At 62.7% G+C, this 56,795-nt stretch carries 53 protein-coding genes (1 of these 53 running past the window's edge); 40 read left to right on the top strand and 13 right to left on the bottom strand.

What is annotated here, in order from left to right; genetic code table 11:
* Positions 1-538, bottom strand: the 5' end (the start) of a protein-coding gene (locus tag D1012_RS11875) for an FAD-binding domain-containing protein (protein ID WP_118152839.1). It extends 674 nt beyond the left edge of the window; the window shows 538 of its 1,212 coding nt (coding positions 1-538); the start codon lies at positions 536-538; its stop codon lies off the left edge, out of view.
* A gap of 191 nt (positions 539-729) precedes the next feature.
* Here D1012_RS11875 and D1012_RS11870 point away from each other — a divergent pair, with 191 nt between their 5' ends.
* The 5 genes from D1012_RS11870 (at position 730) to D1012_RS11850 (ending at position 4,198) form a co-directional block, all read left to right on the top strand.
* Positions 730-1,362, top strand: a complete 633-nt coding sequence (locus D1012_RS11870; protein WP_100198188.1) for an ATP-dependent Clp protease proteolytic subunit — start codon at positions 730-732, stop codon at positions 1,360-1,362.
* 97 nt (positions 1,363-1,459) lie between these two features.
* Entirely contained in the window at positions 1,460-2,725 is a 1,266-nt protein-coding gene (gene clpX, locus D1012_RS11865; protein ID WP_118152466.1) for an ATP-dependent Clp protease ATP-binding subunit ClpX, read from the top strand.
* A gap of 197 nt (positions 2,726-2,922) precedes the next feature.
* Entirely contained in the window at positions 2,923-3,297 is a 375-nt protein-coding gene (locus D1012_RS11860; protein WP_118152464.1) for an NADH:ubiquinone oxidoreductase subunit NDUFA12, read from the top strand.
* Positions 3,297-3,776, top strand: a complete 480-nt coding sequence (gene mlaD, locus D1012_RS11855) for an outer membrane lipid asymmetry maintenance protein MlaD (RefSeq protein ID WP_118152462.1) — start codon at positions 3,297-3,299, stop codon at positions 3,774-3,776. The genes D1012_RS11860 and mlaD overlap by 1 nt, the downstream gene beginning before the upstream one ends.
* On the top strand, positions 3,773-4,198 hold the full coding sequence (locus D1012_RS11850; RefSeq protein ID WP_118152460.1) for a DUF2155 domain-containing protein: 426 nt from the start codon (positions 3,773-3,775) through the stop codon (positions 4,196-4,198). Before mlaD ends, D1012_RS11850 begins: the two co-directional genes overlap by 4 nt.
* Here the strand turns inward: D1012_RS11850 and aat are convergent.
* The 3 genes from aat to accB all read right to left on the bottom strand — a co-directional run bounded on the left by aat (position 4,093) and on the right by accB (position 6,702).
* Positions 4,093-4,803, bottom strand: coding sequence for a leucyl/phenylalanyl-tRNA--protein transferase (aat, locus tag D1012_RS11845; RefSeq protein WP_118152458.1), 711 nt, complete (start codon positions 4,801-4,803; stop codon positions 4,093-4,095). The genes D1012_RS11850 and aat overlap by 106 nt on opposite strands.
* Positions 4,804-4,864: 61 nt before the next feature.
* Positions 4,865-6,211 (bottom strand): acetyl-CoA carboxylase biotin carboxylase subunit, encoded by a 1,347-nt coding sequence (gene accC, locus D1012_RS11840; protein WP_118152456.1) that lies wholly within the window; start codon positions 6,209-6,211, stop codon positions 4,865-4,867.
* 5 nt (positions 6,212-6,216) lie between these two features.
* On the bottom strand, positions 6,217-6,702 hold the full coding sequence (accB, locus tag D1012_RS11835) for an acetyl-CoA carboxylase biotin carboxyl carrier protein (protein WP_118152454.1): 486 nt from the start codon (positions 6,700-6,702) through the stop codon (positions 6,217-6,219).
* 248 nt (positions 6,703-6,950) lie between these two features.
* On the opposite strand from accB, the gene D1012_RS11830 reads away from it, so the two are divergent.
* Positions 6,951-8,276, top strand: a complete 1,326-nt coding sequence (locus D1012_RS11830; protein WP_118152452.1) for an NAD(P)-dependent oxidoreductase — start codon at positions 6,951-6,953, stop codon at positions 8,274-8,276.
* A 24-nt stretch (positions 8,277-8,300) separates the two neighbouring features.
* Positions 8,301-9,599: an NAD-dependent dihydropyrimidine dehydrogenase subunit PreA gene (gene preA / locus D1012_RS11825; protein ID WP_118152449.1), complete on the top strand. Its 1,299-nt coding sequence runs from the start codon at positions 8,301-8,303 to the stop codon at positions 9,597-9,599.
* A gap of 137 nt (positions 9,600-9,736) precedes the next feature.
* Here the strand turns inward: preA and D1012_RS11820 are convergent, their stop codons facing one another.
* Positions 9,737-10,597, bottom strand: a complete 861-nt coding sequence (locus D1012_RS11820; RefSeq protein WP_118152447.1) for a LysR family transcriptional regulator — start codon at positions 10,595-10,597, stop codon at positions 9,737-9,739.
* Positions 10,598-10,798: 201 nt separating this feature from the next.
* On the opposite strand from D1012_RS11820, the gene D1012_RS11815 reads away from it, so the two are divergent.
* The 4 genes from D1012_RS11815 (at position 10,799) to D1012_RS11800 (ending at position 18,286) form a co-directional block, all read left to right on the top strand.
* Positions 10,799-13,240 (top strand): GcvT family protein, encoded by a 2,442-nt coding sequence (locus D1012_RS11815; RefSeq protein WP_118152445.1) that lies wholly within the window; start codon positions 10,799-10,801, stop codon positions 13,238-13,240.
* 59 nt (positions 13,241-13,299) lie between these two features.
* Complete coding sequence (locus tag D1012_RS11810) at positions 13,300-15,738, top strand: GcvT family protein (protein WP_118152443.1); 2,439 nt, start codon at positions 13,300-13,302, stop codon at positions 15,736-15,738.
* A gap of 69 nt (positions 15,739-15,807) precedes the next feature.
* Entirely contained in the window at positions 15,808-17,361 is a 1,554-nt protein-coding gene (locus D1012_RS11805) for a trimethylamine methyltransferase family protein (RefSeq protein WP_118152837.1), read from the top strand.
* A 25-nt stretch (positions 17,362-17,386) separates the two neighbouring features.
* Complete coding sequence (locus D1012_RS11800; RefSeq protein WP_118152441.1) at positions 17,387-18,286, top strand: NAD(P)-dependent oxidoreductase; 900 nt, start codon at positions 17,387-17,389, stop codon at positions 18,284-18,286.
* A gap of 157 nt (positions 18,287-18,443) precedes the next feature.
* On the opposite strand, the gene D1012_RS11795 is transcribed toward D1012_RS11800, so the two are convergent.
* Both D1012_RS11795 and tyrS read right to left on the bottom strand, forming a co-directional pair.
* On the bottom strand, positions 18,444-19,367 hold the full coding sequence (locus D1012_RS11795; protein WP_435530915.1) for a PHP domain-containing protein: 924 nt from the start codon (positions 19,365-19,367) through the stop codon (positions 18,444-18,446).
* 110 nt (positions 19,368-19,477) lie between these two features.
* Positions 19,478-20,728, bottom strand: a complete 1,251-nt coding sequence (gene tyrS / locus D1012_RS11790; RefSeq protein WP_118152439.1) for a tyrosine--tRNA ligase — start codon at positions 20,726-20,728, stop codon at positions 19,478-19,480.
* Between the two features lie 56 nt (positions 20,729-20,784).
* On the opposite strand from tyrS, the gene D1012_RS11785 reads away from it, so the two are divergent.
* The 5 genes from D1012_RS11785 (at position 20,785) to D1012_RS11765 (ending at position 26,659) form a co-directional block, all read left to right on the top strand.
* Positions 20,785-21,879 (top strand): anhydro-N-acetylmuramic acid kinase, encoded by a 1,095-nt coding sequence (locus D1012_RS11785; protein WP_118152437.1) that lies wholly within the window; start codon positions 20,785-20,787, stop codon positions 21,877-21,879.
* 159 nt (positions 21,880-22,038) lie between these two features.
* Positions 22,039-24,009, top strand: a complete 1,971-nt coding sequence (locus D1012_RS11780) for a heme lyase CcmF/NrfE family subunit (protein WP_118152435.1) — start codon at positions 22,039-22,041, stop codon at positions 24,007-24,009.
* 5 nt (positions 24,010-24,014) lie between these two features.
* Positions 24,015-24,473 carry a cytochrome c-type biogenesis protein gene (locus D1012_RS11775; RefSeq protein ID WP_118152433.1) on the top strand — a complete coding sequence of 153 codons (459 nt, stop codon included), beginning with the start codon at positions 24,015-24,017 and terminating at the stop codon, positions 24,471-24,473.
* A 96-nt stretch (positions 24,474-24,569) separates the two neighbouring features.
* The gene (locus D1012_RS11770; RefSeq protein WP_118152431.1) at positions 24,570-25,346 is read left to right on the top strand and encodes an enoyl-CoA hydratase-related protein; all 777 of its coding nucleotides are present in this window, start codon (positions 24,570-24,572) and stop codon (positions 25,344-25,346) included.
* A 71-nt stretch (positions 25,347-25,417) separates the two neighbouring features.
* Positions 25,418-26,659, top strand: a complete 1,242-nt coding sequence (locus D1012_RS11765) for an SAM-dependent methyltransferase (protein ID WP_118152429.1) — start codon at positions 25,418-25,420, stop codon at positions 26,657-26,659.
* Here the strand turns inward: D1012_RS11765 and ilvN are convergent.
* The 6 genes from ilvN to D1012_RS11735 all read right to left on the bottom strand — a co-directional run bounded on the left by ilvN (position 26,645) and on the right by D1012_RS11735 (position 33,293).
* Complete coding sequence (gene ilvN / locus D1012_RS11760; protein WP_118152832.1) at positions 26,645-27,205, bottom strand: acetolactate synthase small subunit; 561 nt, start codon at positions 27,203-27,205, stop codon at positions 26,645-26,647. The two genes, D1012_RS11765 and ilvN, sit on opposite strands and share 15 nt — an antisense overlap.
* A gap of 76 nt (positions 27,206-27,281) precedes the next feature.
* Complete coding sequence (locus tag D1012_RS11755; RefSeq protein WP_118152427.1) at positions 27,282-29,042, bottom strand: acetolactate synthase 3 large subunit; 1,761 nt, start codon at positions 29,040-29,042, stop codon at positions 27,282-27,284.
* A 404-nt stretch (positions 29,043-29,446) separates the two neighbouring features.
* Positions 29,447-30,361, bottom strand: a complete 915-nt coding sequence (locus D1012_RS11750) for a calcium/sodium antiporter (protein WP_118152830.1) — start codon at positions 30,359-30,361, stop codon at positions 29,447-29,449.
* Between the two features lie 111 nt (positions 30,362-30,472).
* Positions 30,473-31,201 (bottom strand): phosphotransferase, encoded by a 729-nt coding sequence (locus D1012_RS11745; RefSeq protein WP_118152425.1) that lies wholly within the window; start codon positions 31,199-31,201, stop codon positions 30,473-30,475.
* Between the two features lie 11 nt (positions 31,202-31,212).
* Complete coding sequence (locus D1012_RS11740; RefSeq protein WP_118152423.1) at positions 31,213-31,899, bottom strand: response regulator transcription factor; 687 nt, start codon at positions 31,897-31,899, stop codon at positions 31,213-31,215.
* Positions 31,896-33,293, bottom strand: coding sequence for a cache domain-containing protein (locus D1012_RS11735; protein ID WP_118152828.1), 1,398 nt, complete (start codon positions 33,291-33,293; stop codon positions 31,896-31,898). Before D1012_RS11735 ends, D1012_RS11740 begins: the two co-directional genes overlap by 4 nt.
* A gap of 250 nt (positions 33,294-33,543) precedes the next feature.
* Here D1012_RS11735 and D1012_RS11730 point away from each other — a divergent pair, with 250 nt between their 5' ends.
* From D1012_RS11730 to D1012_RS11615, 24 genes are all read left to right on the top strand, one after another.
* Positions 33,544-34,629, top strand: coding sequence for a TRAP transporter substrate-binding protein (locus D1012_RS11730; RefSeq protein ID WP_118152421.1), 1,086 nt, complete (start codon positions 33,544-33,546; stop codon positions 34,627-34,629).
* 173 nt (positions 34,630-34,802) lie between these two features.
* The gene (locus D1012_RS11725) at positions 34,803-35,681 is read left to right on the top strand and encodes a TRAP transporter small permease subunit (protein WP_118152826.1); all 879 of its coding nucleotides are present in this window, start codon (positions 34,803-34,805) and stop codon (positions 35,679-35,681) included.
* 15 nt (positions 35,682-35,696) lie between these two features.
* Positions 35,697-38,048, top strand: coding sequence for a TRAP transporter large permease subunit (locus tag D1012_RS11720; protein ID WP_118152419.1), 2,352 nt, complete (start codon positions 35,697-35,699; stop codon positions 38,046-38,048).
* A gap of 115 nt (positions 38,049-38,163) precedes the next feature.
* Positions 38,164-38,949, top strand: coding sequence for a ThuA domain-containing protein (locus D1012_RS11715; RefSeq protein WP_118152417.1), 786 nt, complete (start codon positions 38,164-38,166; stop codon positions 38,947-38,949).
* Positions 38,946-39,998, top strand: coding sequence for a Gfo/Idh/MocA family protein (locus D1012_RS11710; RefSeq protein ID WP_233517107.1), 1,053 nt, complete (start codon positions 38,946-38,948; stop codon positions 39,996-39,998). Before D1012_RS11715 ends, D1012_RS11710 begins: the two co-directional genes overlap by 4 nt.
* A gap of 150 nt (positions 39,999-40,148) precedes the next feature.
* A complete protein-coding gene (fabF, locus tag D1012_RS11705; RefSeq protein WP_118152416.1) occupies positions 40,149-41,408 on the top strand; it encodes a beta-ketoacyl-ACP synthase II in 1,260 nt (419 codons plus the stop codon).
* Between the two features lie 3 nt (positions 41,409-41,411).
* Positions 41,412-42,590: an endolytic transglycosylase MltG gene (gene mltG, locus D1012_RS11700; protein WP_118152404.1), complete on the top strand. Its 1,179-nt coding sequence runs from the start codon at positions 41,412-41,414 to the stop codon at positions 42,588-42,590.
* A gap of 208 nt (positions 42,591-42,798) precedes the next feature.
* Positions 42,799-43,134 carry a hypothetical protein gene (locus D1012_RS22810; protein ID WP_199489492.1) on the top strand — a complete coding sequence of 112 codons (336 nt, stop codon included), beginning with the start codon at positions 42,799-42,801 and terminating at the stop codon, positions 43,132-43,134.
* On the top strand, positions 43,085-44,428 hold the full coding sequence (locus D1012_RS11690) for a DNA-packaging protein (RefSeq protein WP_118152402.1): 1,344 nt from the start codon (positions 43,085-43,087) through the stop codon (positions 44,426-44,428). The genes D1012_RS22810 and D1012_RS11690 overlap by 50 nt, the downstream gene beginning before the upstream one ends.
* A 51-nt stretch (positions 44,429-44,479) precedes the next feature.
* The gene (locus tag D1012_RS11685) at positions 44,480-45,670 is read left to right on the top strand and encodes a phage portal protein (RefSeq protein ID WP_118152400.1); all 1,191 of its coding nucleotides are present in this window, start codon (positions 44,480-44,482) and stop codon (positions 45,668-45,670) included.
* The gene (locus tag D1012_RS11680; protein ID WP_118152398.1) at positions 45,667-45,909 is read left to right on the top strand and encodes a GTA head formation protein, RCAP_rcc01685 family; all 243 of its coding nucleotides are present in this window, start codon (positions 45,667-45,669) and stop codon (positions 45,907-45,909) included. The genes D1012_RS11685 and D1012_RS11680 overlap by 4 nt, the downstream gene beginning before the upstream one ends.
* Before the next feature lie 4 nt (positions 45,910-45,913).
* Positions 45,914-46,462 (top strand): HK97 family phage prohead protease, encoded by a 549-nt coding sequence (locus tag D1012_RS11675; protein WP_118152396.1) that lies wholly within the window; start codon positions 45,914-45,916, stop codon positions 46,460-46,462.
* A gap of 34 nt (positions 46,463-46,496) precedes the next feature.
* Positions 46,497-47,693 (top strand): phage major capsid protein, encoded by a 1,197-nt coding sequence (locus tag D1012_RS11670; protein WP_118152394.1) that lies wholly within the window; start codon positions 46,497-46,499, stop codon positions 47,691-47,693.
* Positions 47,694-47,846: 153 nt separating this feature from the next.
* Positions 47,847-48,449, top strand: coding sequence for a head-tail connector protein (locus tag D1012_RS11665; RefSeq protein ID WP_118152822.1), 603 nt, complete (start codon positions 47,847-47,849; stop codon positions 48,447-48,449).
* The gene (locus tag D1012_RS11660) at positions 48,446-48,784 is read left to right on the top strand and encodes a head-tail adaptor protein (RefSeq protein WP_118152392.1); all 339 of its coding nucleotides are present in this window, start codon (positions 48,446-48,448) and stop codon (positions 48,782-48,784) included. The genes D1012_RS11665 and D1012_RS11660 overlap by 4 nt, the downstream gene beginning before the upstream one ends.
* On the top strand, positions 48,781-49,179 hold the full coding sequence (locus D1012_RS11655; RefSeq protein WP_118152390.1) for a DUF3168 domain-containing protein: 399 nt from the start codon (positions 48,781-48,783) through the stop codon (positions 49,177-49,179). The genes D1012_RS11660 and D1012_RS11655 overlap by 4 nt, the downstream gene beginning before the upstream one ends.
* 26 nt (positions 49,180-49,205) lie before the next feature.
* Positions 49,206-49,619 (top strand): phage major tail protein, TP901-1 family, encoded by a 414-nt coding sequence (locus tag D1012_RS11650; protein WP_118152387.1) that lies wholly within the window; start codon positions 49,206-49,208, stop codon positions 49,617-49,619.
* The gene (locus D1012_RS11645) at positions 49,619-49,939 is read left to right on the top strand and encodes a gene transfer agent family protein (protein ID WP_118152385.1); all 321 of its coding nucleotides are present in this window, start codon (positions 49,619-49,621) and stop codon (positions 49,937-49,939) included. The genes D1012_RS11650 and D1012_RS11645 overlap by 1 nt, the downstream gene beginning before the upstream one ends.
* Positions 49,936-50,175, top strand: a complete 240-nt coding sequence (locus D1012_RS11640; protein ID WP_118152383.1) for a phage tail assembly chaperone — start codon at positions 49,936-49,938, stop codon at positions 50,173-50,175. The genes D1012_RS11645 and D1012_RS11640 overlap by 4 nt, the downstream gene beginning before the upstream one ends.
* The gene (locus D1012_RS11635) at positions 50,132-50,785 is read left to right on the top strand and encodes an RcGTA-type gene transfer agent tail tape measure protein (RefSeq protein ID WP_118152381.1); all 654 of its coding nucleotides are present in this window, start codon (positions 50,132-50,134) and stop codon (positions 50,783-50,785) included. Before D1012_RS11640 ends, D1012_RS11635 begins: the two co-directional genes overlap by 44 nt.
* A gap of 9 nt (positions 50,786-50,794) precedes the next feature.
* On the top strand, positions 50,795-51,427 hold the full coding sequence (locus tag D1012_RS11630) for a DUF2460 domain-containing protein (protein WP_118152379.1): 633 nt from the start codon (positions 50,795-50,797) through the stop codon (positions 51,425-51,427).
* Positions 51,427-52,287 (top strand): phage/gene transfer agent baseplate hub protein, encoded by an 861-nt coding sequence (locus D1012_RS11625; RefSeq protein ID WP_118152377.1) that lies wholly within the window; start codon positions 51,427-51,429, stop codon positions 52,285-52,287. Before D1012_RS11630 ends, D1012_RS11625 begins: the two co-directional genes overlap by 1 nt.
* 4 nt (positions 52,288-52,291) lie before the next feature.
* Positions 52,292-52,771, top strand: coding sequence for a C40 family peptidase (locus D1012_RS11620; RefSeq protein WP_118152375.1), 480 nt, complete (start codon positions 52,292-52,294; stop codon positions 52,769-52,771).
* Complete coding sequence (locus tag D1012_RS11615) at positions 52,772-56,671, top strand: baseplate multidomain protein megatron (protein ID WP_118152373.1); 3,900 nt, start codon at positions 52,772-52,774, stop codon at positions 56,669-56,671.
* Positions 56,672-56,795 lie beyond the last annotated feature (124 nt).

Genomic DNA, 56,795 nt, shown 5'->3' with positions numbered 1-56,795 from the left:
CGCCATCAAGCAGATGTCGCAGAAAGAAATCCGCCCCCAGCTGCCAGGGCAGGTGCAGGGTGTAGAGCCAGATCGAGGCAAAGCACATCCGCTGGTGGTTGTGCAGATAGCCGGTCGCGGTCAGGTCGCGCGCCCAGTGATCAAAGCCGTCAATGCCGGTTTGTCCGGTGCAGGCGGCCTCATAGGTGTGGGCCAGAGTGCGGTCGCGGTCCAGCCGGGCCAGAGATGCCGCCACACCGGCCTGAGTCTCGCGCCAGACATGCGGCCGTATCTCCAGCCAGCCTTTCCAATAGGCGCGCCAAAGCACTTCGGCGACAAAGGTCTCGGCGCTGTCGCCATGTGCGTCACGTGCGGCCCGGATCACCTCGGCCTCGGTCAGCAACCGGCTGCGCAGATAGGGGGAGAGCTGCGAGACATGCGGGTGGCCGGGCCGGTGCAGGTTGCGGTGCTTTGCATAGGCGCTGCCTGCATGGGGGATGAACTGCGCCAGTTGCGCAAGGGCGCAGGCGCGGGTTGCTGCGGAAAAGGTGGGTGTCATCTGCATGGTCAGCGGGAGCTAGCGCACACGGGGCTGTGATCAAGCCCGCCGCATGTCATGATTCGTCGCCTTGCCCTGGGCCTTGCGGAAACGAAAAAGCCGCCTGCCCTTGCAGCCCCCGCATCGCCCTACTAAGACTCTGTCAACGACCGCCCCGTATTCACCTATCAGACATCCAAGAGGCAGGCCCCATGCGCGACCCCGTTGATCACTACATGAACACCCTCGTCCCCATGGTTGTCGAACAGACCAGCCGGGGTGAGCGGGCCTATGACATCTTTTCGCGCATGCTCAAGGAGCGGATCATCTTTCTGTCCGGCCCGGTGCATGATGGCATGTCGTCGCTGATCTGCGCCCAGCTGCTGTTTCTGGAGGCGGAGAATCCGTCAAAGGAAATCAGCATGTATATCAACAGCCCCGGCGGTGTGGTGACCTCTGGCCTGTCGATCTATGACACCATGCAATACATCAAACCCAAGGTTTCAACCCTTGTGATCGGGCAGGCGGCGTCGATGGGGTCGCTGCTGCTGACCGCCGGTGAAAAGGGCATGCGCTTTTCCCTGCCCAACAGCCGGGTCATGGTGCACCAGCCAAGCGGCGGCTATCAGGGGCAGGCGACGGATATCATGATTCACGCCCGCGAGACCGAAAAGCTCAAGCGCCGGTTGAACGAGATCTACGTTCACCACACCGGCAATTCCTATGAGACGGTCGAGGCGGCGCTGGAGCGCGACAACTTCATGTCCGCCGAAGATGCCAAAGCCTGGGGCCTGATCGACGAGATCGTGGCCAGCCGTGGCAAAGTGGATGACACGACGAAGTGACACCTTGCCCCCCGGACCATGCGTCCGGGGGGCGATTTGACATTGTGGAGGGTCCGGGCTTGGCCTAGACTTGTCCTGACAAGGCTTGAGGAAACCCATGGCGAACAATTCCGGCGACAGCAAGAACACGCTTTACTGTTCCTTCTGCGGCAAAAGCCAGCACGAGGTGCGAAAGCTGATTGCCGGTCCCACCGTATTTATCTGCGATGAATGTGTGGAACTTTGCATGGATATCATCCGTGAAGAGACCAAGGCCACCGGCCTGAAATCCACCGATGGGGTGCCGACACCGCGCGATATCTGCAAGGTGCTGGATGATTACGTGATCGGCCAGATTCATGCCAAGCGGGTGCTGTCGGTCGCGGTTCACAACCATTACAAGCGGCTGAACCATTCATCCAAATCCGATATCGAGCTGTCAAAATCCAACATCCTGCTGATCGGCCCCACCGGCTGTGGCAAGACCCTGCTGGCCCAGACCCTCGCCCGGATTCTGGATGTGCCGTTTACGATGGCTGATGCCACCACGCTGACCGAAGCGGGCTATGTCGGCGAGGATGTCGAAAACATCATCCTGAAACTGCTGCAAGCGTCAGAATACAACGTTGAACGGGCGCAGCGCGGAATCGTCTATATCGACGAGGTCGACAAGATCACCCGCAAATCCGACAACCCCTCAATCACCCGCGATGTCTCGGGCGAGGGCGTGCAGCAGGCGCTGCTGAAGATCATGGAAGGCACCGTGGCATCGGTGCCGCCGCAGGGCGGGCGCAAGCATCCGCAGCAGGAATTCCTGCAGGTCGACACCACCAACATTTTGTTCATCTGTGGCGGGGCCTTTGCCGGGCTTGAAAAGATCATCGCCCAGCGGGGTAAAGGGTCGGGCATCGGCTTTGGCGCCGACGTGAAAGACCCGGACTCGCGCGGTGTGGGAGAGCTGTTCAAGGAGCTGGAGCCGGAAGATCTGCTGAAATTCGGGCTGATCCCGGAATTTGTCGGTCGTCTGCCGGTGATAGCCACGCTGACCGATCTGGATGAGCCGGCGCTGGTCACCATTCTGACCGAACCCAAGAATGCTCTGGTCAAACAGTATCAGCGCCTGTTCGATATCGAAGGCGTGAAGCTGACCTTTACCCCCGACGCTCTGGTGGCGATTGCGCGGCGCGCGATCAAGCGCAAGACCGGCGCGCGCGGTCTGCGCTCGATCATGGAAGATATCCTGCTCGACACCATGTTCGAGCTGCCCGGGATGGAGGGCGTGCAGGAGGTCGTGGTCAAGGAAGAGGCGGTCAACGCCGGGGCCAAGCCGATGCTGGTCTATACCGAAGCACCGAAGAAAAAAGAAACCGCCAGTGCAGGCTGACTGACGGGGACCGAAGGATGCAAAGGCGCGGGCTGGTCCCGCGCTTTTGAATTTTCGCAGAAAATTCGATCTTGTGGCAGGGATGATTTTTCTGCGAAAAATCGCGCAAACGCCCGCTGGCGGTGCAGGGCGCGCGCGGCCCCTAGACCTTGCCCGCCATTTCCGCCATATCAGACACAAGCAACCGGAGGCTCCCGATGTATTTCCTCAAGCGCCTGCTCACCTGGTGGAACGGCCAGACGATTGGCACCCAGATCTTTACCGCCCGCAAAGGCATAAAGGTGGGCGAGGATGATCAGGGCAACATCTATTATCAGACCGCTGACGCGAAAAAGCGCTGGATCATCTACAATGGCGAGATGGAAGCCTCACGCGTGTCGCCCGACTGGCATGGCTGGCTGCATTTCACCTGGGATCAGCCGCCGACCAAGGCCCCTCTGACCCATAAGGTCTGGGAAAAGCCCCATCAGGAAAACCTGACCGGAACCGAAGGGGCTTATGCGCCTGCCGGGTCGCTGCGTCGTCCGGCGCCTGTGGCCCGTACCGATTACGAAGCGTGGCAGCCAGAATAATGGCCTCTGAACGCGCTGAAATTCTGGCGGGCGCTGCGGTGCTGGCGGTGGCGGTGGGTTTTCTGGCCTATGCTGCAAATTCTGCCGGGCTGATGGCGCGGGTGGGTGAAACCTATCCGCTGACCGCCAGCTTTCGCGCCATGGACGGGATCAGCGTCGGCTCTGACGTGCGGATGGCGGGGATCAAGGTCGGCACCATCAGCGATCTGCGTCTGAACCCGCAGACCTTTTTTGCCGATGCTACGATCCGGCTGCGCAGTGATATCCTGTTGCCAGACGACAGCGCGATCCTGATTTCCTCCGAAGGACTGCTTGGCGGCAACTTTGTCGAGATCGTTCCCGGCGGGTCGCTGGACAACCTGGCACCTGGCGATGAGATCGAGGATACCCAAGGCGCTGTCAGCCTGATCACCCTGCTGATGAAATTTGTCGGCGGCGGCTCGGATACCCCGGCGGGCGCAGAGGCGGGCACGGAATGAAACGGCTGTTGCTCTTGGCGCTGATGCTGGCCCCCGTGCCGCTGGCGGCGCAGGACATGGCGTCCGCCCCCGGTGGCACGCTGCGGTTTCTGGACAAGGTGACGGGCCGGGTGCAGGATCTGTCGCTGTCGCGCGGGCAGTCGGTGGCGCTGGGGCGGCTGACGGTGCAGCTCGATGAATGCCGCTTTCCCCGCGACAACCCGGCGGCGGATGCGCAGGCGCATGTGACCGTGGTGGATACCACCGCCACCCGGCCGATGTTTACCGGCTGGATGCTGGCCTCCAGTCCGGCGCTGTCGGCGATGGATCACCCGCGCTATGATATTTGGGTGCTGTCCTGCGACTCCGGCTTCGTCGCCCCCGAGGTGACCGAGCCAGAGGAAGACCCGGACGCGCCGCTGGAAGAGATCAACGAAGGATAAGGCGCATAGCCGGGCGGATCGAACCGCGCCTTCTGGCGCAGGGCGCGGTCCAGCCTGCGGTGGTATTCGGCGCGTGGGATTTCCGTCGCGCCAAGGCTGGCCAGATGTGGGGTCAGGAACTGGGTATCGAACAGCGTAAACCCGCCCGCCTGCAACCGGTGTACCAGCCAGGCCAGAGCGATCTTTGACGCATTCGTACGGCGTGAGAACATCGATTCGCCAAAGAATGCCGACCCCAGCACCACGCCATACACGCCGCCGATCAGCCGCTCACCCTCCCACACCTCCAGACTATGCGCGCGGCCCTCGCGGTGCAGCGCCTCGTACAGGGCAAAGATCGGGGGGTTGATCCAGGTTTCCGCGCGGTCGGCACAGGCCGCGACCACGCCGGAAAAATCGGTGTCTACCGCCACCTGATACTGGTCGCGCAGCACAGCGCGGCGCAGCGAGCGTGAAATGTGGAACCGGTCCAGATCGAACACGCCCCGGCGTTTGGGGTCGACCCAGTGAATGTCCTGCGATGTCGCGGAGTCTGCCATCGGGAAGATTCCCATCGCATAGGCCTGCAACAACAGTCGGGGGGTGATCTGTCGATTGCCCGTCATGTCAGCCGCGCAGCCGGGACGGGACAGGCGGCGGGGGGGCGGGTCGCCCCCCCGGCAGGGCTTAGCCGAACTGGGCAGCCAGCCATTTTTCCAGCCAGTGAATGTTGTACTCGCCCGACTGGATGTCAGGCTCGTTCAGCAGGGCATCGAACAGCGGTACCGTGGTCTCGACCCCGTCGATGATCAGCTCTCCCAAAGCGCGGCGCAGGCGGGCCAGCGCCTCGGGCCGGTCGCGGCCATGCACGATCAGCTTGCCGATTAGGCTGTCGTAATAGGGTGGGATCGAATAGCCGGAATAGAGCGCCGAATCCATCCGCACGCCAAAGCCGCCGGGGGCGTGGAACATCTGGACCTTGCCGGGGCAGGGCGAGAAATTCGGCAGTTTTTCGGCGTTGATCCGCACCTCGATGGCGTGGCCGTTGATTTCCAGCTCGTCTTGCGTGAACGACATCGACATGCCAGAGGCAACGCGGATCTGTTCGCGCACCAGATCGACGCCGAAGATGTATTCGGTGACCGGGTGTTCGACCTGCAGCCGGGTGTTCATCTCGATGAAGTAGAACTTGCCGTCTTCATACAGAAATTCGACCGTGCCCGCGCCGATATAGTTGATCTTGGCCACGGCTTCGGCACAGATCTTGCCGATATCAGCGCGCATTTTCGGGGTGATCGACGGGCCGGGGGCCTCTTCGAACACCTTCTGGTGGCGGCGCTGCAAGGAGCAGTCGCGTTCGCCCAGATGCACGGCGTTTCCTTTGCCGTCGCCAAAGACCTGAATCTCGATATGGCGCGGTTTTTGCAGGTATTTCTCGATATAGACTTCGTCATTGCCAAAGGCGTTCTTGGCCTCGGACCGGGCGGTGCGGAAGGCGACTTCCAGTTCGGCGGCATTCTTTGCCACCTTCATGCCGCGCCCGCCACCGCCTGCGGTGGCCTTGATGATCACCGGAAAGCCGATCTTTTCCGCCACGCCGATCGCGGTTTCGAAATCGGGCACGCCACCATCGGACCCCGGCACGACCGGTATGCCCAGTTCCATCGCGGTGACCTTGGCGGTGATCTTGTCGCCCATGATGCGGATATGTTCGGCATTGGGGCCGATGAAGGTCAGGCCGTGATCTTGCAAGGCCTGCGCAAAGCTGGCGTTTTCGGACAGGAAGCCGTAGCCCGGATGCACGGCTTGTGCGCCGGTGATCTCGCACGCCGAAATGATGGCGGCCTTGTTGAGATAGCTTTCGGTGCTGGAGGCCGGGCCGATGCAGATCGACTCATCCGCCATGCGCACATGCATGGCATCGGCGTCAGCGGTTGAGTGGACGGCGACCGATTTGATCCCCATTTCGCGGCAGGCGCGGATCACGCGCAGCGCGATCTCCCCCCGGTTGGCGATCAGGATTTTTTCAAACATCGGCGTCACTCGATGATCAACAGGGGCGCGCCGAATTCAACGGCGGTGCCATCCTCGACCAGAATGCGCTTGATGGTGCCGGCGCGCGGGGCAGGGATGTGGTTCATGGTCTTCATCGCTTCGATGATCAGAACCGTCTGCCCCTCGGCCACGGTGGCGCCGATGGTGATGAAGGGCGTCGCACCGGGTTCAGCCGCCAGATAACAGGTGCCGACCATGGGCGAGGTGACTGCGCCCGGATGCTGGGCCGGGTCATCATTGCCTGCGGCTGCTGCCGGAGCGGAGGCCGGAGCCGGCGCTGCGGCATAGACCGGGGCGGGGGCAGCTACTTGGGTGGTGACGATATTGGCCTGTTTGACCACGCGCACCTCAAGGCTGTCATCCTCGCCATATTCGCGCTTTACGCTCAGCTCGGTCAGTTCGTTCTTGTTCAGAAGCTCTGCAAGGGCCGAGATAAAGGCCACATCTGCGTCGGGGGAATGTTTGCTCATGCCGTCCTCTATTGGCGTTTATGCCAGTTGGTGACCGTCTTACCATGGCGCAAAGGCCTCGGTCGGGGCTGTCCGCTTATAGCCCGCGTTTTCGGGCGAGAAAAGCACCCTTTCGGCTGTGCAATTTTTGGGCAGTCTGATGGCGCGATCCCGAAATTTTGTGGCGCAGTAAAATTTACCATTTGATAAAAAAATGGACCTGTGCCAGCTTTTTCTCAAAGATCATAAAAACAGGGAGACGACCGCCCATGACCAACAGCCCGCTGACGCCCGGCATTGCCCCCGCGCGCCTGCCAGCCGACAGGATCGTCGGGAACTTTGCCGACCACGAACCACCACTGGATCAGCATGAGGCGCATGTCGCCGCTGATCGCTGCTATTTCTGCCATGATGCGCCTTGCGTTACGGCCTGCCCGACCAGCATCGATATTCCGCTGTTCATCCGCCAGATCGCGACTGGCACCGCGGAGTCTGCGGCGACCACGATCTGGACTCAGAACATTCTGGGCGGCATGTGCGCCCGTGTCTGCCCGACCGAGACGCTGTGCGAAGAGGTCTGCGTGCGCGAGGTGGCCGAGGGCAAGCCGGTGGAGATCGGGCGCTTGCAGCGCTTTGCCACCGATACGGCGATGGCGCGCGGCTTGCATCCGTTTGCCCGCGCGGCTGCGACCGGCCGGACGGTGGCGGTGGTGGGGGCGGGGCCTGCGGGTCTGGCCTGCGCGCACCGGCTGGCGCTGCACGGGCACGAGGTGATGGTCTATGAGCGCCGCGCCAAGGCGGGGGGGCTGAACGAATACGGCATCGCCAGCTACAAATCGACCGGCAATTTTGCGCAGAGGGAGGTGGAGTGGCTGCTGCAGATCGGCGGCATCACGGTGCAGACCGGGGTGGAACTGGGCCGGGATATTAAGCTGGAGGGCCTGCTTGCCATGCATGACGCGGTGTTTCTGGGCATCGGTCTGGGCGGCGTGAATGCCCTGCGCGCGGCGGGCGAGGATAAGGCAGGCGTGGCCAATGCCGTCGATTTCATCGCCGAGTTGCGCCAGACCGATGATCTGACCACGCTGCCGGTGGGTCGCGATGTGGTGGTGATCGGCGGCGGGATGACGGCGGTGGATGCCGCCGTGCAGTCAAAGCTGCTGGGGGCGGAAAACGTCACCATCGTCTACCGGCGCGGTCAGGACAGGATGAGCGCGTCAGGCTACGAGCAGGAGCATGCGACCAGTGTCGGCGTGCGGATCATCTGCAACGCCGCCCCGGTGGCGGTGCATGGCAATGGTGCGGTGCGCGAGGTGGAGTTCGGCTATGTGGCCGACACCGCCGATGGGCTGCAGCCGACCGGCGAGACATTCCGGCTGAAGGCCGATCAGGTGTTCAAGGCCATCGGACAGACCCTGAGCGGTGTGCCGGCGGGGGCTGCGCTGGAGGGCGGCAAGATTGCCGGATTGCCAGCGCGGGTCTGGGCCGGGGGCGATTGCACGGGCGGGGGCGAAGACCTGACCGTGACCGCTGTCGCGCAGGGCCGGGATGCGGCAGAGGCGATTCATGTGTCCCTGATGGGGGTGGCGGGCTGAACCCCGCCCTACGGAGAGATTGATATGGCAAACCTGACAACCGATTTCATCGGCATCAAATCCCCCAACCCGTTCTGGCTGGCCTCGGCCCCGCCCACGGACAAGGAATACAACGTCCGCCGCGCTTTTGAAGCAGGCTGGGGTGGCGTGGTGTGGAAAACCCTTGGCTCTGAAGGGCCGCCGGTGGTGAACGTCAACGGCCCGCGCTATGGCGCGATCTGGGGCGCGGACCGCAGGCTTCTGGGGCTGAACAACATCGAGCTGATCACCGACCGACCCTTGGAGGTGAACCTGCGCGAGATCAAATCGGTCAAGCGCGACTGGAAGGACCGGGCGCTGATCATTTCGCTGATGGTGCCCTGCGATGAGGAATCGTGGAAAGACATCCTGCACCGGATCGAGGATACCGAGGCTGACGGGGTGGAACTGAACTTTGGCTGCCCGCATGGCATGGCCGAGCGCGGCATGGGGTCTGCTGTGGGGCAGGTGCCGGAATATATCGAGATGGTCACGCGTTGGGTCAAACAGCACTCGCGCATGCCTTGTATCGTCAAGCTGACGCCGAACATCTCTGACATCCGCAAGCCTGCCGAAGCCGCCAAGCGCGGCGGGGCGGATGCGGTTTCGCTGATCAACACCATTAATTCGATCACGAGCGTTAACCTCGACAGTTTCAGCCCCGAGCCGATGATCGACGGCAAGGGCACCCATGGCGGCTATTGCGGCCCGGCGGTGAAGCCGATTGCGCTGAACATGGTGGCCGAGATTGCGCGGTCGCCCGAGACCCATGGCCTGCCGATTTCCGGCATCGGCGGGGTGACCACATGGCGCGATGCGGCAGAGTTCATGGCGCTTGGCGCGGGCAATGTGCAGGTCTGCACGGCGGCAATGACCTATGGCTTCAAGATCGTGCAGGAGATGATTTCGGGCCTGTCGCAGTACATGGATGACAAGGGCATGACCTCGACCGCCGATCTGGTCGGGCGTGCGGTGCCGAATGTGACAGACTGGCAGTTCCTGAACCTGAACTATGTGACCAAGGCGCAGATTGATCAGGATCTGTGCATCAAATGTGGCCGCTGCTATGCCGCCTGCGAGGATACCAGCCATCAGGCGATTGCGATGCTGCCGGGCCGGGTGTTCGAGGTGAAGGATGAAGACTGCGTCGCCTGCAACCTGTGCGTCAACGTCTGCCCGGTGGAGAATTGCATCACCATGACCGAGATGCCAAAGGGCGCGGTGGACCCGCGCACCGGGGATACGGTGGGCGATTACGCCAACTGGACCACGCATCCCAACAACCCGAGCGTGGCAGCGGAGTAGGGCGGGGTTAACCCCGCCACGGCAACGCCATCGCCCCCCCACCCTCTCCCTCCCCCACAAGGGGGGAGGGAAGCGCCGGTCTTGCCGCCGTCCCGTGCTTTGCCAATCGGCTCCGCGCCGCCCCTTCGGTCACAGCACTACCGCGCGCCGCCGGCTTGCAGCCTGCGGCGCGCGGCCTCTGCCATCCGCTTGTGGGTGGTGCCGGTGCGGTTGCGCAGGTGCATCGCGGCATAGACCGGCTGGCGGATCACCGGGGCGTCCGTGACCATCTGAAACCCGCCCGCCGCCACCAGATCGCGGGCGTGGCTTTCCATCACATAACCCGACCCGCCCAGATGGGTCAGCAAGAGCGCTACGGCACTGCTTTGCCCGACCGACAGCGGCGCGGCGCTCAGATGTGGCAGGTGCTGTCTATGTGCCGTCTCGAACGCGGGGGAGAAATTGGCGCAGACGTAACGCTCGGGCGTGATGGCGGACAGGTTGGCGGTGTCGGTCGAGATCAGCCGGTAGGGAATGTCGGGCAGCGAGTCGAAATACAGATCGGGCTGCGGCTTTGGCGTGAACAAAATGGCGAAATCCAAGGCCCCGGTGACCAGATCGGCGCACATCTGGGTCGAGTAATCGGGTTCGACATAAAGCGCCGCCTGCGGCAGCAGCGCGCGGAAGGCCGCAATCAGCGCGCCCAGATGGGCAGGCACCAGATCATTCTGGATGCCGATGCGCAGGGTGAGCGCCGCCGTGCCGCTGTCGGTCACCGCCCGCCGCGCCATCATCCATTCCTGCCGGAGCAGGCGCGCGTGGGGTTCGAATTTCAGCCCTTCGGTGGTCAGTTGCGTGCCCGCGCGCGAACGGGTGAACAGCCGCGCGCCAAGCGCCTGCTCCAGCGCGACGACCCGGCCGGAAATGGTGGACTGGGTCAGCCCCAGACGCTCGGCACTGCGGTTGAAGCTGCGGGTTTCGATAAGGTCGAGGAAGGTGTCGATGAGCTCGATTTGCATGGGCTGGTCCTGTGGCAAACCAGGGAGCGTTGCCCCCATGGCCATCGGTCCTTGAACCGATGGCGAACCGATGTCCATACCCGGAGCATTTCAGCCAAGATGAAGCTGATCGGGATTTCCGATCAATAGCGGGCATACAGGCGAATTGAAAGCTCCCGCGCGCACGCAGATAGTGGCGGCGACTGGTACAGGAGAGACAGCATGGCAGGCTTGCCCGGTAGCGCGCGCGTGGTGATCATCGGGGGTGGTGCTGTGGGCGCGTCCTGCCTGTATCATCTGGGTCTGGCCGGCTGGCGCGACTGTGTGCTGCTGGAAAAGAACGAGCTGACGGCGGGCAGCACCTGGCATGCGGCGGGCAATGTGCCGACGTTTTCGTCAAGCTGGTCGATCATGAACATGCAGCGCTATTCGGCGGGGCTATACCGGGGGCTGGGCGAGGCGGTCGGCTATCCGATGAATTACAACGTGACCGGCTCGGTTCGCTTGGGGCATGGCGCGGAGCGGCTGCTGGAATTCCGTCGGGTGGCCGGGATGGGCGCGGCACAGGGGATGGATCTGGCGGTGCTGGGGCCGGACGAGATTGCCGGGCGCTATCCCTTTGTGCAGACGGCAGGCTTAAGCGGGGCGCTGTATGATCCTTATGACGGCGATATTGATCCGGCGCAGCTGACGCAGGCGCTGGCCAAGGGCGCGCGGGATATGGGCGCACATGTCGAGCGGTTCTGTCCGGTGACGCAGGCCGCGTGGACCGGGAGCGAATGGGTGCTGACCACGCCCAAGGGCGAGATCCGGGCGGAGTTCGTGGTGAATGCGGGCGGCTATTATGCCGCCGAGGTGGGGCGGATGTTTGGCCGCCGGGTGCCGATGATGGTGATGAGCCATCAGTACCTGTTGTTTGACACCATCCCCGAGCTGGAGGCCTGGACAAAGGAGGTCGGCCACAAGCTGCCGCTGTTGCGCGATGTCGACAGCTCTTACTACCTGCGGCAGGAAAAGATGGGCTTTAACCTTGGCCCTTATGAAAACCCCTGCCGCGCGCATTGGGCAACGCCTGATGACCCGATGCCGGAGGATTTCAGCTTTCAGCTGTTCCCCGACGATCTGGAGCGGCTGGAGTGGCACATCACCGACGCCATGGCGCGGGTGCCGCTGCTGGCACAGGCCAATCTGCAAAAGGTGATCAACGGGCCGATCCCCTATACCCCCGACGGCAACCCGCTGATCGGGCCGATGCCGGGGGTGCCCAATGCCTTTGAGGCCTGCGTGTTCACCTTTGGCATCTGTCAGGCCGGGGGCGCGGGCAAGGTGCTGGCGGAATGGGTGACCGAGGGTGCGACCGAATGGGACATGTGGTCGTGCGATCCGCGCCGCTTCACCGGGTTTGAGGATCACGATTACTGCGTGGCCAAGGGGATGGAGGTGTACGGGCATGAATATGCCATGCATTTCCCGCATCACGTCTGGCCTGCGGGACGGATGAAGAAGTTGAGCCCGGTGCATGACCGGGTCGCCGCGTTGGGCGCGCAGTTCGGGCCGTATAACGGCTGGGAGCGGGCGCTTTGGTACGCCGCGGACGGCGATGACACCTCTGAGGCGTCGCAGCAGACATGGGCGCGTGAGGGGCCGTGGTTCCGGGCGGTCAAGGCGGAGTGCGCGGCGGTGCGGGATGCCTGCGGCATCCTCGACCTGCCGGGGTTTTCGCGCTTTGTGATCCGGGGGCCGGGCGTGGCAGAGTGGCTGGCGCAGCAGATCACCGGGCGGGTGCCGGGGGTGGGACGGCTGGGGCTGGCCTATTTCGCCGATGACAAGGGGCGGATCATCACCGAGATGAGTGTCGCGCGGCTGGACGAAGACGCGATTATGTTGATCACCGCAGCGACCGCGCAGGACCATGACAAGGCCTGGCTGATGCGGCATCTGGCGCCGGGGCTGGTGCTGGAAGATCAGACCGACGCCTGGAGCACGCAGATCGTGACCGGGCCAAAGGCGCGGGACGTGCTGGCGGGGGTGACCGATGCCGATCTGACGCGGCCCTGGCTGACCTGGCAGGAGGCTCGGATCGCCGGGGCGGATGTGCTGCTGATGCGGGTCAGTTTCGCAGGCGAACTCGGCTGGGAGGTTCATTCGCGGGTTGGCGATACCCCCGGCGTCTGGGATGCGGTCTGGCGTGCGGGGCAGGCGCATGGGCTGCGGCCCTTTGGCATGTTCGCGCTGAACAGCTTGCGGATCGAGAAGGGCTATCGGGCGTGGAAGGGCGATCTGTCGACCGATTACACCGTGTTGCAGGGCGGGCTGGAGCGCTTTGTGGACTGGTCAAAGCCGGACTTCCGGGGCCGGGCGGCGCTGCTGGCGCAGCAGCAGGCGGGGGTGACAAAGCGCTTTGTCACGCTGCGGGTCGCGGCGGGGGATCTGGACCCGCCCTATATGGCGACGCTCTGGCATCAGGGGACGGTGGTGGGCGAGGTCACCAGCGCGGGCTGGGGCCACCGGGTCGGGGCGTGCCTTGGGCTTGGGATGCTGCGGGCTGATCTGGCGGTGCCGGGGACGGTGGTGGAGGTTGAGATCTTTGGCGACCGGGTCGCGGCAGAGGTGTTGCCGGAGGGGCCGGCGTGGGATGCGGCCAACGCGCGGTTGCGCGGCTGAGAGGACAGGACCGGGGGTTTCACACCCCCGGACCCCCGTGGGATATTTGGAGACAGAAAATGGCAGGGCTGCCGGACAAGGCACGGGCGGTGATCATTGGGGGCGGCATCTCGGGCTGCTCGGTCGCCTATCATCTGGCGAAGGCCGGGTGGACCGATATTGTGCTGCTGGAACGCAAGCGGCTGACCTCGGGCACGACCTGGCATGCGGCGGGGCTGATCGGGCAGCTGCGCGGATCGGCCAATATGACCCGTTTGGCGCGCTATTCGGCGGGGCTTTATGTCGGGCTGGAGGCAGAGACTGGCATCGCGACGGGCATGCGGCAGGTGGGCAGCATTTCGGTCGCGCTGACAGCGGACCGGATGGAAGAGCTGCGGCGGCAGGCGACGCTGGCGCGGATTTTTGATGTCGAGGTGGGGGAGGTTTCGCCCGCCGAGATCAAGGCGATGTATCCGCATCTTAATGTGGGCGACGTGCTGGGCGGGGTGCATCTGCCGTTGGACGGGCAATGCGACCCGGCCAACATCGCCATGGCGCTGGCCAAGGGTGCGCGGATGCGCGGCGCGGTGATTGCCGAGGGTGTTGCGGTGACGCGGGTGATCACGGCGGCGGGCCGGGTGACGGGCGTGGAGTATGACAGCGCCGAGGGGCCGGGCCATATCGCCGCCGATGTGGTGATCAATTGCGGCGGCATGTGGGGACGTGACCTTGCGGCGCAGAATGGCGTGACGGTGCCGCTGCATGCCTGCGAGCATTTCTATCTGGTGACCGAGGCGATTGCCGGTCTGGGCCACTTGCCTGTGCTGCGGGTGCCTGATGAATGCGCCTATTACAAATCTGACGCGGGCAAGATGATGCTGGGGGCGTTCGAGCCAAAGGCCAAGCCCTGGGGCATGGGCGGTATCCGGGCGGATTTCGAGTTTGATACGCTGCCCGAGGACTGGGACCATTTCCAGCCGATCCTTGAGGCCGCAATGGAGCGGATGCCGCTGTTCCAGACGGCGGGGATTCACACCTTTTTCAACGGACCGGAGAGCTTTACCCCCGATGACCGCTACTATCTGGGCGAGGCCCCGGAGCTTGGCGGCTATTGGGTGGCGGCGGGGTATAACTCCATCGGCATTGCCTCGAGCGGTGGGGCGGGGATGGCGCTGGCGCATTGGATCGCGCACGGCGAGCCGCCGTTCGATCTGTGGGAGGTGGATATCCGCCGGGCACAGCCGTTTCAGAAAAACCGCGCCTATCTGAAAGAAAGGGTCAGCGAGACGCTGGGGCTCTTGTACGCCGATCACTACCCCTACCGGCAGATGGCAACCAGCCGGGGGGTGCGGCGCTCGCCGCTGCATGACGCGCTGGCGGCGCGCGGCGCGGTCTTTGGCGAGGTGGCGGGTTGGGAGCGGGCGAACTGGTTTGCGCACGCTGGGCAAGAGCCTGCCTATCGCTATGGCTGGGGCCGGGCGAACTGGTTTGACAACCAGCGCGCCGAGCATATGGCGGTGCGGACGGGCGTTGGCCTGTTCGACATGACCAGCTTTGGCAAGATCCGGGTCGAGGGGCCGGGTGCCTGCGCGTTCCTGAACCGGGTCTGTGCGGCTCAGGTCGATGTGGCGGTCGGGCGCGTGGTCTATGCCCAGATGCTGAATGCGCGCGGCGGCATCGAGAGCGATCTGACGGTGACGCGGTTGTCGGAAACCGCATTCCTGCTGGTGGTGCCGGGGGCCACCTTGCAGCGCGATCTGGCCTGGCTGCGCCGCCATCTGGGGACGGATTTTGCGGTGATCACCGATGTGACCGCTGGCGAGGCGGTGCTGTGCCTGATGGGGCCGGGCTCGCGCGATGTGCTGGGCCGGGTGTCACCACAGGACTTCAGTAACGCAGCGCATCCCTTTGGTACAGCACGGGAAATCGAGATCGGCATGGGACTCGCGCGGGCGCACCGGGTGTCTTATGTCGGCGAGCTGGGCTGGGAACTTTATGTGCCGACCGATCAGGCGTGCCATGTGTTTGAGGCGCTGGTGGAGGCCGCGCCGGAGCTGACGCTGTGCGGGCTGCATGCGCTGGACTCTTGCCGGATCGAGAAGGCTTACCGCCATTTCGGCCATGACATCACCGATGAGGATCATGTGCTGGAGGCGGGGCTTGGCTTTGCTGTCAGCCGCAAAAAGCCCGCGTTCATCGGGCGCGACGCGGTGCTGCGCAAGGATGATGCCGGAGTGTCACGGCGGATGATGCAGTTTCTGGTGCGCGATCCGGAGGCGATGATCTTTCACAACGAGGCGATTGTGCGGGATGGCAAGATCGTCGGGCCGGTGACCAGCGGCAATTACGGCCATGCTTTGGGTGGCGCTGTGGGCTTGGGTTATGTGCCTTGCGCCGGGCAGAGCGCGGCGGAGGTGCTGGGATCTCGGTACGAAATCGAGATTGCCGGGCGGCGATACGCGGCGGAGGTGTCCTTGGTGCCGATGTATGATCCGAAATCCGAACGGATGCGCCTGTGACCAGCGCCGGGGGGCTGTCTGCCCCCCGGACCCCCCGAGGATATTTTCAGACAGAAAATGAGCAAGATCATGAGTGACATTGGGGATATTTGTGAACCCTCGCGGGCAAAGCGGTCGGGGGGGCGGGGGGCGCGGGTGGCGTTGCGCTCGGCTCCGCTATCGGATGCGATGCGGCCCATTCGGCCGGGGATGCCGGGGGGGCAGTACCGGCCGCTGACCGAGGCCGGGATGGCGCGGATCCATCAGGCGGCGTTGCAAGCGCTGGAGGAGATCGGGTTGTCTCAGGCGCCGCCCTCGGGCGTGGAGATCATGACGGCGGCGGGGGCCATTCAGGGTAGCGACGGGCGGCTGCGGTTTCCGCGCGCTCTGGTCGAGGATATGCTTGCGGTGGCGGCGCGCGACATCACGCTATACGCCCGTGACCCGCGCCATGACATGCATCTGACCGGCAGCAACGTGCATTACGGCACCGCAGGGGCGGCGGTGCACATCGTGGACCCGTTCACGCTGGAGTATCGCGACAGCACGGCGCAGGATCTGTATGATGCGGCGCGGCTGGTCGACAATCTGGACAACATCCACTTTTACCAGCGCACCATGGTCTGCCGCGATGTGGTGGACAACCGCGACATGGATCTGAACACGCTTTATGGCTGCCTTGCGGGCACCGTGAAGCATGTCGGCACCTCGTTCAGCGACCCGTCGCATGTCGCGGATTGTTTTGACATGCTCTACATGGTGGCCGGCGGCGAGGAGAAATGGCTGGAGCGGCCTTTTGTCAGCAATTCCAATTGCTTTGTCGTACCGCCGATGAAGTTCGCCGAGGAAAGCTGCATCACGATGGAAGATTGCATCCGGCGTGGGATGCCGATGCTGCTGCTGTCGGCGGGGCAGGCCGGGGCGACCGCGCCCGCACCAATCGCGCTGACCATTGTGCAGGCGGTGGCGGAATGTCTGGCGGGGGTGGTCTATGCCAATTCGATCAAAAAGGGCGCGCCCTGCATCTTTGGCACCTGGCCTTTCGTCAGTGATCTGCGCACCGGGGCGATGTCGGGCGGCTCTGCCGAGCAGGCCTTGCTGACCGCAGGTTGCGCGCAGATGCACCGGTTCTACGACCTGCCGGGCGGGGCGGCGAGTGGTATTTCTGACAGCAAGCTGCCCGACATGCAGGCAGGATGGGAGCAGGGGATCACCAATACCCTTGCCGGTCTGGCGGGCCTCAACCTGTGTTATGAGGCGGTGGGGATGCATGCGTCGCTGCTGGGGTTCTGTCTGGAATCGCTGGTGCTGGGTGATGATCTGCTGGGGCAGGCGATGCGTTGCGTACGCGGGATCGACGTGACCGAGGACAGCACCAGCATAGAGGCGATGAAAGAGGTCTGTCTGGGCGGACCGGGGCATTACCTTGGGTCAGATCAGACGCTGCGACTGATGCAGACCGAATACACCTATCCGGTGGTGGGCAACCGGATGAGCCCGAAGGAGTGGACCGAGGCGGGCAAGCCGCAGCTGCTGGAAAAGGCGCTGGAGCGCAAGAATGCGATTTTGGCAAAGGCGGGCTGCCGGGTCGCGCCTGAGGTAGATGCGGCGATCCGGGCGAAGTACCGGATTCATTTTCAGTGAGGCGCGCCACAAGCGGAGACGCAAGATGAAGATCGGCTATATCGGATTGGGCAATCTGGGCGGGCATCTGGCGGCCAGCCTGATCCGCGCGGGGCACCAGATGGTGGTGTATGACCGTGATCCGGGGCTTGCAGAGCGGCACCGGGTGATGGGGGCAGGGGTGGCGGGCAGCCCCGGTGAACTTGCGTCGCAGGTGGATCATGTGTTCACCTGCCTGCCGTCTCCCGCTGTGTCCGAGGCGGTGCTGGCGCAGGTGTTGGCCACGGCGCGTCCTGGGATGACATGGGTGGAGAACTCCACCCTCGGCCGCGAGGATGTGCTGCGGCTGGCGGGCCTTGCCCATGCCGCAGGTCTGCGGATGCTGGAGGCGCCGGTGACAGGCGGCGTGCATCTGGCCGCGCGGGGGGAGATCACCGTGCTGGTCGGCGGCGACGCCGATCTGCTGGAGCAGCACCGCGCCGCCCTGATGGCAATCGGCAACCGGCTGTTCCACATGGGGCCGCTGGGGTCGGCTGCGGTGATCAAGGTGATCACCAATATGCTGGCATTCATCCATCTGGTGGCGGATGGCGAGGCGCTGATGCTGGCAAGGCGTGGAGGGCTGGATCTGAAAACCGCGTGGGAGGCGATTGCCGCCTCTTCCGGCAGCAGTTTCGTGCATGAGACCGAAGGCCAGCTGATCCTGAACGGCAGCTATGACATCGCCTTCACCATGGATCTCGCGCTGAAAGACCTCGGCTTTGCCATGGGGTTCGGGCAGGAATTCGGCGTGCCGCTGGATCTGGCGGGCCAGACCATGCAGACCTTTGTAAAGGGGCGCGCCGCCTATGGCGGGTCGGCGCAGTCGACGCAAGTGGTCAAGCTGCTGGAAGACGCGCTTGGCACCGATCTGCGGGCAGAGGGATTTCCGGCACGGCTGGAGTGATGCGTGCTGCTCTCCGGTCGGTTGGGATCTCGACCCAATGAAGCAACCAATCGGCCACCCCGGAGTATTTCTGGCCAAGATGACAGCAGCCTTTCCTGCTGCATTCATCTTGGCCCAAATACTCCCGCGCGGAGCGCTCCCTCAGATGTAGCCAGCGCTAGCGCCAGATCGGGTTGGACCAGGCCTTTTTGCCGGCAGCATCCATCAGGGTAACGCGCAGCCAGGGGCTGTCGCCAAAGCGTGACAGGTCCAGTGCGGCAGTGGTCATCGAATGGCCATGCACGGCCCGGGCGGCAGTGCCCTGACCTTGGACGATCATCGCGGCGACGGCGGAGCTGTCGACCTCGATCCGGTCGTCGGTCAGACGGATGTCGCGCAGCTCCGGTCCCTGACTGGAGTAGAAGTCTCCGGCTTTCAAAGCGGTCAGCAAAGCCTCGGGCGTGTTTTCAGCGGATTTCACCATCACCCAACCGCCGAAATGGTCGGGTTCGTAGAAATGCGCGTCATCGGTGGCGATCATGCTCAGGGGGCGGCCTTCGGTCAGCAACAGGTCGGCGATGGCGGTGCCGTCGGGCCGGTCGCAGCCCATGGCGCAGCCGTGGTTGTAGATCTCGACCGCATGGGCGGCGGTAACGGCGCGCGCATCGGCGAGCGTCAGCCCGGACCATTGCGGGTGGGCGATGGCGACAAAGGCCCCGGCGGCGACGGCGCGGGCGGCCAATTCGGCGGCGGTTTCCTGCCCCGGTTTGGGGTGGAAATCCGGGCTGTCGGAGGGCGCGAAATCGGCTGGCAGGCCAACGGCGAGGATGTGCCACAGCTCACCATTGGCCATCGCGCCGGAGTGCAGCTCGGCGCCAAGGATGGTGGTGAAACCATCACTGCGGAAGGGCAGGGTATCGACGATGGGGTAATCATAGCAGCCGACAAAATGGTCGGTCAGCGCCAGAAAATCATAGCCTTCGGCCCGGTAGCGGCGGCAGACCTCTTCCGGTGACAATACGCCATCCGAGCGGGTGGAATGGGTGTGAAGATTGCCGCGCCAGAAGCGGCCAGCGGCGGAAAAGGCGTTGGGGCGGATCATGCCGGAGTATCCTTGGCAAAGGGCTTTGTCGCAACCCTAGCCGCCGCAAATGACGCTGACAAGTCAGAGCCTCCCCTCCCCCTCTGTGGGGAGGGGATGGGGGTGGGGGCCTAGCCCAGCGTCACCAGTGCGTGGCGCTTCTTGCCTGCCGTCAGTTTCAGCGGTTCGGCCAGATCGCCCGCGCCAAAGCGGCGGCCGCTGTCGGTCACGATGTCATCATTCACCCGTGCCCCGCCTTCGGAGATCAGGCGTTTGGCATCCTTGCCGCTGGCCGAGAGCCCTGCGCGCACGAACAGTTGCACGATGCCGATGCCCTCCGAGATTTCCTCGGGCGACAGGCTGACGGTTGGCAGATCGTCGCCGATGCCGCCCATCTCGAACACTTCGCGCGCAGTCGCCTCGGCGGCCTGTGCTGCCTCAACCCCGTGCAGCAGGGTGGTCACCTCATTGGCGAGGATCACCTTGGCCGCGTTGATCTCGGCGCCTTGCAGCGCGCCAAGACGCTCGCACTCTTCCAGCGGCAGTTCGGTGAACAGCTTGAGGAAGCGGCCGACGTCCGCATCGGTGGAGTTGCGCCAGAACTGCCAGAACTCATAGGGTGAGAGCATCGCGCCATTCAGCCAGACCGCACCATTGGCCGATTTGCCCATCTTGCGCCCGTCAGAGGTGGTCAGCAGCGGCGTGGTCAGGCCGTACACCTCATGATCCACCACCCGGCGGGTCAGATCGACGCCGTTGACGATATTGCCCCACTGGTCCGAGCCGCCCATCTGCAACAGGCAGCCATAGCGGCGGTTGATTTCAAGGAAATCATAGGCCTGCAGGATCATGTAGTTGAATTCGAGGAAGGACAGCGATTGCTCGCGGTCCAGCCGCGATTTCACAGAGTCAAACGACAGCATCCGGTTCACACTGAAATGCCGCCCGATGTCGCGCAGGAATTCCAGATAGTTCAGATGATCCAGCCATTCGGCATTGTTGAGCATGATGGCATCGGTCGGCCCGTCGCCGTAGGACAGGTAGCGGGCAAAGACCTGCTGCATCCCGGCGATGTTCTCGTCGATCTTTTCCGGCGTCAGCAGCGGGCGCTCTTCGGCACGGAAGCTGGGGTCACCCACCTTTGTCGTGCCGCCGCCCATCAGGGTGATCGGCTTGTGGCCGCATTTCTGCAACCAGCGCAGCACCATGATGTTCAGAAGGTGCCCGACATGCAGCGAGGCCGCTGTCGCATCATAGCCGATATAGGCGGGCACGACCCCGTTCAGAAACGCCTCGTCCAGCGCCTGATAATCCGTGCAATCGGCCAGAAAGCCACGGGTCATCATCACGCGCATGAAGTCTGATTTCGGATGGTAGGTCATAGCGTCCTCGTGTCATACTTCCGGGCGGTATAGCGGTGCGGGGGGCGCAAGGGAAGATGCGAGGTTCGGGACCGATCTGGGCTTTGGGGGCGATGTCGGGCACCTCTCTGGATGGGGTGGATGCGGCGTTGGTGCTGACCGATGGTCATGGCATCAGCGAATTCGGCCCCGATGCTTACCGCGCCTATACCGAAGAGGAACGCGCGGTGATCCGCAGCGCCTTTGGTCGCTGGCCGGGGGATGCGGGCGTGGCCGAAGCGGCGGAGCTGGTGGAGACCGCCCATGCCGAGGTGCTGGCGCGGTTTTCCGGTGTGGAGGTGGTGGGGTTTCATGGCCAGACCCTTGCGCATGATCCGCGTGGGCGGGGCACACATCAGGCCGGCAACGGGGCGCTGCTGGCCGAGGTGCTTGGGATTCCGGTGGTGTGGGACTTCCGGTCAAACGATGTGCAGATGGGCGGGCAGGGCGCGCCGTTGGCCCCATTCTTTCACCATGCCTGCGCCCGTTTTGCCGGGCTTGAGGCGCCGGTGGCGTTTCTGAACCTTGGTGGTGTGGGCAACCTGACCTGGGTTGATCCGGGTGTTGACAGGCCAGAGCTGCCGGGCGCGCTGATGGCGTTTGACACCGGCCCGGCCAATGCGCCGCTGAATGATCTGATGCTGGCGCGGCGCGGGTTGGCACAGGACGCGGGCGGTCAGTTGGCGGCGTCTGGCACGGTGGATGAAGGCGTGGTGACGGCGTTTCTGACCCATCCCTATTTCTTCAAGATGCCGCCAAAGTCACTGGACCGGAACGATTTTCCAAACCTGCTGCCTGCCGTTTCCCATCTTTCCGATGCCGATGCCGCCGCGACCCTGACCGCCTGTGCCGCGGCGGCTGTGGCGCGCGGGGCGGAGCATTTTCCAAAGCCTGTCGCCCGGGTACTGGTCTGTGGCGGCGGGCGGCACAATGCGGCAATGATGGCGGCCTTGTCCGCGCGGATGGGGCTGAGCGTGGAGCCGGTAGAGGCCATCGGGCTGAACGGCGACATGCTGGAGGCGCAGGCCTTTGCCTGTCTTGCGGTGCGGGTGATGCGCGGGCTGCCCACCTCGGCCCCGGCGACCACCGGGGTTCCGGCGGCGGTGGGGGGCGGGCGGATCAGCCGTCCGTAGCGGTGCCAGCCCGCTGTGACCGTGTCCCGGTATGCTGGACGATTTGCCTCAGATGTCGGTTCAAAGCCCCCGCGTAACTGTGACCGCGACACGGGCGCGCATCCCATGGCGCGTGGCGGGGTTTGGGCATAAGGTGGTCTGAACGCGCGGGGGGTTCGCATGATCGTTGAATTTGGTCACTTTGCCTTGGTTCTGGCTCTGGCGGTTGCGGTGGTGCAGATGCTGGTGCCGATGTGGGGCGCGTACCGGCGCAATGCGGCACTGATGGCGGTGGCGGAACCGGCAGCGATGATCCAGTTCGTGCTGATCGCGGCCAGTTTTGCGGCACTGACCTACGCCTTTGTTACCTCAGACTTTTCCTTGGTTCTGGTGGTGCAGAATTCGCATACGCTGAAGCCGATGCTCTACAAGATCTCGGGTGTCTGGGGCAACCATGAGGGGTCGCTGTTGCTTTGGGCGCTGATCCTGGCGCTGTTCGGGGCCTGTGCGGCGTGGTTTGGCGGCAACCTGCCGCCGACGCTCAAGGCGCGGGTGATTGCGGTTCAGGGCTCGATTGGCGTCGCGTTTCTGACCTTCATGCTGTTCACCTCGAACCCGTTTCTGCGGCTTGCGGTGCCGCCGCTGGACGGGCAGGATCTGAACCCGCTGCTGCAAGACCCCGGCCTCGCGTTTCATCCGCCGTTTCTGTATCTGGGCTATGTCGGGTTGAGCATGGCGTTTTCCTTTGCCGTGGCCGCCTTGATCGAGGGGCGGGTTGATGCGGCCTGGGGGCGCTGGGTGCGGCCATGGACGCTTGCAGCGTGGATATTCCTGACCATTGGCATCGCTCTGGGCTCTTGGTGGGCCTATTATGAGCTTGGCTGGGGCGGGTTCTGGTTCTGGGATCCGGTGGAGAATGCGTCCTTCATGCCGTGGTTGCTGGCGGCTGCCCTGCTGCATTCGGCGATTGTGGTGGAAAAGCGCGAAAGCCTGAAGGCGTGGACCATTTTGCTGGCGATCATGGCGTTCGGCTTTTCGCTGATCGGCACGTTCATCGTGCGGTCCGGGGTGATCACTTCGGTCCATTCCTTTGCCAATGACCCGGAACGCGGGGTGTTCATCCTGATGATTCTGGCGGTGTTCATGGGCGGGGCGCTGACGCTGTTTGCGTTCCGCGCCGGCACGATGGAGGCCAAGGGGCTGTTTGCCATGGTCAGCCGCGAGTCGGCGCTGGTGGCCAACAACCTGCTTTTGTCGGTGGCGGCCTTTGTGGTGTTCATCGGCACGATCTGGCCGCTGCTGGCCGAGCTGTTCTTTGACCGCAAGCTGAGTGTGGGGGAGCCATTTTTCAACGCGGCGTTTTCGCCCTTTGCCGTGGCGCTGGCGGTGATCCTGCCCATCGGGGCGATGATGCCGTGGAAGCGCGGCGAACTGGTGCGCGGGATGCGGCCCTTGATCCCGGCGATGCTGCTGGCGTTTTCAGTCGGCGCGCTGGTCTGGGCGATGCAGACCGGGCGCACGGCGCTGGGGCCGGTGGGTGTGGCGCTTGGCATCTGGGTGGTGCTGGGGGCTGGCATTGATCTGTGGAGCCGGACCGGGCGCGGCCCGGTTGCGGGCCGGATCGCCCGGCTGGGGCGTCTGCCGCGCGCTGACTGGGGCAAGGTGACGGCCCATGCCGGAATGGGCATCACGGTGTTTGCGGTCTGCGCCATGTTGGCGTGGAAGACCGAAGACATCCGCATCGTGCAAGAGGGGGCCAGCTATCCGCTGGGGCCGTATGAGGTGACGCTGCAATCGGTCGAAGAGGTGCAGGGGCCGAATTACCGGAGCACGCAGGCGACGATGGTGGTGCGCCGCGATGGCGCGCTGGTGGCGACGCTGACCCCGGAAAAGCGGTTCTATCCGGTGCAGGCGATGCCGACGACCGAGGCCGCGATTGACTACGGGTTCCTGCGCGACATCTATCTGGTGATCGGTGATCCGCAGGATGGCGGCGGCTATGCGGTGCGGTCCTACATCGAGCCCTTTGCCAACTGGCTGTGGGGCGGCTGTCTGATCATGGCGTTTGGCGGCTTCCTGAGCCTGTCGGACCGGCGCTACCGGGTGGCGGCGGGGGCGAGCCGTCGCACCGCTGCGGTTCCGGCGGAGTGAGGCGCATGACGCGGTTCCTGCTGGTCCTGATGCTGGCCTTCGCGCCGCTGTCGCCCGCCTTTGCGGTGCAACCCGACGAGGTGCTGGCCGATCCGGCATTGGAGGCGCGCGCACGCGCCATCAGCCGTGATCTGCGCTGCCCGGTGTGCCAGGGCGAGTCGATTGACGATTCCAACGCCCCGATCAGCCGCGATCTGCGGCTGGTGGTGCGCGAGCGGATCATGGCGGGGGATACGGATGCCGAGGTGATCGACTTTGTGGTCAGCCGCTACGGCGAATTCGTGCTGTTCAACCCGAGGGCCGAGGGCGCAAACCTGATCCTGTGGCTGGCCGGGCCGGGGGTGTTGCTGCTGGGCGGGCTGGGGGCATTCCTCTATATCCGCAGGCGCGGGCAGGCTGTGGCCCCGGCCGAGGCGCTGACCGCTGACGAACAGGCGCGGCTGCGCGAGTTGATGAATAAGTAGCTCCGGGCTTGGGTGACGCCTGCAAGTGACGCGGCGTTTGGTCTTTTCTTGGGGGCGGCTGCGGTTAGTCTGGCGCTCAAACACTCAGGGGGCCACATGGATTATCAGACGATCAGCGTCACCGAAGACGGCGGCATCACAACCGTTGCCCTGAACCGGCCCGAGGTGATGAATGCGCTGTCCAGCCAGATGCGGGCGGAGCTGCTGGATGCGATGCGCCATGGCGCCAGATCGGCCCGCGTCATCGTGCTGACCGGGACCGGGCGGGCGTTCTGCTCGGGTCAGGATCTGGGCGACCGAGCCAGGATCGCCGAGATTGATCTGGAACGCACCCTGCGCGACGAATACGAGCCGCTGCTGCGCGCGATCATGGAGTGCCCGGTGCCGACCATTGCCGCCGTGAATGGCGCGGCGGCGGGGGCCGGGGCCAATCTGGCGTTGGCCTGCGATGTGGTGATCGCGGCGCAGAGCGCCAGTTTCATTCAGGCGTTCACACGGATCGGCCTGATGCCGGATGCGGGCGGCACCTATTGGCTGCCGCGTCAGGTCGGCTTTGCCCGCGCCATGGGGGCGATGCTGTTTGCCGACAAGATCTCTGCACAGCAGGCCGCTGACTGGGGCATGATCTGGGAAGTGGTGGCGGACGATGGCTTTGCCGCCCATATCGCCGCCCGCGCGGGCGCCTTGGCCAATGGCCCGACGGTGGCCTATCACGGTGTGAAACAGGCACTGCGGCAAAGCTACGCCAATGATCTGGAGGCGCAGCTGGCGCTGGAGGCGCGGCTGCAAGGCGCTTGCGGTCAGACCCGCGATTTCATGGAGGGCGTCGTGGCCTTCCTTGACAAACGCCCGGCGGATTTCGAGGGGCGCTGAAAACGCCTTTCCATGCTTACGCGCCCTTATTACGCTGTTGTCACAAGACGTAAATGGTGCGGGGACGGGCGATGTGGATCAGAGCGTTGCAGGCTGTACTGGACCGGGGCATCCGCCAGGGCCGTTTGCATGTGCGCTTTCCCGATGGCCGCATGGGCAGTTATGGCCCCGGCGCAGGTACCGGCCCCGAGGCGCAGCTGATGATCACCGACCCGGCCTTGCCGCGGCGTATCCTGCTCAACCCGCAGATGGCGCTGGGAGAGGGGTATATGGACGGGGGCCTGAGCTTTCCGTCAGATGATGATCTGCGGGGGTTCCTGCAGATCGCGGCGCGCTCGGCGCAGTCCGGGCGGCTGCCCTTGCCAATGCGGCTGGCGCATGGCCTGCGGGTGCGGACCAAAGGGCTGATGCAGTGGAACACGCTGCACTTGGCCCGGCGCCGGGTGCAGCATCACTATGACATTCCCGATGCGTTCTACGCGCTCTTCATGGAAGAAGACCTGCAATACACCTGCGCCTATTTCCGCGATGACGCGATGACACTCGAAGCCGCGCAGGCGGCCAAGATGGCACATATCGCGGCCAAGCTCTGCCTGCGGCCGGGGTTGCGGGTGCTGGACATCGGCTGCGGCTGGGGCGGGCTGGCGCTGTATCTGGCGCGCGCGCATGGGGTGCATGTCACCGGGATCACCCTGTCACAGGTGCAACTGGAGGCGGCGCGGTCCCGGGCGGCGGCGATGGGGCTGAGCGACCGGGTGGCGTTTCGGTTGCAGGACTACCGCCATGTGCCCGACCGCTTTGACCGGGTGGTGAGCGTGGGTATGATGGAGCATGTCGGCGTGCCGCAGTATCAGGCCTATTTCGACAAGATCCATGGGGTGCTGGCGGAAGATGGCGTCGGACTGATCCATTTCATCGGGCGGCATACGCCGCCGCGCGTGCTGTCGCCGTGGTTTCAGAAGTATATCTTTCCCGGCGGCTATGCGCCGGCGTTTTCCGAGGTGATCCCAAGGGTGGAACGCGCCGGGCTGGTGGTCGCCGATCTGGAAGTCTGGCGCGGGCATTACGAGCGCACGCTGCGCCATTGGCAGCAACGCTTTCGGGCCAACGAGCCGCGTGTGCGCGATATGTTCGACGACCGTTTTGTCAGGATGTGGTGGTATTACCTGATCGCCGCCGAGGTCAGCTTTACCGATATGGGCATGGTGCTGTTCCAGATGCAGATCGCGCGCCGATCCGATGCGGTGCCGCGGGTGCGGGAGTATCTTTATCCCGCACCCGGCGACGATCAGCGCCCGTCAGACACCGCGTGACAGCGCTGCCACCCCGGTCCGCGCTATCTCGCGCAGGCCCAAGGGGCGCATCAACTCGGCAAAGCTGTCGATCTTTTCCGGCGTGCCGGTCATCTCGAACACAAAGGATTCCAGCGTCGAATCCACGACATGAGCGCGGAAGATCTCGGCCAGACGCAGGGCCTCGATCCGGTGCTCGCCGCGGCCCACCACCTTGAACAGCGCCAGTTCGCGCTGCACCGAGGGGCCTTCTTCGGTCAGGTCATGCACTTCGTGCACCGGAACGATGCGGGCCAGTTGCGCCTTGATCTGCGCGATGATCTGCGGCGTGCCCCGGGTCACGATGGTGATGCGCGAGCGGTGGCCGGTGTGGTCGACCTCGGCCACGGTCAGGCTGTCGATGTTGTAACCGCGCCCCGAGAACAGGCCGATGACGCGGGCCAGAACCCCGGCCTCGTTGTCGACGATCACGGCAAGGGTATGGGCCTCGATCACCTCGGCATAGGGGTCGCGCAGGTCATAGGCGGAATGGCTGGTCGAGCCTTGTTTGATATTGAGCGGCGACATCGCCTCTCCCTTCATTTTCTGTCTGAAAATATCCTGGGGGTCCGGGGGCAAAGCCCCCGGGGTTTGCAGCAAGAAATCACACCAGCACGGCGCCCTTGGCTCCGATCACGCCCTGCGTGTCGGCGTCACCGAGCAGCATCTCATTATGCGGTTTGCCCGACGGGATCATCGGGAAGCAGTTTTCGTGCTTTTCCACCAGACAGTCAAAGATCACCGGGCCGTCATAGCGGATCATTTCCATGATGGCTTCGTCCAGATCCTTGGGGTCGCTGACCTTGATGCCTTTGCAGCCAAAGGCTTCGGCCAGTTTCACGAAATCGGGCAGCGATTCCGACCAGCTTTGCGAATAGCGCTCACCATGCAGCAACTCCTGCCACTGGCGCACCATGCCAAGGCGTTCGTTGTTCAGGATGAACTGCTTCACGGGCGCGCGGAACTGCATGGCGGTGCCCATTTCCTGCATGTTCATCAGCCAGCTGGCCTCACCGGCCACGTTGATCACCAGCGCCTCCGGATGGGCGATCTGCACACCGATCGAGGCGGGCAGGCCGTAGCCCATGGTGCCGAGGCCTCCGGAGGTCATCCAGCGGTTCGGGCCCTCAAAGCCAAGGAACTGCGCGGCCCACATCTGGTGCTGGCCGACCTCGGTGGTGATGTAGCGGTCCATGCCCTTGGTCAGGGCCTCCAGCCGTTCCAGCGCGTATTGCGGTTTGATGATGGCGGTCGAGTTGGTGTAGGTCAGGCATTTCACGGCCCGCCATTCGTTGATCTGCTTCCACCATTTCGCCAGACCGTCCTTGTTGACCTTGCGGCCCCGCGATTTCCAGATCCGCAGCAGGTCTTCGAGCACATGGCCGACATCGCCGAGGATCGGCACATCGACACGGATCACTTTGTTGATGCTGGAGGCGTCGATGTCGATATGCGCCTTGCGCGAGGTCGGCGAGAAATCCTTGATCCGGCCGGTGATGCGGTCGTCAAAGCGCGCGCCGATGTTGATCATCAGATCGCAGCCGTGCATCGCCAGATTGGCCTCATAGAGCCCGTGCATGCCCAGCATGCCCAGCCAGTTCTTGCCAGACGCCGGATAGGCGCCCAGACCCATCAGGGTCGAGGTCACCGGAAAGCCGGTGGCTTCGGCCAGTTCGCGCAGCAGTTGGCTGGCGGCGGGGCCGGAGTTGATCACGCCACCCCCGGTATAGAGGATCGGGCGTTCGGCAGTTTCCAGCATTTCCACCAGACGGGTGATCTGGTCGATGTCGCCTTTCAGCTTTGGCTGGTAATGGCTGACCTTGATCTTTTCCTTCACCACATAGTCCGAGGTGGCGAACTGCACATCCTTTGGAATGTCCACCAGCACCGGGCCGGGGCGGCCGGAGCGGGAGACGTGGAACGCCTGATGGATGGTGGCCGCCAGATCGGCGGTGTCTTTCACCAGCCAGTTCATCTTGGTGCAGGGACGGGTGATGCCGACGGTATCGGCCTCCTGGAACCCGTCGGTGCCGATCATGAAGGTGGGCACCTGACCCGACAACACCACGATCGGGATCGAGTCCATCAGCGCATCGACCAGACCGGTCACCGCATTGGTGGCCCCGGGGCCCGAGGTCACCAGCGCCACGCCGACCTTGCCGGTCGAGCGCGCATAGCCTTCGGCCATATGGATCGCGCCCTGTTCGTGGCGCACCAGAATGTGGCGGATGTCGTTTTGCTGGAAAATCTCGTCATAGATCGGAAGGACCGCGCCGCCGGGGTAGCCAAAGACCACATCCACGCCCTGATCTTTCAGTGCCTGCACCACCATCCGGGCACCGGTCATTGCCTGCTGTCCCGTCATCGACTGTGTCCCCGTCTGTGTCATCGTCCGTCTCTCCGCCTGTGCCAGTCTGGCCTGATCTGTCGCAACAAAAAGCCCCCGGGGTTTCCGGGGGCGCATGGGAACCTGTTATGGTCAACCGTTACCGGCCCATGCGCCAAAAACCCCCAAGTACGAGAATATGCAGCATTGCCGCCCCCTCAAAACCCTACGTTGGGCAAACTATGGCGGCGCATTCGGGGCGTCAACCGCAAAAAACAGAATAAAGTGTCCCTGACGGAGGCTATTTTTGATTTTTTATTACGTTTGGGTGTTTGTGAGGGACATTTATGCAAAATTCCGCGCCGCAGGCGGCGGCGGCCACAAGTGAGTCGCGCCCCCTCCCCGCCGGTGATGGCCACTGGCGGGGAGGGCGTGCGGGTGCATCAGGCCATCATCAGCCCGACATATCCGGCGTAGACGGCCAGCAAGGCCACGCCCGCAAGGCGGGGGATGCCCTTGAGCAGCACGGCAAACAGCACCAGCACGACGGCGGTTCCGGCAACCCATGGCATGTCAGTGCTGGCAAAGCGCGGGTCTGCGGGGATGGGGGTGATCAGGGCGGTGATGCCGAGGATCGACAGGATGTTGAAGATGTTCGATCCGATCACATTGCCGACCGCGATTTCGGTCTGCTTTCGAAAGGCCGCAATCACCGATGTTGCCAGTTCCGGCAGGCTGGTGCCGACGGCGACGACGGTGAGGGCGATCACAGCTTCGGACACGCCGAACGACTGTGCGATGATGGTGGCGCTGTCCACCAGAAGGCGCGCGCCGATCACCAGCACGACCAACCCGCCAAGGGTTTGCGCAATGGAGATCGACATCTTTGCCGGGGGTGCTGCGTCAAGATCGGGTTCCTCTTTGCCCAGCACAAAGGCCATCACCATGAAGACCGCCAGACCGAGCAGCAGGATCACCCCGTCAACCCGTGAGATCACGCCATCCAGCAGCATGACCCAGAGTGCTGCGGTGGCCACGATCATGATGCCCAGATCGCGCCAGACCTTGCGCAAGGGGATCATCAGCGCCGCGATGACGGCTGATGTCCCCAGGATGAGCAGGATGTTGGCAATATTGGAGCCCAGCACATTGCCGATGGCAATCGCGGGCTGACCGGCAAGGGCGGCCTGGACCGAGACCAGAAGCTCGGGGGCCGAGGTGCCAAAACCCACGATGGTCAGGCCGATGACCATGGGCGACAGGTTGAAGTGGCGGGCAATATTCGATGCGCCGCGCACCAGATACTCGCCGCCCAGAAACAGGGCGACGAGGCCGATGCAGAACAGGATATAGGTCAAGATGGCTTCCCCGTTGGTGGCTGTTGGCCTGTGGTTCGGTATGGCCATGACTTTGGTGTGCCCGGATGAAATGCAAGGGGCGCGGGTAAGGTTCCGTTAGGGATGTGGGTTTTATGAACCGTTGGTAGAAAGGCTGAACCGGGCCAGCAGGTGCCGGGCATGGTCCGGTTCGGAGTGCCAGCAGGAGGCGATTTCCAGCGCGAGATGTGCGCGGGTGATTTCGGGCGGCTGTGGGGCGCTGTGGATGAGGTCAAGCGCAGGAAGGTCAACGCGGGATTCGTCCCAGTCGATCAGGCAGGGGCCGCCATCTGTCAGGATCACATTGGCCGGGCCAAGATCGCCGTGGATCGGTTGGGCAAGGGCATCTTTGACGGCAGCCCATGCGTTGCGCAGATCGGGCAGGATATTGGCGGGCAGCGGAGTGAGGTCAATGTCGCCGCTGCGGATCTGGGTGATGAGTTCGGGCAGGCTGCAAAAGCCGGGACGCTGAGGCAGCACCGGGCAGGTGGCGTGAAAGGCACGGATGCGTGAGACGAGGGCGGCCATGTCAGAGGTTTGGGCGGCGCGGCCCTGAACCCAAGGCTCGATGGTCCAGCCTTGATGCAGGACGTGGCCGGAGGGGCTTTGCTTCAGGCTGGGGACAAGGAAGCCTGCAGCGCGGGCGGCGTGGTGCAAGGGGGTTAGCCAGCGCAATTGCGCTTCGGTCCGGCGGGTGGATTTGGCGACGACCGGGCCTTGCGGCCCGTCGCACAGCCAGACGGTATTGCGGTGGCCGCCGGTCAGCGGGTGTCTGGGGTGCAGGCCAAGGGCTGCGGGTGGGGGTTTTATTGAATCCGCCATCGTCTTTCCGGTCAGCGGCCCTGTCCGGTGCCCTGCAACACGCCATGTTCCATCGCATAACGGGTGAGGCCCGCGGTGGAGGCGATGCCGAGTTTGCGCTTGATGTTCTTGCGGTGGGTTTCCACCGTGCGCACCGATATATCCAGCGCGATGGCCACCTCCTTGTTGGACCGGCCCTGCGCCAGTTCCAACAGGATGGTTTGTTCGCGGCTGGTCAGGGGCTCGCGCGCGTCATTGGCAAGCGGTTTAAGGCTTTCGCTGGCCCCGGTGCACAGATAGCGGCGGCCCTGCATCACGGTGTCGATGGCCAGCTTGACCTCCTCGGTCGGCACATCCTTGAGCAGGTAGCCCATCGCGCCATGGCTGAGCGCGGTGGAGATGTATTCGGGGCTGTCGTGCATTGACAGGATCAGGATGCGGGTGTCGGGACGGCGTTCCAGAATGATTTCGGTCGCGGTCAAGCCGCTGATCTGCGGCATGTTGAGGTCGAGCAGCATGACATCGGGGTCAAGCTCGGCCACGCGGTCGATGGCATCGCGCCCGTTGGACAGGGTGCCGACGATGTGGATATCGTCATAGGTTTCCAGAATGGCGCGGATGCCCGCGGCCACCATCGGGTGATCATCGACGATCAGAACGCGGGTCTGGGGTAGGGCATCGGTCTGTTGCAAAACAGGGGTATGTGCGGTCTGGGTCATCCTTGCGCCTCTGCGGTTCCGGTCGGGGGGAGCATGTGGGACAGGGGCACCTGCGCCTCGATCAACGTGCCGGTTCGGGATGACAGGATGCGCAGGGTGCCGTCAAGCCGTTCCATCCGCTCAGCCATGTTGCGCAAGCCAAGCCCGTCGCGGCGGTTGGCGGGCATGCCGTGGCCGTTGTCTTCGATCCTGACCACAGCGCCGGTTTTTGTGCCGCGCACCAGCATCTTGACCCGGGTGGCGCCGGAATGGCGTTCGATATTGGTCAGCGCCTCTTGCGCGATGCGGTAGAGGGCGATTTTCGCCTCTGGATCAAGGCGGTTGCGGAACGGGTTGGTGACATAATCGACTGTGATGCCGGTGCGGCGACCGAATTCTTCGGCCAAGGATTGCAGCGCGGGGCCAAGGCCGAGGTCATCAAGCACGCCGGGGCGCAGGTCGCGGCTGATGCGGCGCACCTCTTGAATCGCACCGTTGAGGTTCTCGATGCCTTGCCCCAGACTTTCGCCCGCGCGGGCATCATTGATGGTCAGCCGCCTGCGGGCGAGTTCAAGCGTGTAGCGCACGCCGACAAGGATCTGGCTTATGCTGTCGTGGAGTTCGCGGGCGACGCGGCCGCGTTCCTCTTCCTGTGTCTCAAAGATGCGCTGTGTCAGGGCTTTGAGTTTTTGATCCGCCAGACGCCTTTCGCGCAGGTTGAGGATCAGACCGGAGAGGAATACCGCCAGCACGGCGGCGGCGGTGATCGCCCCGATATAGACAAAGGTACGGGTGACGCGCGCCTCGGTCTCGGCGCGGGCGGCGGCAACCGAGGTCAGCACATCGTCGATGAAAACGCCGGTCCCGACCGCCCACCGCCAGTCTTGCAGGCCGATAACATAGGTGATCATCCGGCCGTCGCGGCCCGAGGTGGGTCTGGGCCAGACATAGCTGTGAAAGCCCGATCCTTGTCGCGCCAGTTCGATCAGCCGGTCCACGACCGGGGTGCCTTCGCTGTCGTTCAGCCCGGCCCAGTTCTTTTCGATCAGCCAGGTCTGGCGTGGGCTGACGATGTTGCGCCCGTCATAGTCGTAGACAAAGAAAAAGCCGTCTGTGCCATAGGTCATCGCAGCAAGGATCTGGGCCACGCGGGTTTTGGCGATCTGGTCGTCGGGCAGGGCGTTGCCATAGATCGGGCCAAAGGCGGTGCGGGCGATGGAGAGGTAATTTTTCAGCTCGGTGCGCTTTGTGGCGATCAGCTGCGCCTCCAGCACTGCGATTTCACGCTCTGACATCTGCCGCGCCTCGCGCGAGACCAGAACCGACAGGATTGCCATGGCCAGAACAAGCGGCAGGGTGGCAAGCAGAAAGACCTTTTGCCCGTAGCTGAGCCTGTGCCTGCCTGTCCGGCGCATGGTCATGCCGTTCCCCCTGACGCTGGCGGGCAGAGTGCGGGGGGATGCGGGCCGGGTCAACGGGGCATCAGGGGCGCGGGGTGTAGAAAACTGTCGGGAGAGCGGTCCTGCGCCTGCGATGTTTTTGACGGTTCAGGGGGTGATCTGCGTAGTTGTCGGTATTTTCGCGGGACAGTGGTCACGATACTGTCATCAGGCCGGGATGGTGGAGGCCATCCGAGGATCAATCATAAACGGGAGGAGAGTGCCTATGGACCGTCGTTCCTTTTTGACGAAGGCTGCGCTTGGGGGCGCGACCGCTGCTGCTGCGACCACGCTGGCCGCGCCGATGTATGCGCAAGGCAACCGCACGCTGACGCTGGTGACGACCTGGGGGCGCGGTCTGGCGGGGGTGCACGATTCTGCGCAGCGCTGTGCCGACATGATCACCGCGCTGACCGATGGCCAGCTGACGGTGGATCTGAAGGCGGCGGGCGAGTTGGTGGGAGCGTTCGAGGTGTTTGACGCCGTGACCTCGGGTCAGGCCGATATGTATCACGGGGCGGACTATTACTTTGTTGGCCAGCACCCGGCCTATGCGTTCTTTACCGCCGTGCCCTTTGGCATGACCGCGCAGGAGCTGGCGAACTGGTATTACCACAACGGCGGGATGGAGCTGCATGACGAGCTGGGCCAGATCTTTGGTATCAAGTCGTTCCTGGCTGGCAACACCGGCGCGCAGGGCGGCGGCTGGTTCCGCAAGGAGATCACCGGGCCGGAGGATTTTCAGGGGCTGAAGTTCCGCATGCCGGGTCTGGGCGGGCTTGCGCTGGGCAAGATGGGGGCGAGCGTTCAGAACATTCCGGGGTCAGAAGTGTATCAGGCGCTGTCTTCCGGGGCGATTGACGGGACGGAGTGGATCGGACCCTGGGCCGATGAAAAGCTGGGTCTGCAGGAGATCACCAAGATCTATTACCCCGCAGGGTTCCACGAGCCGGGCGCGGGCCTGTCGCTGGCCACCAACCGCGATGTGTTCGAAAGCCTGACTCCGGTGCAGCAGAAGATCATCGAGATCGTCTCGGGCGAGGGTCACCAGTGGAATCTGGCACAGTTCCTGACCCAGAACGGCGCGGCCTTGTCGCGGTTGCAGGCGGCGGGCGTGCGCACGATGGAATTCCCCGATACGGTCTGGGATGCGTTTGGCGCAGCCAGTCAGGCGGTGCATGACGAGAACATGGGGGATGAGATCTACAAGAAGGTCTATGACTCTGCGATGACCTCGATGAAGTCGTCGTCGTCCTGGCTGAAGATCTCGGATGGCACCTATACGGCACAACGCGACCGCGTGCTGGGATAAGGGCGGCGCTGGCAGGCTTTTGTCCTGCTGGCGCTGTGCTTTTGGCTGACCCCGGGGGGATCCTCCCCCCGGACCCCCCTGGGATATTTTCAGACAGAAAATGAGGGGGCGGGTTGGATGTGACGGGGGACGACGTGCTGGACGCAATCGGTTGGGTGATCGGCCATATCGGGATGGCTTTTGTCAACTTCGGCGTGGCGGTGGCCAACCCGGGGCTGTGGCTGAACTGGGCGGACCGGGAGGCGCTGGCCCGGTTCATCTATTACGGGGCCTCGGTCGAGTTTTTCTTTGTGGTGCTCACGGCATTTCTGGTGCTGACCGGGGTCGGCATGGCGCGCCGCAGCGTGATGTGGGGGATGGTGCGGGGCTTGGAAGGCTTTGCCAATGGGATCGGGCGGTTTGTGGCCTGGTTCGGGCTGTTGATGGTGTTGCAGCAGATCGTGATCATCTTTCTGCAGCGCATATTCCGGGTGGCGACGCTGGAGTTTGGCCCCTTTGCGCCCTTTGGCTATCCGCTGTTGCCGGGGCCGTCGTTCCTGCGCGATCTGTCATGGTGGTCGGAAGAGCTGAAGCTGTACAATGCGATGATCGTCTGCCTGTGCATCACCTATACCTTTGTGCAGGGCGGTCATGTGCGGGTGGATCTGCTCTATGCCAACGTGCGGTTCCGCACCCGGCGCGTGATTGATATGGCGGGGTGCCTGCTGTTCATGATGCCGGCAGCGGTACTGACCTGGCTCTATTCATGGTATTTCATGTGGCGATCACTGGTCACGCCGAAGGTGTCGGCGAGTGACAAGCTGGAGTCATTGCTGGCCAAGGCGCGGATTTTCAAATGGAATGTCGAGACCATCGCGTTTTCGCCCAATGGCTTTGACGCCTATTTCCTGTTCAAGCTGCTGATGATCGCGTTCTGCGCGCTGGTGTTCATTCATGCCTGGGCGTTTTTCTGGCGGTCGTATCTGGAGTTCGTCGAGGGGCCAGCCGCTGAGGGGCGCTATCTGGACCGGGATGCGCCGGGCGGCAGCACCCAAGACCTGCAATCACGATAAGGGGCGGATCTGAGTATGCTTTTTGGTCTGGACGGCGTTGAGGTCGGTCTGATTATCGTGTTTTTGTGCTTGTTTGGCGGGATCATTTCAGGGTTTCCGGTAGCCTTTGCCATCGGCGGAGCCGGGATCATCGGGTTTGGCCTTATCGCGGCGCTGGATTCGTCCGGGGTGCTGATCCATCAGGCGATAGACTCCGGGTCGGAGGCGTATCGCGCGCTGCTGGCGCAGGGGGTGGCGGCGATTGACATCACCACCTTTCGCTATCCCGATCTGCCGCGGGTGGAGGTGTCGCTGTTTCCCGGTGGCTGGGAAACCGCGATGGACCGCAACCTGTCGTTCATCGTCAACCGGATGAATGAGCGGGTCATTGCGGGGGCGTCGATTGAGACGCTGCTGGCGGTGCTGATGTTCGTGATGATGGGGATCGTGCTGGAGCGGTCCAAGATCGCCAATGATCTGCTGACCACGATGGCGCGGGTGTTTGGCCCGCTGCCGGGGGGGCTGGCGGTATCAGTCGTGGTGGTGGGGGCGTTTCTGGCGGCATCGACCGGGATTGTCGGGGCGACGGTGGTGACGATGGGGCTTTTGAGCCTGCCCACCATGCTGCGCGCCGGGTACAGCCCGCAGCTGGCGACCGGGGTGATCGCGGCCAGTGGCACGCTGGGGCAGATCATTCCGCCGTCGATTGTGATTGTGCTTTTGGGCACGATGGCCGGGGATCTCTATGCCTCGGGTCAGGAAGTGCGGGCGCAGGCGGCGGGCTGTTCGGATGCGCTGACCTATCTGGGCCGCGCGGCGGTGGTGTCGGTGGGCACGCTGTTTCAGGCGGCGATTTTGCCGGGGCTGATGCTGGCGTTTCTGTATGCCGCCTATGCCTTTGGCTTTGCGCTGGCCAATCCGTCAAAGGCTCCGGCGATCCAGCTGACCCAAGGGTCGGGGCAGATTGTCACCCGGCGCGAGGCGACGACCTGGTTTCTGATCGTGCCGGTGGCGCTGATCGGCGGGTTTCTGATGCTTTCCCAGGTCAACCTGATTGGCTCTCAGGACATGACGGTGGACAGTTTCAGCGCGGGTGGACAGGGCGCGTCGCTGCGCACCAATGTCTCTGAGCAGTGCAAGGCCAGCATGATCGCCTTGCACGGTCAGGCCGCCTGGGATGCAGCGGTGGCCGAACAGGCAGCGATTGCCGAGGCCGGAGGGGCTGCACAGGCGCGGGCGCTGACACCGGAGGAGCGTGCTGCGGCACGGGTCGCCCGCGAGGACAGCCGGGCGCCCGTCGGGTCGGGCGTGGCGGTGCTGCTGCTGCTGGCGGCGCTGACCCTGACCACGGCGCGGGGGCTGGCCCCGATGGCGGATCATCGGCCGGTCTGGATCGGGCTGGCCGGGGTGGCGCTGGGGTTGGCGGTGGATGCGCTGATGATCGGGCCGCTGATGTCGCCGGGGATCAGCCTGCTGTGGCTGGCGGTGCCGTTCGGGCTGGTGATTTATGCGGTGTGGGCGGCGATGCCGATGTTGACGCAGAGCGACATTGTGCGGGTGGTGTTCCCGCCGCTGGTGCTGGTGGTGGCGGTGCTGGGGTCTATCCTTGGCGGCATCACCAACCCCACCCCGGCTGCGGCGCTGGGGGCGGGTGGCGCGCTGTTGCTGGCGGCCTATCGGCGGCTGAAAGACAGTGGGCGAAGCCCCAAGATCATCATCGGTGCGTCGTTTGCGCTGGTGATCATGCTGCTGGTCGGCGTGAACTTTGACCTGCGGCTGGGCCTGGGCACCACGACGACGGAACAGATCGTCGCGTTCTGGGTGGCGATGGCGGCCTATAGCTTTACCATGTTCGGCATCCTGTATGCCTGCTGGGTGTTGTGGCGCGGGGCGGTGCTGACCTCGGTGGTGCGCGAGACGGCCAAGATCACCAGCATGGTGTTCGCCATTCTGATCGGCAGCCAGATCCTGAATCTGGTGCTGATCAGCTTTGGCGGCGAGCATTACATCCAGAGCTTTCTGCGCAGTTTCGACAATGAGCTGACGGCGTTTCTGATCGTGATGCTGGTGCTGTTCATCCTGGGCTTTGTGCTGGATTTTCTGGAGATCATTTACATCGTGGTGCCGATTGTCGGGCCGGTGATTTATGGCGGCACGTTTGACCCGAGTTGGGTCACGATCATGATTACGGTCAATCTGCAGACCAGTTTTCTGACACCGCCGTTTGGCTTTGCGCTGTTTTATCTGCGCGGCGTGGCCCCGAAGGAGGTGACGACGCGGCAGATCTATACCGGGGTGATCCCGTTTGTGCTGATCCAGATGGGTGCATTGTTGCTGCTGTATTTCGCGCCATGGATTGTGACCATCGTGCCCAATCTGCTGGGCTGATCTCGGTTTTCCTGTGGGCGGCGAGGCTTTGCCGCCCGGCGATTGACCCCTCTGCCAAAGCGCTTTGGATAGTGCTATCCAGCCCGCGTTAGCGCAAGCAAGGGAGAGATTCGCGATGGCGATCCGGGTGACGGTCTGGGGTGAGAATGTTCACGAGCGAGAGAACAAGGTCGTGGCCGGGATTTATCCCAATGGCATGCATACGGCGATTGCCGATGCCCTGAACGGCGATGCCGGGATTGCGGCCTCGACCGTCACGTTGCAGGACCCGGAGCATGGGCTGACGGCGCAGAAGCTGGCCGAGACCGATGTGCTGATCTGGTGGGGCCACGCGGCGCACGGGGATGTGGCCGATGAGGTCGTGGAGCGGGTGTGCAATGCGGTGTGGTCCGGCATGGGGGCGATTTTCCTGCACTCGGCGCATTTTGCCAAGCCGTTCAAGCGGCTGATGGGCGCGCCCTGCAACCTGACCTGGCGCGAGGCGGGCGAGCGGGAGCGGATCTGGCTGACCAGCCGCAACCACCCGATTGCCGCGGGGCTGCCGGATCATTTCGAGCTTGAGAATGAGGAAATGTATGGCGAGCCCTTTGGCGTGCCCGAACCGATGGAGACGGTGTTCGTGTCGTGGTTTCAGGGCGGCGAGGTGTTCCGCTCTGGCCTGACCTACAAGCGCGGAGCGGGGTCGGTGTTTTACTTCCGTCCGGGGCATGAGACCTATCCGACCTATCATAACGCGCATGTGCAGCGGGTGATCCTGAATGCGGTGAAATGGGCGCATAACCCGGCGACGCGACTGGCGGAAGCGTCAGCGGCGCCCAATGTGCCGGTGGATCAAGCACTTGAGCCGATTGAAGAGCGCGGCCCCCGGCTGCACCATGATGGTGAGGAGGGGTTCCGGTGACGGTGCGGCTGCTGATCCTTGGCACTGGCGGCATGGCGAACAACCATGCCGAAGGATTTGCCAGAATTGACGGGGTGGAGCTGGTGGCGGGGGTGGATACCCGGCCTGCGCAGCTGGCCGCGTTTTGCGACAAGCACAGCATTGCCCATCGCTTTGCCTCGGTTGCCGAGGCGATTGCCTGGGGGCAGTTTGACGCGGTGACCAATGTGACCCCGGATGCGGCGCATTTCGCCACCACCACGCCGATGTTGGCGGCTGGCAAGCATGTGCTGTGCGAAAAGCCGCTGGCGACCAATGCGGCGGATGCCGAAGCGATGGTGATCGCGGCGCAGACGGCGGGCGTGGTCAACATGGTCAACCTGACCTATCGCAACGGGGCCGCCTTGCAAAAGGCGGCGGCGATGGTGGCAGAGGGGGCGATCGGCAAGATCCGGCATTTCGAGGCATCCTATCTGCAAAGCTGGCTGACCCAGCCCGCCTGGGGCGAATGGCGCGACGAGCCGCAATGGCTGTGGCGGCTGTCGTCGGCCCATGGCTCCAAAGGGGTTCTGGGCGATGTGGGGATTCACATTCTGGACTTTGCCAGCTTTATTGCCGGGGAGCCGGCGGTGGATGTCTCGGCGCGGCTGGCGACCTTTGACAAGGTGCCGGAGGGCCGGATTGGCGAGTATACGCTGGATGCCAATGACTCGGCCACGATGCAGATCCGGCTGGAGGGTGGGGCTTTGGGCGTGGTGCATGCGACGCGCTTTGCCACCGGACACATGAACGATCTGCGGCTGCGGCTGTTTGGGGACACCGGCGGGCTGGAGGTGAGCTTTGAGAACAGCGTCAGCCGGTTGCGCGCCTGCACCGGCGCGGATCGCCTGACCGCCACCTGGCATGAGGTGGAGTGTCCGGAAACACCGTCGGTCTATGAGCGGTTCATCGCGGCGATCCGGGGGGAAGCTCCGGCGCTTCCCGATTTTGCCCGTGGTGCGGCGCTGCAGCGTTTGCTGGACCGGGCTGAGGAAAGTGCGCAACGCGGCGGTCTGGTGTTGCCGGTCTGATCATTTTCTGTCGACAAATATCCCGGGGGGTTGGGGGGGCTGGCCCCCCCACTTTCCGCCGGTCAGCCCGGATGACCGCCCCGGCGGTTGCACTGGCCATGGCCCGCGTGTATCAGGCGAAAAAGCCTTATCGAGCTTAGGAGACATCGTATGCGTCGTGTCGTTGTGACGGGTCTGGGGATGGTGACGCCGCTTGCCTGCGGGGTCGAGGAAACCTGGAGCCGGTTGATTGCCGGGCAGTCCGGGGCCGGGCCGATCACGCGGTTTGACGCGTCGAATGTGGTGACTCAATACGCCTGCGAGATTCCGCTGGGTGATGGCACGGATGGCACCTTCAACCCGGACGACTGGATGGAGCCGAAGGACCGCCGCAAGGTGGATGATTTCATCCTGTATGGCATGGCAGCGGCGACGCAGGCGGTGCGCGATTCCGGCTGGGTGCCTGAGACCGAAGAAGACAAGCAGCGCACCGGCGTGATGATCGGATCGGGCATCGGCGGGTTGTCGTCTATTGCGGAAACCGCCGTGCTGATCAAGGAAAAGGGGCCCAAGCGGGTATCGCCGTTCTTTATCCCCGGTGCGCTGATCAATCTGGTGTCGGGGCAGGTCTCGATCCGCTTTGGCTTCAAGGGGCCGAACCATGCGGTGGTGACGGCCTGTTCCACGGGCGCGCATGCGATTGGCGATGCGGCGCGGCTGATCATGCTGGATGATGCCGATGTGATGGTGGCGGGCGGGGCGGAGAGCCCGATTTCAGAGATCGGGATCGCCGGGTTCAACGCCTGCAAGGCGCTGTCAACCAAGCGCGCCGATGACCCGGCCAAGGCGAGCCGCCCCTATGACGCCGACCGTGACGGGTTTGTCATGGGCGAGGGCGCGGGTTGTGTGGTGCTGGAAGAATATGAGCATGCCAAGGCGCGCGGCGCAAAGATCTATGCCGAGGTGCTGGGATATGGCTTGTCGGGGGATGCCTATCACATCACCGCGCCATCCGAAGATGGCGATGGTGGCTATCGCAGCATGGCGGCGGCGTTAAAGCGCGCGGGGCTTACGCCTGCGGATGTGGATTACATCAACGCGCATGGCACCAGCACGATGGCGGATACCATCGAGCTGGGCGCGGTGGAGCGGCTGATGGGCGATGCGGCGGCGGGGGCGACGATGTCTTCGACCAAGTCGAGCATCGGGCATCTGCTGGGGGCTGCGGGGGCGGTGGAGGCGATTTTCTGCATCCTCGCCATCCGTGATCAGGTGGCCCCGCCGACGATCAATCTGGACAATCCGGCGGTCACGCCAAGGCTGGATCTGGCGCCGAATGTGGCGCGGCATCGCAAGATTGACGTGGCGCTGTCCAACTCGTTCGGCTTTGGCGGCACCAATGCCAGCCTTGTCATCGGCAAGGTGCGCTGAGGGATGTGGCGCTCGATCGCGTCGAATGCGCTGACGCTGTTCATTGTGCTGCTGGTGGTGGCCGCGGGGATTCTGGCCTGGGGGCGTGAGGAATATACTGGGCCGGGGCCGTTGACCGATGCGATCTGCTTCCGGGTCGAGCGCGGGGCGTCGCTGAGTTCGGTGAGCCGGGCGCTGGAGGCGCAGGGCGCGGTGTCTGATGCGCGGATTTTCCGGATTGGCGCGGATTACTCGGACAAGGCGCAGCTTTTGAAGTTTGGCAGCTATTTGATCCCTCCGGGGGCGTCGATGGTGGATGTGCTGGCATCGCTGACCGAGGGCGGGCAATCGACCTGTGGGCGTGAGGTGAATTTCCGGATCGGGGTGAACAGCGCCGATGTGATCTTGCGCGAGCTGGATGCTGCGACCAACCGCTATGTCGAGGTGGTGAAGTTTGACCCGGCGGTAGAGGCATTGCCGCAGGTCTATGTCGATGTGGTTGCGGAATCCGATCTGCGGTTCCGGGTGACCTTGGCCGAGGGTGTGACAAGCTGGCAGGTGGTAGAGGCGCTGAAACGCGCGGATTTCCTGAGCGGCGAGGTGGCGGCGGTGCCGCCGGAGGGGTCGCTTGCCCCCGACAGCTATGAGGTCGACAAGGGTGCAGACCGGGCGGCGCTGCTGGCGCGGATGACGGCGGCGCAGGAACAGATCCTGGCAGCACTTTGGGCGAGCCGGGCGGATGGGCTGCCTTACGCCTCGCCGGAGGAGGCGCTGATCATGGCATCCATCGTGGAAAAGGAAACCGGGGTTGCCGAAGAACGCCGGCAGGTGGCGAGCGTGTTCGTCAACCGGCTGGAGCGCGGGATGCGGTTGCAGACTGACCCGACGGTGATTTACGGCGTCACCATGGGGCAGGGCGTGCTGGGGCGCGGTATCCGGCAGAGTGAATTGCGGCGCGCGACGCCATACAACACCTATGTCATCGACGGCATGCCGCCGACGCCGATTGCCAATCCGGGGCGGTTGAGCATCGAGGCGGCGTTGAACCCGGACAGCACAGATTACATCTTCTTTGTGGCGGATGGCACTGGTGGCCATGCCTTTGCGGTGACGCTGGAAGAGCATAACGCGAATGTGGCACGCTGGCGCGAGATTGAACGCACCCGGGGACAAGACGGCCAGACCGGGGTGCAGGGGGAATAGCTCCCGCTGCGCTCCGGTTAACAAAAGATAAACGCTGCGAGCGGTAAGCCGCTGTTATCGCTCGATTTTCATCTTGACTTGCCGCGCGGTCCGATGTATCACTTGTGACATGCTAGAAGAAGTGTCGAGAGCGGCGGGGTGATGCCCCTGTCCGCTCTTTTTCATTTCTACTCGTCCGGAGGGATAGCGAGGCGGGTGGCAGCACAGCATGACAATCAACTTCACTGCAACGGAAGCGGACAAGACCGAAACGCCTGAAGACCTGTTGCGGGTTGCCGAGCAGCAGATGGGGCGCGCGGTCGTCAGGCTGCATCATGTGATTGAAGAGGTGGAGGCCGGGAAGTTCGATCAGTTGACCGAGGCAAAACGTGTCGCGGACAATCTGACCAGCTTTGTCCGGCTGTTTATGGATGAGAGGAACAAAGTTGACAAACTCCGCAAAACGCTTGCCGGGGCTGTCGGAACCGGCGAGCTCGACTTTGCAGCCGCGCGCGATGAGATCGGGCGGCGTCTGGCTCTCCTCCGCGACGCCGGAGGTGATTGACGACTTTCTGAACGGGCTGTCGGATGCGGCATTGCTGGCATTGCCGTGGATGTTTGAATTCTGGGCGCTGCCACATCAGCTGCCCCCCGAGGGCGCCTGGAAAAGCTGGGTCATCATGGGGGGGCGCGGTGCGGGCAAGACGCGGGCCGGGGCCGAGTGGGTGCGTGCGCAGGTGGAAGGTGCGCGCCCGTCGGACCCCGGCCGGGCAAGCCGGGTGGCGCTGGTGGCCGAAACGCTGGATCAGGCGCGCGAGGTGATGGTGTTTGGCGAGAGCGGGATTCTGGCCTGCTCTCCGCCCGACCGGCGGCCGCAGTGGAACGGCACGCGGCGGATGCTGACCTGGCCCAATGGGGCCACGGCGCAGTGCTTTTCGGCGCATGACCCGGATACGCTGCATGGACCGCAGTTCGATGCGGCCTGGGTGGACGAGCTGGCGAAGTGGAAAAAGGCGCAGGAGACCTGGGACCAGTTGCAGTTTGCGCTGCGGCTGGGGGCCAATCCGCAGCAGGTGGTGACCACAACGCCGCAGAACATTCCGGTGCTGAAGGCCATTCTGAAAAACCCCTCGACCGTGATGACCCACGCGCCGACCGATGCCAACCGGGCCTATCTGGCGAAATCGTTCCTGGAAGAGGTGCAGACCCGCTATGGCGGGCAGTGGCTGGGGCGGCAGGAGCTGGAGGGCGAGCTGATCGAGGATATCGACGGCGCGCTTTGGACCACGGATATGCTGGAGGCCGCACGGGGGCCGTCGCCTGATCGGCTGAGCCGGATCGTGGTGGCGGTCGATCCGCCGGTGACGGCCAAGGCCACATCGGATGAATGCGGAATCGTGGTGGTGGGGGTGATGACCGAGGGCAACCCGCGCGACTGGCGGGCGGTGGTGCTGGAAGATGCCAGCATCAGCGGCACCCCCACCGACTGGGCGCGGGCGTCGGTGGCCGCCTATGAGCGGCACGGGGCTGACCGGATGGTGGCCGAGGTCAACCAGGGCGGTGACATGGTGGAAGCAATGATCCGCCAGCAAGGGGCGCTGGTGGCCTATCGCGGGGTGTCGGCGTCGAAGGGCAAGAGTTCCCGCGCCGAGCCGGTGGCGGCTTTGTATGAGCAGGGCCGGGTGGTGCATTGTGGCAGGCTGCGCAAGCTGGAGGACCAGATGTGCCTGATGACCCGGAGCGGGTTCAAGGGGGTCGGCAGCCCGGACCGGGTGGATGCCTTGGTCTGGGCCCTGCACGAGGCGATGATCGAACCGGCAAAGGCCTATGGCGGCGATCCGCGGATGCAGGTGCTGTAGCAGCGCCATCGGGCGCGTCGGGGTGATCCCGAACAACGGAGATCGGAAAACATGGTGTTCAACTTTCTGCGGCGGGGCGAGGTTTCGCCCACGCCCTCTGCCGTCATGGAAACCAAGGCGAGTGCCACCGGGCGGGTCGCGGCCTGGGGATCGTCGGGCCGGGTGAAGTGGAGCCCGCGCGATGCGGCCTCGCTGACCCGGACCGGGTTCCTGGCCAATCCGGTGGGCTTTCGTGCGGTCAAGCTGGTGGCCGAGGCGGCGGCGGCGCTGCCGCTGGTGTGTCAGGATGCCGAGCGGCGGTTTGACAGCCACCCGGTGCTGGGGGTGATCAACCGCCCGAACGGCGCTCAGGGGCGGGCGGAGTTTCTGGAGGCGGTTTACGGGCATTTTCTGCTGAGCGGGAATGCCTATCTGGAGGCGGTGCCGGGGGCATCGGCGCTGCCGGGGGAGCTGCATGTGCTGCGCTCTGACCGGATGTCACTGGTGCCGGGGCCGGATGGCTGGCCGGTGGCCTATGACTACACGGTGGGCGGGCGGACGCATCGGTTTGACATGCGCGGGGCGGTGAAGCCGATTTGCCATCTGAAGGCGTTTCATCCGCAGGATGACCACTATGGCCTGTCGCCGATGCAGGCGGCGGCGGTGGCGGTGGATGTGCACAATGCGGCCAGCTTCTGGTCGAAAGCGCTGCTGGACAATGCGGCGCGGCCTTCGGGGGCGATTGTCTACAAGGGCGTCGATGGGCAGGGATCTTTGTCGAACGACCAGTATGACCGGCTGGTGGGCGAGATCGAGGCAAACCATCAGGGCGCGCGCAATGCCGGGCGGCCGATGCTGCTGGAGGGCGGGCTCGACTGGAAACCGATGGGGTTTTCGCCCTCTGACATGGAGTTTCAGAAGACCAAAGAGGCGGCGGCGCGGGAAATCTCTGTCGCCTTTGGCATTCCGCCGATGCTGCTGGGGATCCCTGGCGACGCCACTTACGCCAATTATCAGGAGGCCAACCGGGCGTTTTACCGGCTGACCGTGCTGCCGCTGGCGGCGAAGGTGATGGCCGATGTCAGCCATTGGCTGGCCGGATTTTCGGGGGAAGAGGTCGAGCTGCGGGTCGATCTGGACCAGATCCCGGCGCTGGCGGCGGAGCGCGATCAGCAATGGGCGCGGGTTGGGGCGGCAGACTTTCTGACCGTCGCCGAAAAGCGGCGCTTGCTGGGGCTGCCTGCGGTATCTGACGAGGCATGACGATCCGCAAGCCCGGAGGGTCGCGGTTCCTGTACGACAGTTTCGATGCGGCGGCGGCGCGGATCGAGGCGAATGAGCGCGTGGCCGAAGAGCGTTGGGCGGCGCTGGACTACAGGCTTGGCCAGATCGACGCGGTGCTGGAGCGGTTGGAAAAGCGCATCTGGTTGGGCGTTTACGGGGTTGCGGCCTTTCTGCTGGCGCAGGGGGCCGAAGCCATTCTTCAGGCGGCGATGAGGTGAAGGGATGAACGATTATGGCGCGCCGGAGCGGAAGTATCTGCGGCCGGAGCAAGGGTTGACGGTGACCGATGGCCGTGTGGTCGAAGGCTATGCCAGCCTGTTCGGTGTGACGGATCACGGTGGCGATGTGGTGGTGGCCGGGGCTTACGGTGCCAGCCTGAAGCGGTTGGCGGGCAAGGGCGCCAAGGTCAAGATGCTGTGGCAGCATGATCCGGCACAGCCGATTGGCGTGTGGGATGAGGTGCGGGAGGATACGCAAGGCCTGTGGGTCAAGGGCCGCATCCTGACGGAAGTGGACCGGGGCCGTGAGGCGGCGGCCCTGCTGGCGGCGGGGGCGATTGACGGCTTGTCAATCGGCTACCGCACGCTGAAAGCAGAACGCAATGGCAAGGGCCAGCGGCTTTTGTCGGAGCTGGAGCTTTGGGAGGTGTCACTGGTCACCTTTCCGATGCTTTCCGAAGCGCGGGTGCAGGCAAAGTCGGATGACGGCTGGCATTGGCGTGAACTGGCGCAGGTCTTTGACGACGCGCGCCGACAACTGGCCGAGCGGTAACGCCCCGGCTTTCGTTCAAACATCAGGAGTGACGATGACCGAGAGAAAGGCTCGGGCCGGGGAAGACATGCCCACGGCCCTGCATCCGGGTGCGGAGGTCAAATCCGCAATGGCCGGATTCATGAATGAAATCAGAGTGTTTCAGACCGAAGTGAAACAATCGCTGCAACATCAGGAAGAGCGACTGACCATGTTGAACCAAAAGACGATGAGCTATGGCCGTCCGGCCCTGTCCGCCGCCGCTGACCTGGATGCCCCGCATCAGAAGGCGTTTGACGCCTATCTGCGCTCGGGTGACGATGACGGGCTGCGGGGGCTGGTGCTGGAAGGCAAGGCGCTGAACACCGCCGTGGCCGCAGAGGGCGGCTATCTGGTGGACCCGCAAACGGCGGATACAATCCGCTCGCTGTTGGTTTCGACCTCGTCACTGCGGTCGGTCGCCAATGTGGTGCAGGTGGATGCGGTGTCGTTCGATGTGCTGATCGACCGGACCGAAGTCGGTTCAGGATGGGCTACAGAGGCGGCGGCGCAGGCCGAAACCGCAACCCCGGCGATTGAGCGGATCTCGATCAAGCTGCATGAGCTGTCAGCGATGCCAAAGGCCAGCCAGCGGCTGCTGGACGACAGCGCCTTTGATGTCGAGGGCTGGCTGGCGGGCAAGATCGCGACGCGGTTCATCCGGGCCGAGGCGGCGGCCTTTGTCAACGGGGACGGAATCGACAAGCCGCGCGGGATTCTGCTGCCGCCAAAGGTTGCGAATGCGTCCTGGACCTGGGGCAGTCTGGGCTATGTGCCGACAGAGGCTGCGGCCGATTTTGCCGCGGCCAATTCGGCGGATTGCATCGTCAATCTGGTCTATGCGCTGGGGGCCGATTACCGCGCCAATGGCACCTTTGTGATGAACTCCAAAACCGCCGGTGCCGTGCGCAAGATGAAGGATGCCGATGGCCGGTTCATGTGGTCGGACGGGTTGCAGGCCGGTGAGCCGCCACGCCTGATGGGCTATGCGGTGCTGATCTGCGAGGATATGCCGGATGTGGCGGCCAATGCCTATCCGATTGCCTTTGGCGATTTTGCCTCGGGTTACACCATCGCCGAGCGGCCTGATCTGCGCATTCTGCGTGATCCGTTCAGTGCCAAACCGCATGTGCTGTTCTATGCCAACAAGCGTGTGGGCGGCGACATCACCGACTTTGCGGCGATCAAGCTGTTGAAAGTGGCGGTGTCGTAACACGAAGGTCGCGGCCAGCCCAGGCTTTCGGGCTGGCCTGATTTCGGGCGCGCGCAGGAAAATCCATGCCGTCTAGCTGCTCCCCCCTCCGACCGAGCGGTGTGGGGCGCGCGCCCGATCTTTGCAGGATGGCGGGGCAATCGGAGAGAGATGATGATGCTGACCGAGCAGACCGTGGTGCCGCCAGAGGCATTGCCGGTGCAGGCGATGAAGGATCATCTGCGTCTGGGCACCGGCTTTGCCGATGACGGATTGCAGGATGGGTTGGTGGTGGCCCATCTGCGGGCCGCGATTGCGGCGATTGAAGGCCGTACCGGTAAAGCCTTGCTGGCACGGCGGTTCCTGCTGCGTCTGAACCGCTGGCGCGAAGATCGGGGCGCGCAAGCGCTGCCGATGGCCCCGGTGTCGGCGCTGGTATCGGTGACGGTCCGTGATGCGAATGGGGAGGGTGTGCTGGTGGCGAGTGATCGCTATCGGCTTGAACCCGATATGGCGCGCCCGCGGTTGCGGGGGGCGGGGCGGAGTTTGCCGGGCATTCCGGAGGATGGCACGGTCGAGATTGTGTTTGACGCGGGCTTTGGCACCGGCTGGGACGCGGTGCCGGCGGATTTGGCGCAGGCGGTGCTGTTGTTGGCAGCGGAGTTTTACGAGGTGCGCCATTCTGGCGCACAGGGTGGTCCGGCCTTGCCGTTGGCGGTTCAGGCGCTGATCGAGCGCTGGCGGACCGTACGGGTATTGGGTGGAGGCAGCGCATGAACCCGGTGCATCTGAACCGTCTTTTGACCTTGGAGCAACCGGTTTCCACCCCTGATAGCGCGGGGGGCTTTTCAACGGTCTGGCAGGGGATTGGAACTCTGTGGGCCGAGATCACGCCCGGAACGGGGCGGGGTACGAGCGGGGAAGAGGTCTCGATGGCAAGTGTTCCGTACCGGATCACTCTGCGGGGGGCGGCTTCTGGTTCGCCCCGCAGACCGCTGCCGGGACAACGTCTGACGGACGGGGGCCGGGTGTTTCAGGTGCTGGCCGTGACTGAGCGGGATGCGGCGGGGCAGTACCTGACCTGCTTTGCACGCGAGGAGACACCGGCATGAGCTATGGCGCAGCAGCTGCCCCGCAGGCAGCGGTCTATGGGGTGTTGTCCGGTGATCCGGCGCTGGCCGGTGTTCTGGTCGTGGATGCGATGCCCCCGCTGGGCGCGGTGGGAACCTTTGTTCTGATTGGTCCGGAAGAGGTGCTGGACCAGTCGGACAAAAGCGGGGACGGCGCGGAGCACCGGGTCGTGGTCAGCGTGATCAGTGATGCCAGCGGATTTCTGACCGCCAAGACTCTGGCGGGCGCGGTGTCGGACAGTCTGGTGGGGGCAACTCCGCCGCTGAGTATCGGCCGTATTGTCGGCGTTCGCTTTCTGAAAGCGGTGGCCCGGCGGCTGGCGGAGGGCGAGGTGCGACGGATCGACCTGACCTTCCGTGTACGGATTGAACTTTAAATATCTGAAATTGCTGGAGAGTAAGTATGGCTGTGCAAAGCGGAAAAGATCTGTTGCTGAAGCTGGATCTGACGGGGGACGGCACCTTTGAAACCGTGGCGGGCCTGCGGGCGACCCGGATCAGTTTCAATGCCGAAACGGTGGATGTGACCAGTCTGGAAAGTGCGGGCGGCTGGCGCGAGTTGCTGGGCGGCGCGGGCGTGAAGTCGGCCTCGATTTCGGGGTCGGGCGTGTTTCGCGATGCCAATACCGATGAGCGGGCACGTCAGATTTTCTTTGATGGCGAGGTGCCGGACTTTCAGGTGATCATTCCTGATTTCGGGGTTGTCGAGGGGGCATTCATGATCACCTCGATCGACTATGCCGGCAGCCATAATGGCGAGGCGACCTATGAGATGTCGCTGGCCTCGGCGGGTGCTCTCAGCTTTGTGGCGCTGTGATGGCGAACCCTTGGGCGGGGGAGGTGGCGGTGGTGCTGGATGGCCGCCGCCATGTCGCCAGGCTGACGCTGGGAGCGTTGGCCGAGCTGGAGGACGCGTTGGCGACGGGATCGCTGATTGATCTGGTGCAGCGGTTCGAGGCCGGGCGGTTTTCCACGCGCGATGTTCTGGCACTGCTGGTGGCGGGGCTGCGTGGCGGTGGGTGGCAGGGCACGGCGGCAGATCTGCGCAGCGTCGAGATCGGTGGCGGCCCGATGGAGGCCGCCCGCGTTGCGGCAGAGCTGCTGGCGCGGGCTTTTACCCTGCCGGGGGAGACATGAGCAGCATCGACTGGCCGGGCCTGATCCGGGTCGGCCTGCATCAGCTTGGGCTGGAGCCGGGCGTGTTCTGGTGCCTGACCCCGGTGGAGCTGAGGATCATGCTGGGGGCGGACGTGGCACACCCGCCCCTGACACGGGCGCGACTGGCAGAGCTGGCCGCAGCCTTTCCTGATACAGCGAAGGATATGGAACATGGCGCAGATCGAAGAACTGCAGGAGCAGGTGGCGGCGCTTGAAGCAACGCTGGGGGCCTCGTCGGCGATGGTCAGCGCGTTCGAAGGCGAACTGGCGAAGATGCAGACGACCATGCTGTTTACCGGGCGCGAGGTGAACAGCCTCTCCAATGGCATTGGCGGTGGCCTGCGGCGGGCGTTTGACGGGTTGATCTTTGACGGGATGAAGCTGTCGGACGCGCTGCGGATGGTGGCGCAGTCGATGATCAACGGTGTGTACAACGCTGCGATGCGGCCGGTGCAGGGGGCCATGGGCGGGCTGGTGGCGCAGGGCGTCAGCGCGGTCATGGGGAGCATGATGCCGTTCAGGGACGGCGGTGCGTTTGCCCAAGGCCGTGTCATGCCCTTTGCCAAAGGCGGTGTGGTGTCCAGCCCGACCAGCTTTCCGATGCGGGGCGGGCGTGGTCTGATGGGCGAGGCGGGGCCAGAAGCGATTATGCCACTGGCGCGCGGGGCAGACGGGCGGCTTGGGGTTCAGGCGGCTGGCGGTGGCCGCCCGGTGACCGTGGTGATGAACATTCAGACCCCTGATGTGCAGGGATTCCAGCGCAGCCAAAGCCAGATTGCGGCGCAGGCGTCGCGGGCTTTGGCACGCGGTCAGCGGAACAGGTGAGGACATAGAATGGCGTTTCATGAGATCAGATTTCCGGCCAACCTGAGTTTCGGGTCGATCGGCGGGCCGGAACGGCGGACGGATGTGGTGATGCTGGCCAGTGGCTATGAGGAGCGCAATACGCCGTGGGCCCATTCGCGCCGCCGCTATGAGGCGGGGGCCGGTCTGCGGACGTTGGACGATATCGACGCGCTGATCGCGTTCTTCGAGGCGCGCCGGGGCCGGATGCACGGCTTTCGCTGGAAGGATTGGGCGGATTACAAGTCATGCCTGCCATCGCACAAGCCGACCGCCATTGATCAGGTGATTGGCACGGGAGACGGGGTGCAAACCGTCTTTGCCCTGACAAAAACCTATCGGTCCGGGACCGAGACCTATACCCGGCGCATCACCAAACCTGTCGCGGGAACAATTCTGGTCGCAGTTGCGCGCGACCCAAAGGTGGAGGGGCTGGAGTTTTCGCTGGATGCAGAGCGGGGGGAGATCACCTTTGCCGTGCCACCCGATTTGGGTGTTACTGTCTATGCGGGCTTTGAATTTGATGTGCCGGTCCGGTTTGACACCGACATGATCATGACGTCGATTGCCTCGTTTCAGGCGGGCGAGGTGCCGGATGTGCCGGTTGTGGAGGTGCGCATATAATGCAGCACGCTTTGGAGAACCATCTGAAGACCGGCTCGACCACGGTATGCTGGGCATGGCTTGTACGCCGCCGGGACGGTGAGACGCTAGGCTTTACCGACCATGACTGCGATCTGACTTTTGACGGCGTGCTCTTCGCTGCGCGCAGCGGGTTGACGGCGGGAGTTCTGGAAAAAACAAACGGTATGGCGGTCGACAATACCGAAGTCCTGGGCGCGCTGTCTGACGCCTCGGTTCGGGAGGAGGATATCTTGGCAGGGCGCTACGATGGCGCAGAAATGGTGACCTATCTGGTGAACTGGGTCAATGTAAACGAACGCTCGGTTCTGTTTCGCGGGACCTTTGGTGAAATGACTCGCAGTCAGGGATCGTTTCGTGTCGAGCTGCGTGGGCTGACCGAAGCGCTGAATGTGCGGCATGGTCGGGTGTATCACGCGGAATGCGGGGCGGTCCTTGGCGATGCTCAGTGCAAGGTTGATCTGACCGCGCCCGCCATGTCTGTCATCGTCCCGGCTCAGGCGGTGTTGGAGGGCAGGGTGATCCATGTTCCTGCGCTTGCAGAATATTCTGAGGGTTGGTTTGCGGATGGTCAGTTGCTGATTCACACGGGCATCGGCAAAGGACAATCGGGCCGGATCAAATCTGACACGACGGTTGGACAGATCCGGATTGTTGAGATGTGGCAGAGCTTTGGCGTGCGGCCACAAGCGGGTGATCAGATGCGCCTTGTTGCCGGTTGCGACCGGCGCGCCTCAACCTGTCGGCAAAAATTTGACAATTTCTTAAATTTCAGAGGCTTCCCACACATTCCGGGTGAAGACTGGATGCGGTCAAATCCAAGCAAAAGCGGGCGGAGGTGACCAAATGCAAAGCGAATCCGTATTTGTCGAGACCGCTGGGCTTAGACTGCAAGACAGAATCGTGCAGGAAGCACGCACCTGGTTGGGAACACCTTACCGCCACCAGGCCACAACCCGCGGCGCCGGGACCGACTGTCTGGGGCTGATCCGGGGGGTCTGGCGGGCCGTGATCGGGCCGGAACCGTTGACGCCACCCGCATATTCGATGGACTGGTCAGAGCCATCGGGCGAAGAAATTCTGATGCAGGCGGCAGGGCAGTGCCTATTGCGAAAACCTGACCTCACTCTGGGTGCCGGAGATGTCCTTTTGTTCCGCATGCGGGACGGTTGTGTGGCAAAGCACCTTGGCATCGTTTCTACACTGGAGCCGACCCCCAGATTTATCCATGCCTATACCGGCTATGGGGTGGTCGAAAGCTCATTGTCTGGTCCGTGGGTGCGTCGCATCGCGGCCGTATACTGTTTTCCTGAAAAGGCGGAATGAATGGCGACGATCGTTTTTGCCGCAGCAGGCGCTGCATTGGGTGCGGGCTTTGGTGGGACTGTTCTGGGGTTGTCCGGTGCCGTAATGGGCAAGGCCCTTGGCGCCACGCTCGGGCGGGTTGTTGATCAACGGATCATGGGGATTGGTTCTGATGCTGTTGAAGTCGGCCGACTCGACCGGTTCCACGTCATGGGGTCCAGCGAGGGGGCGCCGATTCCGAAATTCTGGGGCAGGATGCGATTGCCAGGGCAAGTCATCTGGGCGTCCCCATTTCGGGAAACCAGCCGCAAGAGCGGTGGCAAAGGCATGCCCTCGCCGAAGACGGTGGAGTATACCTACTCTGTCAGTCTGGCCATCGCATTATGCGAAGGCGAAATTCTGGGGATCAGTCGGGTCTGGGCGGATGGCGATGAAATCTCGCCGAAGTCCTTGAATATTCGAGTGTACAAGGGAACGGAAGATCAGCTTCCTGATCCGCTGATCGAGGCACAACAGGGAAATTCTTTTGCCCCTGCCTATCGAGGCATTGCCTATGTCGTATTGGAAGAGCTTGAGCTTGCAGCCTACGGCAATCGTGTGCCGCAGTTCAGTTTTGAGGTCATGCGCAGAGCACAGGGTAAAGAGGCAGAAAAGATTCCTGATCTTCAGGAGTCTATCAGGGCGGTCGCGCTTATTCCAGGAACCGGCGAATACGCGCTCGCCACGCGGAAAGTGGTTGAGGAAGAGAGCTTTTCCTTTTTTCGGGTTTTGAATGTAAACGCACCAAGTGGAGAAACCGATCTTCAAACATCTTTGAATCAACTCAACCAGGAGCTGCCTAAGTGTCAGGCCGTCTCACTGGTTGTGTCGTGGTTTGGCAATGACCTGCGCTGTGGATATTGTGACATTCAGCCAAAAGTTGAGCGAAATATGGTTGTCGGAACTCAGTTTCCTTGGCGGTCAGGCGGTGTGACTAGGACCGAAGCGCTTGAAGTACCCCGTGTTGATGGCCGGCCGCTCTATGGAGGTACACCCGCTGACTCATCGGTGATTGATGCTATTGTTGCATTGCGGGCGCGCGGTCAATCCGTAATGTTCTATCCATTTATTCTGATGGAACAAATACAAGGCAATAACCTGCCTGATCCTTATTCCAATAACGCGTTCCAGCCTGCTCTCCCTTGGAGGGGGCGTATTACACTTTCTATCGCACCAGGGAGAGCACACAGCCCGGATAGAACCGAGTTAGCCGTGAGTGAAGTAACAAATTTCTTTGGTTGTGCGCAGATTGGTGACTTTTACGGTCAGGCTGGAGAGCTGTACTATACCGGTGAGCAAAAGTGGGGATATCGTCGGTTTATACTGCACAATGCATTTTTGTGCCAGCTTGCAGGAGGCGTTGAATCCTTTTGCATTGGATCGGGGATGCGTGGTCTAACGCAGATCCGTGGCCCAGAACATCGCTTTCCTACTGTTGAAGCTCTCATTAAATTAGCAGCCGATGTTCGCGTTATTCTGGGGCCAGAAGTCAAGCTGAGTTATGCAGCTGACTGGAGTGAATACTTTGGCTTTCATACAGAAGATAATGTTTACTTTCATCTGGATCCACTTTGGGCGAGCAACGACATAGACTTTATTGGTATCGACAATTACATGCCGATTTCAGACTGGAGAGAGGGCACACAGCATGCGGACGCGGCTTGGTGGTCCATTTACAATATTGATTATCTGAAATCAAATATATCTGGCGGGGAGGGGTTCGACTGGTATTATTCAGGGCCAGAGGGAGTTGAGTCGCAAAATCGCCTTCCGATCCATGATTTCGGATATGGAGAGGACTGGGTCTTTCGTTACAAAGATCTGACGTCATGGTGGTCTCAACCTCATCACAACCGGATAAATGGTGTCAGGTTGGGGCACCCAACGTCATGGATTCCCCGATCAAAACCGATGCGCTTCACAGAATATGGTTGCGCTGCGATTGATAAAGGAACCAATGAGCCGAACAAGTTTTTGGATGCAAGATCTTCTGAGTCATCGGTCCCACGCTCGTCGCTCGGAACCAGAGATGACTTTATTCAAATGCAATATTTCAGGGCTAGTCACATGTACTGGGCAGATCCGGACAATAATCCAAAGTCACATCTATATGCCGGATCTATGCTTGACCTTGATCATTGCTATGCCTGGGCTTGGGACGCAAGGCCGTATTCGGATTTTCCAAGAAACATTAATCTTTGGTCTGATGGGGAAAACTATTATCGGGGGCATTGGCTGAACGGACGCGCAACCTCTGTTCAATTGGATCGATTGATTTGTGAAGTTTGTGAAGATTCCAACTTGTTTGAATTTGATACAAGTCACCTATACGCATCGGTTCACGGATACTCTGTTTCAGAAAGTCAATCCGGAAGATCCAAGCTTCAATCTCTTGCCGTTTCTTATGCTTTTGATTGCATCGAAGACGAAGGCGTCTTGCGTTTTCAATCCCGAGATGTATCTGGTATTATTCAGGTAGAGGCATGTGACGTGGCATTAGGTGCAGATGGATTGTCGGGTCTGGAATATTTACGTCTGCCACAATCTGAAACTGCTTCGAGAGTTCGTTTTTCTCACCTCGCAGCAGATGGAAATTTTTCGCCAGTTGTCACGGAGATTGCTAATAATCAAATACCTTCCTCTTCTGTGCTGGAAGCCGAGTATCCACTTGTTTTACCTGTGGGTATTGCAAAGGCAATCTCAAGCAGATGGTTGGCGGAAGTCAACATTTCGGACGATCAGTTATCTTTCTATCTGCCGCTTTCCAGATGTGGAATTCAAGTTGGCTCAACCGTTCTGATGAACGAAATGAGTTACAGAGTTGATGGATTTGAGCTCGATAAAAAATTATCTGTTAAGGTAGTTCGTGTTGAGCCGACCTCCAATATTCATATTGGAGAAAGTATGGATTCACCTGAGTGGAATCCATACGTTTCATCAGGGCCGGTTTCAAATATCTGGATGGATTTACCTATTATTCGTTCAAATCAGATTCCACACGCTCCGTTTTTGGCTGTCTCATCAAACCCATGGTTGTCACCGGCGATAGTCTGGTCTTCAAACGAAAATTCTGGATACTCAGTTAACAGTGTTTTTGAGGCTGCTTCGCGCATTGGCCGAACGCAAAGTGAATTGTCTTTCTCCCCGGCAGGTATATTTGATCATGGGCCAGTTCTATTGGTGAGTATGCCGGTGGGGGAAATGGAGTCTGTCTCGCTGACCGGCTTGCTGTCAGGTCAAAATATGTTGGCTATTGGTGATGGTGATTCAGAAAACTGGGAAATTGTACAGTATATGCGTGCAGAACTTATTTCTCCAGGGCTTTTCGGAATATCTATGCGACTTAGGGGGCTTGCTGGGTTTGATGCAATTATGCCTGAAAAATGGCCAATTGGAAGATACGTTGTCATAATTGATGAGAGGGTAAAGCAGATATCTATTACCATTGAAAAATTGAATCATGAACAACACTACCAGATTGGCCCTTCTGACGAAGACATAGGATCAGATCTTGTTCAGCATAAGATTGCAACATTCAAGGGAACTGGATTGCGCCCGCTTTCAGTTGCGCATCTCACGTACCATGTTGAAAATCAAGATCATTTTTTTCGTTGGATTCGTCGAACAAGGTTGAATGGGGATTCTTGGGAGGGCTATGATGTTCCATTGAATGAGGAACTTGAGCTTTATAAGTTTGTTGTTAAGTCTGAAAACGGTGCCGTGTTGATGACCAGAACACTGAATGAGACAAATTTTTCCTATACACTTGATCATCGATTTTTGAATGGTGTGTCAGGTCGGTATTCTGTCGAGGTTTCTCAGATATCCTTGTTATACGGGAGTGGTTCCATAAAAACTTTAAATATAGACGTCTTAATTTAGGCTCTGGACCCATTAATTTTCTTGCGGGTCGGACAACTCACTGATTCACTTGCGGCACCACAGGGGGTGCTGCCATGAGCGAGATGATCCTGCTTTCCGAAGCCCAGATGGCGCGGATATCGCC

The organism is Pseudotabrizicola alkalilacus, from assembly GCF_003443995.1.
GTDB classification, from domain to species: Bacteria; Pseudomonadota; Alphaproteobacteria; order Rhodobacterales; family Rhodobacteraceae; genus Pseudotabrizicola; species Pseudotabrizicola alkalilacus.
Note: the sequence above shows the minus strand (reverse complement) of the source record. Positions and strands in the feature narration are given on the sequence as shown.

Excerpts from the sequence above, each read along its gene's own strand:
- D1012_RS11830 (WP_118152452.1), top strand. The coding sequence starts at position 6,951 with ATGACCAACAGCCCGCTGACGCCCGGCATTGCCCCCGCGCGCCTGCCA.
- D1012_RS11735 (WP_118152828.1), bottom strand. The coding sequence starts at position 33,293 with ATGCGCCGGACAGGCAGGCACAGGCTCAGCTACGGGCAAAAGGTCTTT.
- D1012_RS11800 (WP_118152441.1), top strand. The coding sequence starts at position 17,387 with ATGAAGATCGGCTATATCGGATTGGGCAATCTGGGCGGGCATCTGGCG.
- D1012_RS11620 (WP_118152375.1), top strand. The coding sequence starts at position 52,292 with ATGCAAAGCGAATCCGTATTTGTCGAGACCGCTGGGCTTAGACTGCAA.
- D1012_RS11640 (WP_118152383.1), top strand. The coding sequence starts at position 49,936 with ATGAGCAGCATCGACTGGCCGGGCCTGATCCGGGTCGGCCTGCATCAG.
- D1012_RS11795 (WP_435530915.1), bottom strand. The coding sequence starts at position 19,367 with ATGATCCGCCCCAACGCCTTTTCCGCCGCTGGCCGCTTCTGGCGCGGC.
- D1012_RS11670 (WP_118152394.1), top strand. The coding sequence starts at position 46,497 with ATGACCGAGAGAAAGGCTCGGGCCGGGGAAGACATGCCCACGGCCCTG.
- D1012_RS11775 (WP_118152433.1), top strand. The coding sequence starts at position 24,015 with ATGACGCGGTTCCTGCTGGTCCTGATGCTGGCCTTCGCGCCGCTGTCG.
- fabF (WP_118152416.1), top strand. The coding sequence starts at position 40,149 with ATGCGTCGTGTCGTTGTGACGGGTCTGGGGATGGTGACGCCGCTTGCC.
- D1012_RS11805 (WP_118152837.1), top strand. The coding sequence starts at position 15,808 with ATGAGTGACATTGGGGATATTTGTGAACCCTCGCGGGCAAAGCGGTCG.
- D1012_RS11725 (WP_118152826.1), top strand. The coding sequence starts at position 34,803 with ATGGCTTTTGTCAACTTCGGCGTGGCGGTGGCCAACCCGGGGCTGTGG.
- D1012_RS11815 (WP_118152445.1), top strand. The coding sequence starts at position 10,799 with ATGGCAGGCTTGCCCGGTAGCGCGCGCGTGGTGATCATCGGGGGTGGT.
- D1012_RS11745 (WP_118152425.1), bottom strand. The coding sequence starts at position 31,201 with ATGGCGGATTCAATAAAACCCCCACCCGCAGCCCTTGGCCTGCACCCC.
- aat (WP_118152458.1), bottom strand. The coding sequence starts at position 4,803 with ATGACGGGCAATCGACAGATCACCCCCCGACTGTTGTTGCAGGCCTAT.
- D1012_RS11780 (WP_118152435.1), top strand. The coding sequence starts at position 22,039 with ATGATCGTTGAATTTGGTCACTTTGCCTTGGTTCTGGCTCTGGCGGTT.
- accB (WP_118152454.1), bottom strand. The coding sequence starts at position 6,702 with ATGAGCAAACATTCCCCCGACGCAGATGTGGCCTTTATCTCGGCCCTT.
- mlaD (WP_118152462.1), top strand. The coding sequence starts at position 3,297 with ATGGCCTCTGAACGCGCTGAAATTCTGGCGGGCGCTGCGGTGCTGGCG.
- D1012_RS11820 (WP_118152447.1), bottom strand. The coding sequence starts at position 10,597 with ATGCAAATCGAGCTCATCGACACCTTCCTCGACCTTATCGAAACCCGC.
- D1012_RS11770 (WP_118152431.1), top strand. The coding sequence starts at position 24,570 with ATGGATTATCAGACGATCAGCGTCACCGAAGACGGCGGCATCACAACC.
- D1012_RS11870 (WP_100198188.1), top strand. The coding sequence starts at position 730 with ATGCGCGACCCCGTTGATCACTACATGAACACCCTCGTCCCCATGGTT.
- D1012_RS11665 (WP_118152822.1), top strand. The coding sequence starts at position 47,847 with ATGATGCTGACCGAGCAGACCGTGGTGCCGCCAGAGGCATTGCCGGTG.
- D1012_RS11765 (WP_118152429.1), top strand. The coding sequence starts at position 25,418 with ATGTGGATCAGAGCGTTGCAGGCTGTACTGGACCGGGGCATCCGCCAG.
- ilvN (WP_118152832.1), bottom strand. The coding sequence starts at position 27,205 with ATGTCGCCGCTCAATATCAAACAAGGCTCGACCAGCCATTCCGCCTAT.
- D1012_RS11655 (WP_118152390.1), top strand. The coding sequence starts at position 48,781 with ATGAGCTATGGCGCAGCAGCTGCCCCGCAGGCAGCGGTCTATGGGGTG.
- D1012_RS11785 (WP_118152437.1), top strand. The coding sequence starts at position 20,785 with ATGCGAGGTTCGGGACCGATCTGGGCTTTGGGGGCGATGTCGGGCACC.
- D1012_RS11810 (WP_118152443.1), top strand. The coding sequence starts at position 13,300 with ATGGCAGGGCTGCCGGACAAGGCACGGGCGGTGATCATTGGGGGCGGC.
- D1012_RS11740 (WP_118152423.1), bottom strand. The coding sequence starts at position 31,899 with ATGACCCAGACCGCACATACCCCTGTTTTGCAACAGACCGATGCCCTA.
- preA (WP_118152449.1), top strand. The coding sequence starts at position 8,301 with ATGGCAAACCTGACAACCGATTTCATCGGCATCAAATCCCCCAACCCG.
- D1012_RS11685 (WP_118152400.1), top strand. The coding sequence starts at position 44,480 with ATGGTGTTCAACTTTCTGCGGCGGGGCGAGGTTTCGCCCACGCCCTCT.
- D1012_RS11850 (WP_118152460.1), top strand. The coding sequence starts at position 3,773 with ATGAAACGGCTGTTGCTCTTGGCGCTGATGCTGGCCCCCGTGCCGCTG.
- D1012_RS11625 (WP_118152377.1), top strand. The coding sequence starts at position 51,427 with ATGCAGCACGCTTTGGAGAACCATCTGAAGACCGGCTCGACCACGGTA.
- clpX (WP_118152466.1), top strand. The coding sequence starts at position 1,460 with ATGGCGAACAATTCCGGCGACAGCAAGAACACGCTTTACTGTTCCTTC.
- mltG (WP_118152404.1), top strand. The coding sequence starts at position 41,412 with ATGTGGCGCTCGATCGCGTCGAATGCGCTGACGCTGTTCATTGTGCTG.
- D1012_RS11715 (WP_118152417.1), top strand. The coding sequence starts at position 38,164 with ATGGCGATCCGGGTGACGGTCTGGGGTGAGAATGTTCACGAGCGAGAG.
- D1012_RS11660 (WP_118152392.1), top strand. The coding sequence starts at position 48,446 with ATGAACCCGGTGCATCTGAACCGTCTTTTGACCTTGGAGCAACCGGTT.
- tyrS (WP_118152439.1), bottom strand. The coding sequence starts at position 20,728 with ATGACCTACCATCCGAAATCAGACTTCATGCGCGTGATGATGACCCGT.
- D1012_RS11680 (WP_118152398.1), top strand. The coding sequence starts at position 45,667 with ATGACGATCCGCAAGCCCGGAGGGTCGCGGTTCCTGTACGACAGTTTC.
- accC (WP_118152456.1), bottom strand. The coding sequence starts at position 6,211 with ATGTTTGAAAAAATCCTGATCGCCAACCGGGGGGAGATCGCGCTGCGC.
- D1012_RS11615 (WP_118152373.1), top strand. The coding sequence starts at position 52,772 with ATGGCGACGATCGTTTTTGCCGCAGCAGGCGCTGCATTGGGTGCGGGC.
- D1012_RS11720 (WP_118152419.1), top strand. The coding sequence starts at position 35,697 with ATGCTTTTTGGTCTGGACGGCGTTGAGGTCGGTCTGATTATCGTGTTT.
- D1012_RS11675 (WP_118152396.1), top strand. The coding sequence starts at position 45,914 with ATGAACGATTATGGCGCGCCGGAGCGGAAGTATCTGCGGCCGGAGCAA.
- D1012_RS11690 (WP_118152402.1), top strand. The coding sequence starts at position 43,085 with ATGAGATCGGGCGGCGTCTGGCTCTCCTCCGCGACGCCGGAGGTGATT.
- D1012_RS22810 (WP_199489492.1), top strand. The coding sequence starts at position 42,799 with ATGACAATCAACTTCACTGCAACGGAAGCGGACAAGACCGAAACGCCT.
- D1012_RS11635 (WP_118152381.1), top strand. The coding sequence starts at position 50,132 with ATGGCGCAGATCGAAGAACTGCAGGAGCAGGTGGCGGCGCTTGAAGCA.
- D1012_RS11860 (WP_118152464.1), top strand. The coding sequence starts at position 2,923 with ATGTATTTCCTCAAGCGCCTGCTCACCTGGTGGAACGGCCAGACGATT.
- D1012_RS11755 (WP_118152427.1), bottom strand. The coding sequence starts at position 29,042 with ATGACGGGACAGCAGGCAATGACCGGTGCCCGGATGGTGGTGCAGGCA.
- D1012_RS11650 (WP_118152387.1), top strand. The coding sequence starts at position 49,206 with ATGGCTGTGCAAAGCGGAAAAGATCTGTTGCTGAAGCTGGATCTGACG.
- D1012_RS11645 (WP_118152385.1), top strand. The coding sequence starts at position 49,619 with ATGGCGAACCCTTGGGCGGGGGAGGTGGCGGTGGTGCTGGATGGCCGC.
- D1012_RS11730 (WP_118152421.1), top strand. The coding sequence starts at position 33,544 with ATGGACCGTCGTTCCTTTTTGACGAAGGCTGCGCTTGGGGGCGCGACC.
- D1012_RS11630 (WP_118152379.1), top strand. The coding sequence starts at position 50,795 with ATGGCGTTTCATGAGATCAGATTTCCGGCCAACCTGAGTTTCGGGTCG.